General features: G+C 65.6%; 58 protein-coding genes (2 of these 58 only partly in view). 21 read left to right on the top strand and 37 right to left on the bottom strand.

The window, feature by feature from the left end; all coding sequences use genetic code 11:
* Window positions 1-55, bottom strand: partial view of a hypothetical protein gene (locus IEY07_RS15175; protein WP_188896231.1) — the 5' end (the start) only. The gene continues 323 nt to the left of window position 1, outside the view; only the first 55 of its 378 coding nucleotides appear in the window; its start codon is at window positions 53-55; the stop codon falls past the left edge of the window.
* A gap of 108 nt (window positions 56-163) precedes the next feature.
* Between IEY07_RS15175 and IEY07_RS15170 the strand changes: the two genes are divergently transcribed.
* Both IEY07_RS15170 and IEY07_RS15165 read left to right on the top strand, forming a co-directional pair.
* The gene (locus IEY07_RS15170; protein WP_188896230.1) at window positions 164-1,729 is read left to right on the top strand and encodes an amidohydrolase; all 1,566 of its coding nucleotides are present in this window, start codon (window positions 164-166) and stop codon (window positions 1,727-1,729) included.
* A gap of 98 nt (window positions 1,730-1,827) precedes the next feature.
* On the top strand, window positions 1,828-2,757 hold the full coding sequence (locus IEY07_RS15165; RefSeq protein ID WP_188896229.1) for a hypothetical protein: 930 nt from the start codon (window positions 1,828-1,830) through the stop codon (window positions 2,755-2,757).
* A 157-nt stretch (window positions 2,758-2,914) separates the two neighbouring features.
* Here IEY07_RS15165 and proA read toward each other — a convergent pair whose 3' ends face one another.
* The 3 genes from proA to IEY07_RS24935 all read right to left on the bottom strand — a co-directional run bounded on the left by proA (window position 2,915) and on the right by IEY07_RS24935 (window position 10,209).
* On the bottom strand, window positions 2,915-9,364 hold the full coding sequence (gene proA / locus IEY07_RS15160) for an anti-phage protein ProA (protein WP_188896228.1): 6,450 nt from the start codon (window positions 9,362-9,364) through the stop codon (window positions 2,915-2,917).
* Window positions 9,365-9,489: 125 nt separating this feature from the next.
* On the bottom strand, window positions 9,490-9,984 hold the full coding sequence (locus IEY07_RS24795; RefSeq protein WP_373288860.1) for a beta family protein: 495 nt from the start codon (window positions 9,982-9,984) through the stop codon (window positions 9,490-9,492).
* 6 nt (window positions 9,985-9,990) lie between these two features.
* Window positions 9,991-10,209 (bottom strand): Rv1352/Rv1906c domain-containing protein, encoded by a 219-nt coding sequence (locus IEY07_RS24935; protein ID WP_505745404.1) that lies wholly within the window; start codon window positions 10,207-10,209, stop codon window positions 9,991-9,993.
* A gap of 24 nt (window positions 10,210-10,233) precedes the next feature.
* Between IEY07_RS24935 and IEY07_RS24790 the strand changes: the two genes are divergently transcribed.
* Window positions 10,234-10,785 carry a DUF898 family protein gene (locus tag IEY07_RS24790; RefSeq protein WP_505745403.1) on the top strand — a complete coding sequence of 184 codons (552 nt, stop codon included), beginning with the start codon at window positions 10,234-10,236 and terminating at the stop codon, window positions 10,783-10,785.
* A 49-nt stretch (window positions 10,786-10,834) separates the two neighbouring features.
* On the opposite strand, the gene IEY07_RS15145 is transcribed toward IEY07_RS24790, so the two are convergent.
* Entirely contained in the window at window positions 10,835-11,575 is a 741-nt protein-coding gene (locus tag IEY07_RS15145; RefSeq protein ID WP_229670147.1) for a hypothetical protein, read from the bottom strand.
* Window positions 11,576-12,298: 723 nt separating this feature from the next.
* Window positions 12,299-13,402 (bottom strand): HIRAN domain-containing protein, encoded by a 1,104-nt coding sequence (locus IEY07_RS15140; protein WP_188896225.1) that lies wholly within the window; start codon window positions 13,400-13,402, stop codon window positions 12,299-12,301.
* 192 nt (window positions 13,403-13,594) lie between these two features.
* Between IEY07_RS15140 and IEY07_RS15135 the strand changes: the two genes are divergently transcribed.
* Genes IEY07_RS15135 through IEY07_RS15120 form a run of 4 tightly spaced genes read left to right on the top strand, consistent with a single transcriptional unit; the run spans window position 13,595 to window position 19,937 of the window.
* Entirely contained in the window at window positions 13,595-15,373 is a 1,779-nt protein-coding gene (locus tag IEY07_RS15135) for an ATP-binding protein (RefSeq protein ID WP_188896224.1), read from the top strand.
* A 24-nt stretch (window positions 15,374-15,397) separates the two neighbouring features.
* Entirely contained in the window at window positions 15,398-16,558 is a 1,161-nt protein-coding gene (locus tag IEY07_RS15130; protein ID WP_188896223.1) for an exonuclease SbcCD subunit D, read from the top strand.
* Window positions 16,558-19,002, top strand: a complete 2,445-nt coding sequence (locus IEY07_RS15125) for an AAA family ATPase (RefSeq protein WP_229670146.1) — start codon at window positions 16,558-16,560, stop codon at window positions 19,000-19,002. Before IEY07_RS15130 ends, IEY07_RS15125 begins: the two co-directional genes overlap by 1 nt.
* Window positions 18,999-19,937, top strand: coding sequence for a DNA double-strand break repair nuclease NurA (locus IEY07_RS15120; RefSeq protein ID WP_188896221.1), 939 nt, complete (start codon window positions 18,999-19,001; stop codon window positions 19,935-19,937). The genes IEY07_RS15125 and IEY07_RS15120 overlap by 4 nt, the downstream gene beginning before the upstream one ends.
* Window positions 19,938-19,986: 49 nt before the next feature.
* On the opposite strand, the gene IEY07_RS15115 is transcribed toward IEY07_RS15120, so the two are convergent.
* The 3 genes from IEY07_RS15115 to IEY07_RS15105 all read right to left on the bottom strand — a co-directional run bounded on the left by IEY07_RS15115 (window position 19,987) and on the right by IEY07_RS15105 (window position 21,795).
* Window positions 19,987-20,391, bottom strand: a complete 405-nt coding sequence (locus IEY07_RS15115) for a PIN domain-containing protein (RefSeq protein ID WP_188896220.1) — start codon at window positions 20,389-20,391, stop codon at window positions 19,987-19,989.
* Complete coding sequence (locus IEY07_RS15110; RefSeq protein ID WP_188896219.1) at window positions 20,379-20,633, bottom strand: type II toxin-antitoxin system Phd/YefM family antitoxin; 255 nt, start codon at window positions 20,631-20,633, stop codon at window positions 20,379-20,381. The genes IEY07_RS15115 and IEY07_RS15110 overlap by 13 nt, the downstream gene beginning before the upstream one ends.
* A gap of 655 nt (window positions 20,634-21,288) precedes the next feature.
* Entirely contained in the window at window positions 21,289-21,795 is a 507-nt protein-coding gene (locus tag IEY07_RS15105; RefSeq protein ID WP_188896218.1) for a hypothetical protein, read from the bottom strand.
* A 125-nt stretch (window positions 21,796-21,920) separates the two neighbouring features.
* Between IEY07_RS15105 and IEY07_RS15100 the strand changes: the two genes are divergently transcribed.
* The 5 genes from IEY07_RS15100 (at window position 21,921) to IEY07_RS15080 (ending at window position 25,045) form a co-directional block, all read left to right on the top strand.
* Window positions 21,921-22,502, top strand: a complete 582-nt coding sequence (locus IEY07_RS15100) for a hypothetical protein (protein ID WP_188896217.1) — start codon at window positions 21,921-21,923, stop codon at window positions 22,500-22,502.
* Window positions 22,503-22,537: 35 nt separating this feature from the next.
* Window positions 22,538-22,885, top strand: a complete 348-nt coding sequence (locus IEY07_RS15095) for a nucleotide pyrophosphohydrolase (RefSeq protein ID WP_229670145.1) — start codon at window positions 22,538-22,540, stop codon at window positions 22,883-22,885.
* An 86-nt stretch (window positions 22,886-22,971) separates the two neighbouring features.
* On the top strand, window positions 22,972-23,325 hold the full coding sequence (locus IEY07_RS15090) for a hypothetical protein (RefSeq protein WP_188896216.1): 354 nt from the start codon (window positions 22,972-22,974) through the stop codon (window positions 23,323-23,325).
* 2 nt (window positions 23,326-23,327) lie between these two features.
* Entirely contained in the window at window positions 23,328-24,146 is an 819-nt protein-coding gene (locus IEY07_RS15085; protein ID WP_188896215.1) for a PIN domain-containing protein, read from the top strand.
* 26 nt (window positions 24,147-24,172) lie between these two features.
* Window positions 24,173-25,045, top strand: a complete 873-nt coding sequence (locus IEY07_RS15080; RefSeq protein ID WP_188896214.1) for an ADP-ribosylglycohydrolase family protein — start codon at window positions 24,173-24,175, stop codon at window positions 25,043-25,045.
* Between the two features lie 80 nt (window positions 25,046-25,125).
* On the opposite strand, the gene IEY07_RS15075 is transcribed toward IEY07_RS15080, so the two are convergent.
* On the bottom strand, window positions 25,126-25,836 hold the full coding sequence (locus tag IEY07_RS15075; protein ID WP_188896213.1) for a hypothetical protein: 711 nt from the start codon (window positions 25,834-25,836) through the stop codon (window positions 25,126-25,128).
* Window positions 25,837-26,672: 836 nt separating this feature from the next.
* On the opposite strand from IEY07_RS15075, the gene IEY07_RS15070 reads away from it, so the two are divergent.
* The gene (locus IEY07_RS15070) at window positions 26,673-27,728 is read left to right on the top strand and encodes a hypothetical protein (RefSeq protein WP_188896212.1); all 1,056 of its coding nucleotides are present in this window, start codon (window positions 26,673-26,675) and stop codon (window positions 27,726-27,728) included.
* Here the strand turns inward: IEY07_RS15070 and add are convergent.
* Window positions 27,718-28,755, bottom strand: coding sequence for an adenosine deaminase (gene add, locus IEY07_RS15065; protein ID WP_229670144.1), 1,038 nt, complete (start codon window positions 28,753-28,755; stop codon window positions 27,718-27,720). The genes IEY07_RS15070 and add overlap by 11 nt on opposite strands.
* 117 nt (window positions 28,756-28,872) lie before the next feature.
* Between add and IEY07_RS15060 the strand changes: the two genes are divergently transcribed.
* Window positions 28,873-29,349 carry a hypothetical protein gene (locus IEY07_RS15060; protein WP_188896210.1) on the top strand — a complete coding sequence of 159 codons (477 nt, stop codon included), beginning with the start codon at window positions 28,873-28,875 and terminating at the stop codon, window positions 29,347-29,349.
* 998 nt (window positions 29,350-30,347) lie between these two features.
* Here the strand turns inward: IEY07_RS15060 and IEY07_RS15055 are convergent.
* The 4 genes from IEY07_RS15055 to IEY07_RS15040 are packed head-to-tail and all read right to left on the bottom strand — an operon-like array spanning window position 30,348 to window position 32,597.
* The gene (locus IEY07_RS15055) at window positions 30,348-31,100 is read right to left on the bottom strand and encodes an ABC transporter permease (RefSeq protein WP_188896209.1); all 753 of its coding nucleotides are present in this window, start codon (window positions 31,098-31,100) and stop codon (window positions 30,348-30,350) included.
* Window positions 31,097-31,894 (bottom strand): ABC transporter ATP-binding protein, encoded by a 798-nt coding sequence (locus tag IEY07_RS15050; RefSeq protein WP_308422946.1) that lies wholly within the window; start codon window positions 31,892-31,894, stop codon window positions 31,097-31,099. Before IEY07_RS15050 ends, IEY07_RS15055 begins: the two co-directional genes overlap by 4 nt.
* Window positions 31,891-32,247, bottom strand: a complete 357-nt coding sequence (locus IEY07_RS15045; protein ID WP_188896208.1) for a DUF1048 domain-containing protein — start codon at window positions 32,245-32,247, stop codon at window positions 31,891-31,893. The genes IEY07_RS15050 and IEY07_RS15045 overlap by 4 nt, the downstream gene beginning before the upstream one ends.
* Window positions 32,244-32,597, bottom strand: coding sequence for a PadR family transcriptional regulator (locus tag IEY07_RS15040; RefSeq protein WP_188896207.1), 354 nt, complete (start codon window positions 32,595-32,597; stop codon window positions 32,244-32,246). Before IEY07_RS15040 ends, IEY07_RS15045 begins: the two co-directional genes overlap by 4 nt.
* A 106-nt stretch (window positions 32,598-32,703) precedes the next feature.
* Here IEY07_RS15040 and IEY07_RS15035 point away from each other — a divergent pair, with 106 nt between their 5' ends.
* Window positions 32,704-33,408, top strand: a complete 705-nt coding sequence (locus tag IEY07_RS15035; RefSeq protein WP_188896206.1) for a hypothetical protein — start codon at window positions 32,704-32,706, stop codon at window positions 33,406-33,408.
* Window positions 33,387-34,085, top strand: a complete 699-nt coding sequence (locus IEY07_RS15030; RefSeq protein WP_188896205.1) for a hypothetical protein — start codon at window positions 33,387-33,389, stop codon at window positions 34,083-34,085. Before IEY07_RS15035 ends, IEY07_RS15030 begins: the two co-directional genes overlap by 22 nt.
* 53 nt (window positions 34,086-34,138) lie before the next feature.
* Here the strand turns inward: IEY07_RS15030 and IEY07_RS15025 are convergent, their stop codons facing one another.
* From IEY07_RS15025 to IEY07_RS15015, 3 genes are read right to left on the bottom strand one after another with little or no spacing between them, the layout of a single operon-like run.
* Window positions 34,139-34,867 carry a VOC family protein gene (locus IEY07_RS15025; protein WP_188896204.1) on the bottom strand — a complete coding sequence of 243 codons (729 nt, stop codon included), beginning with the start codon at window positions 34,865-34,867 and terminating at the stop codon, window positions 34,139-34,141.
* A 10-nt stretch (window positions 34,868-34,877) separates the two neighbouring features.
* A complete protein-coding gene (locus IEY07_RS15020; protein ID WP_188896203.1) occupies window positions 34,878-35,729 on the bottom strand; it encodes a class I SAM-dependent methyltransferase in 852 nt (283 codons plus the stop codon).
* Window positions 35,730-35,763: 34 nt separating this feature from the next.
* Window positions 35,764-36,405: an FMN-dependent NADH-azoreductase gene (locus tag IEY07_RS15015; protein WP_188896202.1), complete on the bottom strand. Its 642-nt coding sequence runs from the start codon at window positions 36,403-36,405 to the stop codon at window positions 35,764-35,766.
* A gap of 134 nt (window positions 36,406-36,539) precedes the next feature.
* Between IEY07_RS15015 and IEY07_RS15010 the strand changes: the two genes are divergently transcribed.
* Window positions 36,540-37,010: a MarR family winged helix-turn-helix transcriptional regulator gene (locus IEY07_RS15010; protein WP_188896201.1), complete on the top strand. Its 471-nt coding sequence runs from the start codon at window positions 36,540-36,542 to the stop codon at window positions 37,008-37,010.
* Window positions 37,011-37,060: 50 nt separating this feature from the next.
* Here the strand turns inward: IEY07_RS15010 and IEY07_RS15005 are convergent, their stop codons facing one another.
* On the bottom strand, window positions 37,061-37,696 hold the full coding sequence (locus IEY07_RS15005) for a TetR/AcrR family transcriptional regulator (protein WP_188896200.1): 636 nt from the start codon (window positions 37,694-37,696) through the stop codon (window positions 37,061-37,063).
* Between the two features lie 93 nt (window positions 37,697-37,789).
* Between IEY07_RS15005 and IEY07_RS15000 the strand changes: the two genes are divergently transcribed.
* The gene (locus IEY07_RS15000; protein WP_188896199.1) at window positions 37,790-39,277 is read left to right on the top strand and encodes a DHA2 family efflux MFS transporter permease subunit; all 1,488 of its coding nucleotides are present in this window, start codon (window positions 37,790-37,792) and stop codon (window positions 39,275-39,277) included.
* Between the two features lie 77 nt (window positions 39,278-39,354).
* Here the strand turns inward: IEY07_RS15000 and rplI are convergent, their stop codons facing one another.
* The 6 genes from rplI to IEY07_RS14970 all read right to left on the bottom strand — a co-directional run bounded on the left by rplI (window position 39,355) and on the right by IEY07_RS14970 (window position 42,680).
* Window positions 39,355-39,804 carry a 50S ribosomal protein L9 gene (rplI, locus tag IEY07_RS14995; protein WP_188896198.1) on the bottom strand — a complete coding sequence of 150 codons (450 nt, stop codon included), beginning with the start codon at window positions 39,802-39,804 and terminating at the stop codon, window positions 39,355-39,357.
* A gap of 19 nt (window positions 39,805-39,823) precedes the next feature.
* Window positions 39,824-40,063 carry a 30S ribosomal protein S18 gene (gene rpsR / locus IEY07_RS14990; protein WP_188896197.1) on the bottom strand — a complete coding sequence of 80 codons (240 nt, stop codon included), beginning with the start codon at window positions 40,061-40,063 and terminating at the stop codon, window positions 39,824-39,826.
* A gap of 69 nt (window positions 40,064-40,132) precedes the next feature.
* A complete protein-coding gene (locus tag IEY07_RS14985) occupies window positions 40,133-40,741 on the bottom strand; it encodes a single-stranded DNA-binding protein (protein ID WP_188896196.1) in 609 nt (202 codons plus the stop codon).
* Between the two features lie 88 nt (window positions 40,742-40,829).
* Complete coding sequence (gene rpsF, locus IEY07_RS14980) at window positions 40,830-41,120, bottom strand: 30S ribosomal protein S6 (RefSeq protein WP_188896195.1); 291 nt, start codon at window positions 41,118-41,120, stop codon at window positions 40,830-40,832.
* 189 nt (window positions 41,121-41,309) lie between these two features.
* On the bottom strand, window positions 41,310-41,762 hold the full coding sequence (locus tag IEY07_RS14975; RefSeq protein WP_188896194.1) for an SRPBCC family protein: 453 nt from the start codon (window positions 41,760-41,762) through the stop codon (window positions 41,310-41,312).
* A 36-nt stretch (window positions 41,763-41,798) separates the two neighbouring features.
* Window positions 41,799-42,680, bottom strand: coding sequence for a phosphatase PAP2 family protein (locus IEY07_RS14970; RefSeq protein ID WP_229670143.1), 882 nt, complete (start codon window positions 42,678-42,680; stop codon window positions 41,799-41,801).
* A 122-nt stretch (window positions 42,681-42,802) separates the two neighbouring features.
* Here IEY07_RS14970 and IEY07_RS14965 point away from each other — a divergent pair, with 122 nt between their 5' ends.
* The 3 genes from IEY07_RS14965 to IEY07_RS14955 all read left to right on the top strand — a co-directional run bounded on the left by IEY07_RS14965 (window position 42,803) and on the right by IEY07_RS14955 (window position 44,918).
* Window positions 42,803-43,342 (top strand): DinB family protein, encoded by a 540-nt coding sequence (locus IEY07_RS14965; RefSeq protein ID WP_229670142.1) that lies wholly within the window; start codon window positions 42,803-42,805, stop codon window positions 43,340-43,342.
* A gap of 94 nt (window positions 43,343-43,436) precedes the next feature.
* Window positions 43,437-43,766 (top strand): hypothetical protein, encoded by a 330-nt coding sequence (locus tag IEY07_RS14960; protein ID WP_188896191.1) that lies wholly within the window; start codon window positions 43,437-43,439, stop codon window positions 43,764-43,766.
* Between the two features lie 72 nt (window positions 43,767-43,838).
* A complete protein-coding gene (locus IEY07_RS14955) occupies window positions 43,839-44,918 on the top strand; it encodes a M48 family metallopeptidase (RefSeq protein WP_188896190.1) in 1,080 nt (359 codons plus the stop codon).
* 9 nt (window positions 44,919-44,927) lie between these two features.
* Here the strand turns inward: IEY07_RS14955 and IEY07_RS14950 are convergent, their stop codons facing one another.
* From IEY07_RS14950 to IEY07_RS14895, 12 genes are all read right to left on the bottom strand, one after another.
* Window positions 44,928-45,167, bottom strand: a complete 240-nt coding sequence (locus IEY07_RS14950; RefSeq protein WP_188896189.1) for a hypothetical protein — start codon at window positions 45,165-45,167, stop codon at window positions 44,928-44,930.
* Window positions 45,168-45,326: 159 nt separating this feature from the next.
* Entirely contained in the window at window positions 45,327-46,511 is a 1,185-nt protein-coding gene (locus IEY07_RS14945; RefSeq protein WP_188896188.1) for an MFS transporter, read from the bottom strand.
* Window positions 46,504-47,946 carry an amidase gene (locus IEY07_RS14940; protein ID WP_188896187.1) on the bottom strand — a complete coding sequence of 481 codons (1,443 nt, stop codon included), beginning with the start codon at window positions 47,944-47,946 and terminating at the stop codon, window positions 46,504-46,506. Before IEY07_RS14940 ends, IEY07_RS14945 begins: the two co-directional genes overlap by 8 nt.
* Window positions 47,946-48,188 carry a hypothetical protein gene (locus IEY07_RS14935; protein ID WP_188896186.1) on the bottom strand — a complete coding sequence of 81 codons (243 nt, stop codon included), beginning with the start codon at window positions 48,186-48,188 and terminating at the stop codon, window positions 47,946-47,948. The genes IEY07_RS14940 and IEY07_RS14935 overlap by 1 nt, the downstream gene beginning before the upstream one ends.
* Entirely contained in the window at window positions 48,185-49,657 is a 1,473-nt protein-coding gene (locus IEY07_RS14930) for an amidase (RefSeq protein ID WP_229670141.1), read from the bottom strand. Before IEY07_RS14930 ends, IEY07_RS14935 begins: the two co-directional genes overlap by 4 nt.
* Window positions 49,654-49,851 (bottom strand): hypothetical protein, encoded by a 198-nt coding sequence (locus tag IEY07_RS14925; RefSeq protein WP_188896185.1) that lies wholly within the window; start codon window positions 49,849-49,851, stop codon window positions 49,654-49,656. Before IEY07_RS14925 ends, IEY07_RS14930 begins: the two co-directional genes overlap by 4 nt.
* A gap of 31 nt (window positions 49,852-49,882) precedes the next feature.
* Window positions 49,883-51,337, bottom strand: a complete 1,455-nt coding sequence (locus tag IEY07_RS14920; RefSeq protein WP_188896184.1) for an amidase — start codon at window positions 51,335-51,337, stop codon at window positions 49,883-49,885.
* A gap of 59 nt (window positions 51,338-51,396) precedes the next feature.
* Window positions 51,397-51,615 (bottom strand): hypothetical protein, encoded by a 219-nt coding sequence (locus tag IEY07_RS14915; RefSeq protein WP_188896183.1) that lies wholly within the window; start codon window positions 51,613-51,615, stop codon window positions 51,397-51,399.
* Between the two features lie 47 nt (window positions 51,616-51,662).
* Window positions 51,663-52,739, bottom strand: a complete 1,077-nt coding sequence (locus IEY07_RS14910; RefSeq protein ID WP_229670140.1) for an ABC transporter ATP-binding protein — start codon at window positions 52,737-52,739, stop codon at window positions 51,663-51,665.
* A 20-nt stretch (window positions 52,740-52,759) separates the two neighbouring features.
* A complete protein-coding gene (locus tag IEY07_RS14905; RefSeq protein ID WP_229670139.1) occupies window positions 52,760-53,722 on the bottom strand; it encodes an ABC transporter permease in 963 nt (320 codons plus the stop codon).
* A complete protein-coding gene (locus tag IEY07_RS14900) occupies window positions 53,719-54,663 on the bottom strand; it encodes an ABC transporter permease (protein WP_188896182.1) in 945 nt (314 codons plus the stop codon). The genes IEY07_RS14905 and IEY07_RS14900 overlap by 4 nt, the downstream gene beginning before the upstream one ends.
* A 9-nt stretch (window positions 54,664-54,672) precedes the next feature.
* Window positions 54,673-56,152: the 3' portion of an ABC transporter substrate-binding protein gene (locus tag IEY07_RS14895; protein ID WP_188896181.1), read on the bottom strand. It continues 170 nt past the right edge of the window; 1,480 of the gene's 1,650 nt are visible here — the last part of the coding sequence; its start codon lies beyond the right edge, outside the window — the gene reads right to left on this strand; the stop codon is at window positions 54,673-54,675.

Here is a 56,152-nt window from a genome sequence, read left to right as displayed (position 1 = left end):
ACAACGGTGTGCCGAAGGACACCACGTAGACGGCCCAGAGCGGAAGTTCAGTCACAACCGGGATCGTCGCACGGACCTCCGACAGGGTCTGGAAGCCCGCCCGCTAGAGTCCGCGACTATCCGCCGCGGGACCACGCGGCACCGTCAGTCCGAGGTTCGCCGCATGCCAGTCCGGATCTTCCGCAACGCCAGGATCTACACCGGCGACCCGTCGCAGCCGGTCGTCAGCGCACTCGCCGCGCAGGGCGAACGCCTGGTCGCCGTCGGCGATGAGTCGTCCGTACGCGAAGCGGTCACCGGTCCGGTCGAGCTGATTGATCTTGATGGCGCCTGCGTCCTGCCGGGCCTGTACGACGCCCACATCCACACCGCAAACCTGGCGCGCGATCTGACGTCGTTGGATCTCCGTGGCGCAGGATCGCTTGCGGAAGCGCTGCAGCGGGTCACCGACTTCCTGCCCCAGTTGCCGGACGGCGTCTGGCTGAGCGGTGGTCGCTGGGATTCCAACCGTTGGGACGTTCCCGTCCAGCCGAATCGCCAGGCGCTCGACTCGGTCTGTCCCGACCGACCGGCCGATCTGTCGAGCATCGACGGCCACACCCACTGGGTCAACACCGCGGCGCTGCGTGCGGCCGGGATCGATCGCGGCACGCCGGATCCCATCGGCGGCGAGATCGTCCGTGATCTTGACGGCGAGCCGACCGGCATCCTGCGCGAGGCCGCGACCGGACTGCTGGGTGGGATGGCCGCCGCCTCGGACACGCGTGATCTTGCTGACCGGCTCCTCGACGCGCAGGTGTTGCTGCTGAGCGTCGGGTTGACCAGCGTTCATGACATCGACAGCGAGGACTGCCGAGCCGCTTACCTGAGCCTGCGCGACGCTGGAAAGCTCAAGATCCGTGTGCACAAAGCGATCCCGGTGACCGCACTGGAGCTGGCGATCGAGGAGGGGCGGTGTACGGGAGACGGCGACGACTGGTTCCGTACGGGACCGGTCAAGCTTTTCAGCGACGGCGCGCTCGGCTCGCACACCTGCCACATGAGCGAACCGTTCCCCGACGGCAGTCACGGGATCGCGGTCACTCCGTACGAGGACCTCGTCCGGCTGGTCGGCCGGGCGAACTCGGCCGGCATCGCGGTGGCCACCCACGCCATCGGTGATCAAGCAGCCACGCTGGTGCTGGATGCCTACCAGCAGGCTGCGACCGGAGGGCTGCGCAACCGGATCGAGCATGCCCAGCACTTGCAATGGGCCGACATCAAGCGGATGGCACAGCTCGGCGTCGTCGCTTCGATGCAACCGACCCACTGCACCAGCGATATTGATCTTGTCCGCGAGCTACTCGGTGACCGCGACATCGCCTCGTACGCCTGGCGCAGCGTCCTCGATGCCGGTGCCCCGCTCGCCTTCGGCTCCGACGCACCGGTCGAGGAACCCAACCCCTTCTACGGGATCCATGCCGCGGTCAGTCGGATGCGGCGGGACGGTACGCCTCCGGACGGCTTCCAGCCGGAGCAGCGGCTCAGCGTCAGTGAGGCGATCTCGGCTTTCACTCTTGGGTCTGCGTACGCCGCCGGTGAGGAGCGCGACAAGGGTGCGCTGACGGTTGGACGACTGGCTGACTTCATCGTGGTTGATACGGATCCATACCTGAGTGAACTGGCGGACCTCTCACGGACGAGGGTGCGTGCCTCAGTCGTGGGTGGAGAGGTCCGCTCAGCGCACTGATGCGTAGTTGCTCCAGGCGACCACGAGGCCTGATCGAGTTGTCCAAATCGCATCGGGTAAGGATGAATTCGGAAGGTCAACTTCAGTAGGGATCCGACATGGCACAACTTGTCCTGGATGTCGAGGCGGCAGAAGCAGCCCTATTCGTAAAGGCCGAACGGCTCACAGAGGACTACGGATTGAAGGAGAGGTATCAGACGCCGTCCGAATTGGTCGACGCGCTGATCAAGTCGATGGGCCAGGTGGACGATGGCGATCCGATTACCGCTACGAAGACGCGTGCAGAAATCTTCCGCGCGGCCGTCCGATCTCTGGGCAGTGGCCAAACCAAGTGGGTGAAATATCTCGCGGCGCACGAGAGTGTCAAAGAGACGTTACACTCCTTCGATCCCGACGCGGTCGCCACTGACGTCACCGCGGGCCGAGACGTGGCGGGTGAGCTCAGAGATGTCCTACCTCGTGCCGCATTCCGATCCCCAGCCACCGCTATGGTCGCTTGGGCGAAGCTACTCCACGAGGAGCCCTCGTTCTATTCCAGTGTCCAGCAGCTCGGCTCGGCTATTCTCACGTCTGGCCTTCGTGAACAAGCAGACGGTCTGCTGCCTGTCGTTGCGACGGTCCTCTCACGTCCTGATCGGCCTCATCGTCTTCGAGAGGCGCTTGTTCGCTTGGGTGCACCGGCGCGCGACGACTGGAAGCTGCCAGGCATGGGATTCCCACTCGCGTCGGAGTTCCGAAGGAACCTACACTGGAGAGGTTTCAAACCCGATACGCATGTGAAGCGCCTGCTCGGCCTCTGGCTGCAGGATCAGATGCCGAGCTTCGCGCTGCGAGCTGCTGAGCTCGCCACCCTTGTTGGTGTTGGCGATGCCGAGGCTCGCAAGAACATTCAATACAGCCTCGCCGGGCTGTCCATTACGCCGCCGGGTGAGTCCCCGTCCAAGATCGACAACCTCGTATGGCTCATTGGCGCGAACATCGAGACCAAAAACCGTACTAGCGGCCGCAGCTACTTGAAACACGCCTAGCGCCTGCACCTCGCTTGCACGCAATGGCCGCCCCCGCGAACTCGCCACCGGCAATATGTTCGGCTCACTGCAGGTTTTGGTCGCCAGCAATACTCATCCCTCGATCGGACTCCAGGCGGCCGCGACTCTCTCTCGATGGCAATCCTGTCAGGGTCGACTATCCGACAGGGCTCGCTCGAACCACCACGCCGTCCCGATGCAGCACGTCCTCCTCCGCCGCCGCGGCCAGAGCACCCTCAAGGCGAGGTCGGACCTGCGACGCAAGCCGGGTGATCCCGAATGCCCGAGCAGTTTCCCTCAGCAGCGACTCCTCATCGATACCGTGGCCGGCTCGTGCAATATCCACCATGGCGTTTCGGAGCTCTTCGTACGGGATGCCGGCAATGTCCCTCTTCCCGCCAAGTTCTGGGACACGGAAGTCACTGAAAGTATCCGGCGACACCTCCGCAGACCAGAACACGATGTCGCCACTAGCTGCCCGCCGTGAGGAATGCCCTTGCAGGTAACCGAGAAGTTGGAGTCGACGGCTCCCCCGGACCCGCGAGAGGTTGAACCGAGCGGCGAGGACATGGATCAACCGCTCGATGAGGATCGGCGCCTCTGCCTCGATGATCCGATCGATCTCCCGACCGACGATGGCCCGCGCCCGTGGAGTCTCGAGATCGAGGATGCCCGGATCGTAGACAGGTCGCTCGTCAGCCGGCCGGAACAGCGGTCGATTGCTTGTGCCGCCTACGGGCACGTCAGGCCGGGGTGCAGTCTCCGCAGATTCGGTCACCCCGGCGGTCGTAATACCGCGTACCGGCGACAACGCGGGGCCCTCGGACGGAACAGACGGAACCGCCTCGATCGGCTTCTTCGCCGACTCCTCCGCCGGCTGAGATTGGCCGGCCTGTTGAACAGCGCTCTTGATCGACGCGATCACAGACTCGCGGTCACGCAACCAGGTCGGGAACCAGACACGTTCGATCGCCGGCCAGCCCATATTCGTCAGCACAGCCTGCGGAAGAGTCTCACGGTCACCGACGCTCGTTCGCGCTGCCCACCCCGGCCCGTCCAGCAGCAACGCTACCCACGTCTCCGCGCCCGGCTCACGAACAGCAAGATCGACAACGAAATCGGACAGGCCGACGTTCTGCCGTACGTCCAACCCGCTCGCTCGAAGCGACGCCACGACATCTTCGAGATGTTTGTCGACCGTGGCCCGCTGTGACACCACCGCGGTCGTGCCACCGGACGCCGCCTGGAGTAGATAGTCCTTCAGATCCCGTAGCCCCTGGGAATTCGAGTTGCTCAGATCGAGTCGCCTCGGATCGAAGGAAGCGATCATCACGACGCGCTCCTTGGCGCGCGTAATGGCGACGTTCAACCGGCGCTCGCCACCGCTTCTCGTCAACGGACCCCAGTTGAGCGGCACGTGTCCCTTTTCGTCCTCGGAGAACGCGAGGCTGAAGAGGATCACATCCCGCTCGTCACCCTGGACATTCTCCAGATTCTTGACGAAGAGCGGCTCACTGTCACGCTGTAGTTGTTGAGCGATCAGCGGATCATCGTCGGACTCCAACAGGTCCAAGATCAAGTCCCGCTGCTGACTGTTGAAGGTGACGACGCCGATGGTCGACTCGCCGGCGCCCGACAGCGTACGGATTTCCTCGATGATCGCCGAAGCTTCGGCCCGGTTGACTCGTGCTGCGCGGGCGCTGCCGCCCTCCCAGGTCCCGTTCACCTGACGAAGCTCGATCGCGGCGCTGCCTCCCGACGTCGGTGGTGCCGGGAAGCTCGACAACCTGCCCTCGTAGTAGTGCATGTTCGAGAAGGCGATCAGCGACTCGTCCTTGCTCCGGTAGTGCCAGGAGAGCAGCTTCCGCGGTAGCTCGGACTCGACGGCCTCACTGAGGATCGATTCCAGATCGGCAGGCACGAGCACCGACTCGGCTTCCTGATCGTCATCTCGATCTTCACCGGCAGCGGCAAACATCGATGTCGGCGGCATCTGCTTCGAATCACCGACGATCACAGCTGCCTTCCCCCGGCCGATCGCCCCGATCGATTCCGGCACCCGGATCTGGGATGCCTCGTCGAAGACGACAATGTCGAAGTCCGCGGTCGCAGGCAGGAATCTGGCCACCGAGTGCGGGCTCATCAGCAGGCAAGGCGTGACCTCGGTGATCAAAGATCCGAAGTCGTGCAGCAGTCTGCGAACAGAGCGTCCACCGCGTCGACGACCAAGCTCTGAGCGCAGTTGTTGCACCTCGCCCATGCGTGCACTCGGGTCGAAGCTCCGCGAAGCGATCACCCGCGACCGCAGCTCGTTCGGCATCCTTCCTCGCACGTCGGAGGCCCGGCGTGCGAAGTTCTGGATCCGGCGACCATGGTCAGCTTCGTCGAAACCGGTCAGACCGCCCGTGGTCAGTCGCTCGTCGAGGACGGCCATGGCGACCCCGATCCTCAACTGTGGCTCGAGGTCGAGCGGATCGATCGTGCCGGACATCGCTCGCCGTACAAGATCATCGATGCCCAGCTGACTGACCCGATCCAGGCTCTGACGCAACCTGGCCCACCTCCGCACGCCGATGAACGCGGTGCCTTGGGCGTCCGCCCGCCAGGAATCCAGGTCAGCTCGGACCGCCGCCGAACGATCGCGCCCAGCAAGCCATCCACCGATCGTCGCGGTGTTGGAATTCAGCGTGGTCGCAATATCCGCCCATGCATCGCGGTAGGCACGCAAGGCATCCGCGGCGCCGGCTGTCGGGCGGCGTTCCCGGAGGGTGGCCTCCGTCGTCGCGTCGAGATCCCGAACCTGGTCCGGGCCCGAGGGAAGACCTGCAAAGACACTCCTGATTCTCGCCGCGGTCTGAAGACCGGCGACGGTCGCCTCGAGCCATCGAACATCGCGTTCGTCGAAGCCGGTCCAGCCTGCACGCGGATTGATCAGCGGCAGCTGGCCGATGTAGCCGCGAAGTTGATCATCGGCAGCGCGGACGGCGATCACGTTCTGGAGGGCCGAGCTGAGTTCGGACGAATCGAACTGGCGCCGCAGCACGCTCGTCAGTTCGGCCATCAACGCCTCCCGGCGCTTCCGCTTGCCGAAGAGTCGGCGGTCGATCGCCTGTGATCGTGCGAGCAGACTGTCCAGGTCAAGTTGCAGAGCGGCCGGTGTGAAGCTTCCGAGTCTTTGGTCTTGCTCGGCGAGAAAACTCGCGATCGCGGCACGTCGCCGGCCCGCCTCGTCAACCCATCGCGCATCGACCACACCTGCCGCAACACCGGTCGGCCACGCCCATCCGGAGTCGGTGCTGTCGAACCACACTGCGAGTGCAGAGAAGTCGTCGTGCTCGAGCAGTCGGGCTGCCAGCCGCCCGGCATCGCTGTTGGCGAGGCTCTGGTCGGCGCGGTCAAGTCGCGCAATCGCGTCGGCGAGGCGAGGGCCGTCGAGCTTCTCGGGATCCAGCGCACCGGACAGGCGCCACGGCGATTCGGCGGGTGGAATCCCAAGATCAAACAGATTGGAGCTGAGCTCCTGCGCGGTGTTGTAGAGCTCCGGCAGATCGACGTCCCCGAGCACGACCGATCGCGGCACCTCCACGGCGGTCTGCTCGTCAGCGCCCAACTCGGCCTGCTCGAGCATGAGTTGCCGGGCATCCCATGCGGAGAGCCCGACCGGCCCTGGCTGGTGGAGCTGCACGGGATAGCGGGCCAGGCTTTCTGTCGCCGTCGCGTACGACGACTGCAGCGGCTCCCAGCCGGTCTCCGACGCTGCGTGTTCGTCAAGCGCGGCTCTGAGTTGATCACGCACCGCAGCCACGGTCTGCGTCCGTCCATGCACATCGAGGCTGAAAACCCCGAGGCCTACGGAGTCCAGCCGTCGCCGTACGACATCCAAGGCGGCCGACTTCTCGGCGACGAAGAGCACCTTCTTGCCCATGGCCATCGAGTTAGCGATCAGGTTGGTGATCGTCTGCGACTTGCCGGTGCCGGGCGGTCCCTCGAGGATGAATGTCTTGCCGGCAGCGGCCCAGCGCACGGCGTCGATCTGGGAACCATCGGCCGGGATCGGAAGGAAGGTCCTCGCCTCGTCCTGTGGCTGTGGGTCGGGAACCGCGATTCCGTCCTGGAACGTGCCGCCCGGATTCTCGACCAGATGCTTCACGGCTGGGCGCTTGATGAATTCGCGCCAGTTCGTGCGCAGATCCTGCCACATCTCAAGCGTGGAGAATTGAAGCAGTGCGAGATAGGCGGTTTCCTCGACGTGGAAGCCGACAGTGTTGCGGGCACGCAGGATCGCCGTGCGGATCGCACCGAGTGCTCCGGCGACATCGATCCCGGACTCGTCCGTCTCGGGAATCTCCAACTCCGGGATGTCGAGGCCGTACGACACTTTGAGCTTCTCGATCAAGCAGTAGTTCGGTACGCGCTCCCGCGAGTCGTCGATCTCGATGGAGAAGGGCACGACACCTCGGCCGCCGGTCAGCTTGATCGGGACGAGAAACAGTGGCGCGGATCCTTTCCGCCCGCCGTCCGTCCACTCCAGCGCTCCCAAAGTCAGATAGAGGTTGTCCGACCCCGTCTCCTCGACGGCAGTCTTCGATCGCCGCGCCAAGGACTTCAAACGCCGTTGATACTCACGTTCGGGGACAGCGACAAAGAGCCTGCCCTCCTGCTCCAAGATCGTTCGAATGGCCTCGGGCTCGATGTCGGCAGCAGTACGAGCGCCTTGGGCGCGGTGGATCTTCTCGATCTCGTCGTGGGCGACCAGGCGGAGCGAGGTGCCGTCGGCGATCTTGTCCTCGAACATCCCGAGCGTTCCGTTCGGAATGTGAATTCCGATGGTGGAGGCGTTCTTCCGGCGGAGCAGCGGGTTCGCGTACGACATGTCCAGCAAGGCGCGCTCCCAGCGTTGCACGCGGGGCGGCGTGTCCCGGAGGGCCGGCTCGACGCGGGTTCTCGGCTCCGTACGGGCCGGGGTGCGGTTGGAGGGCTGCCAGGTGGCATCCCGCACGACCTCGATGATCCGGGTGTCGCCTTCCAGCCGGATGGTCGGCAACGGACGGACCCGGTGGTGCGCGGCGTGCACGTCGAGCAGCATCCGGAGCTTTCCAAGATCAGCGGACCACCAGTGGGTGGTGTTGTCCCTGGCCTGATCGAACGAGACACCAGGCTGGCAGACGGCCGTCGTCTCCACGGCGTCGAAGAAGTCGGAGTCGACAATCGTGATCACCGTGGGCTCGTCGTGGATGACGACCGACGGAAGTTGATCTTCTTCGGTCAGGTAGCCCGTGAAGGCGTGCCCGTCGAAGACGGCGAGCACTGGGTGGATGCCGGCCTGCTCAAGCGCCGCAGCGTACGTGCAGGCCAGGTCCAAGCAGGTGCCCAGGCCGTCCTGGAGAACCTGCGCATGGGTGCGGATCCGTTGGCCGGTTCCCTCGAAGGACGCGGGCGGCTCGATGTAGGTGATCCGTCGTGCAGCGAGTGCATCGTAGATCGCCCCGGCCATCTCCTGGACTCGGCCGGGGCCGGCCTGATATCCCTCCAGGGACGACGAATTGGTCCGCTCACCGAGGATCCTGCTCGCCTCTTTGAGCAGGTCCTGGATCGCCGGGTCGTTGGGCCGTACGAAGGCGGCTAGCGACTCGGGAACTGCGGTAGCCCACCACTCCTCGGCTGTCAGCAGCCGGATCGGACCCGTAGCGACGTAGTCGGCCTCGTTGGCAGTCACCGTGAGCCTGATGGTTGTGGTAACCGCTTCGTCGAGTGCGAGGAACACTGACGGACTCAGACGCATCGCCAGCTCGGTCCCCTGGGCGATGTAGGTCTGATCGGGACCGACCACGACGCCCTCGAGAGCCAACGGCACGCCCAGGGCAAGGTCAACAGCGGTCACCGGTGGATCGATGGCGATCTCCAAGGCGTCCAGCTGAAGATCGTGATCTCCCGGGTTGAAGATCTCGATCGACCGGATGGGTGAGACGTTGTTGTGGGTCAGCGCGAGGTTCACCGCCTCCTGGTACAGAACGGTGATCCGGGCACCATCGACCAGAGCGGTCAGCGCCCGAGTACCGCGAGGCGTCTCGACCGGGAACGGCTCTGCCGCCTCAGGTGGAGTCGGTACTCCCTCGACCTGCTCCGCATCGCCGCCGTCAGCCGGTTCGTCGACGACCGCGCGTCGGGGCACCGTCACAGGCTCCTCCGGCTGCCGGACGGGCTCGTCGGCCAGGCGCAGGTCCACCAGGATCGGGACATCGAGCTGGAGCGACTCGGCCAGCAGCATCACGGTGTCGAGGGCACGGTCCGCTTGCCGCTGGCTGATCTCGGTGGTGTGGGCAGCCCTGTTCGCGGCCTGGATCAGCTCCTCGAGCCATGCGCGCTGGGACGCATCGATGTCGGTGAAGGCCACCCGCTCGTACCGGATCATCTGCATCAGCAGCCGGGGGTCAGCCAGATTGAGCTTAAAGGGGCGGCCTCGTCGATCGGATTCCTTCGCCTCGTAGAGCGCGACCCAGTTGTGGCCCTCGATCGCCGCGGCCATGCGGGCCTCAATGTACGGACGCAGGGCCGCTGCAAGCGCGTCAAGCCCTCTGCCCTGGCGTTCCTTAGCCGTGAGATCCACGCCCGCTATCCCTTCATTGCCATTTCTGGCTCTCTGCTGCGCACCCGCCTGTCACGGCGTCCGTGCCGTATCCGCATGGATGCCGTATTGGTCTTATCACCCGGCGCTGACGCCGTGGAGAAAACTCACAAAGTCGGCTGGTCATTTCGAACTCTGGACACATCGGGCATCCCGGCCCCCGTCAGCGTGACCGATCGCCAGTTTCCCAGCGCCCAAATTGATCGCAGCCGTGCGGTCACCCGAGCCATTCCGGCGGGGCCCTGCTCGCCCTGAATGTCAAGGATGAGATGGGCGTTCGAGGTTGACGTGCCCACGCGCTGGAGTAGTCGGCCAAATGTTTGCGGCCCGGAGACGTCCGGCCAGGCGGCCTCCGGCAGTCGGAGGTAGAACTCGCCGGAGCGCCGGCGAACGACCGCTGCGACAGCCGCGATGTACGCGTCGGAGCAGTTGGGCCCGACGACGGGGACCACATCCAGGCCCATCGCCTCTGCCTGAGCGATCAGCGGCACGAGAGGCTGCCGGCCGCCCGGTTTCGTCCTACCGGACGGCCGGCTGAACGTGTCGTTCGCTGCCTTCACCACAAGGACCGGAACGCCATGACCATGATCGGGGGTGTTCATGGGCGGTCAGCCGATCCGATGCCAGGTGCCGCAGCCATCGGACTCGAATGTGTACGCCTGGGAAGTGATTCGGATCACCACGGGCGCGCCCTGGGACACCTGTTGATCAAGGATGTCGCCCGACTCGGTCTCCGTGTCGGCATAACAGAGATCACCCGCGCCTCCGGACGACTTGTAGTTCCCGGTTTTGATCTCGTCACCGACCCCGTAGGTCCCATCGCCGATCGTGCCGCCGGACCCACCATCGCCATGGTCATGCTGGGCCTTCGGTTCGCCGTGACGGTGACCGTCTTCGTCGGAGCAGGCTTCGGCTTGGCTGTCACGGTCCGGGTTGCCGTTACGGTCTGCTCGGATGTGGCGGTGACCGTCGGGTGCTCCTGCTCGCTCTCGATGAGCAGAAGGAATAGACGGCTATGCAACCGAACCAGCCCCCACCGGGCTATCCAGTCGTATTCAACCAGCCCGCACTTGGAGCGCTACTGGGATTCGACCCGTACGCGAAGCCTTTCAGATTCGACGGCGGCGCGGGGGCGTACCTGGGTATCAGCATCCTGGCCGCGATCCTCACGTTCTTCACGCTCGGGATCGCCTATCCCTGGGCCGTTTTGCATGCGGCACCGGTGGAAGTCCCAGCACACGCTGGTCTTCGGGCGACGCGTCCAATTCACGGGTACTGGCATCGGGCTCTTCGGGAGCTGGATCAAGTGGTTCCTGCTGTGCATCATCACGATCGGCATCTACAGCTCTTGGGTTGCCCCTCGGCTGACCCGTTGGATCACTGAGCACCAGAACTTCGGGTGATGGAGAGCATCAAGTCTCAGCCCGGGAGCCCTACGCAATCCTTCAAGTTCTAGCCTGAGCTCAGCAAGACCGAGGCTGAGGCTCCGCCGACCAATCGGCGTGCGACCTGATTCGCTGGCTGGATGTCGTCCGGCAGATGAATCGAGAAAAGTGCGATCTTGTCCTGCCCTGCGTGGTCCAGCACCTCGGAGTCGAACCCGCCTCGGGAGAAGACCAACAGCATCCGCGCTTCGCCAAGGGCCATGCTCATCTGAAGCAGGTCGACGACTCCCAAAGGTCGCTGCAGATACTTGACCCGGGCAACCGCACCGCGTGCGTAAACGTCGACGTGCCCATCCCGAGCTTTGACGATGTCGACGCCAGAAAGCCGGAGGCGGCTGATCATGTAGAGCGCAGCCTGATGCCGGGCCTCCGGCCAATCGGCACTGTCGTCGTCCTCATCAGCCCATAGATAGGTCGTAAGCCACTCGCCCCGCAGGCGCACTTCATCCTTGACAGCACTCAGTGCCTGTCGGGCTCCGACCAGTGGTCGCCCGGTGGTCCGCAAGAGCTCAGCAGCGCGGTCCGACAGCGACCGGACTTGCGACAACGTCAGATCCTTGGACACGTCGCCGTATCTCGTCTGGAGCGCGTCGAAGCGCTCCGCCGTGTCTGGCACACCGGGGACGTCAGGATCCGCCCCTTGCGCAGCGACAAGCAACAAGTCCCTGAGCCTGGTTCCGACGGTTAGCGCCTCATTGAAGCACGCGGCGAGAGTGGCACGCTCTTCCGCGCAGGGGTCTCCGCCCATAACGCTTGCAATAGTGCCCAGCGGCCGATCCACGCTTGGTGTCGGGCCCGGATGATCATCAGTTGAGTCTCAACTTCGTTGACCCAGAACCAGGCACCTGCGGGCGTGGCGATCCGAGTCCTCACTACCGAGGTCTGCCGAGCCTTCCACTCGCGAAAGCGATTCGCGTTGATGGTGTGATCCGGCTGCCAGAACTGCCACCCCGAAGGCGCCGGCGGCCAGTCGCGGGGAGGGCTCCAGCCCATCGGCGGCACCCAGCCATCGGGCGCAACGGGCCATCCCGGCGGCGCGACCCAGATTGGTGGTGCCGTCTCGAACTCCGGTTGCTTCGGCATCGACGGCATGGGCTCGAAAGACCCAATGAGGTCGACGAGTTCCGAAGCATCGTCCGGTCTCCACCAGACGGACCAACCCTGGATCGGCGTCCAATTCTGCCAGTCAGGACGGAAGTCAACTGGTGGCGCGAAGCCGGCACCAAAGTCGGGCCATCCCGGCGGCCCGTGCCAAACATGGAACATTACGCTCCGCCATCATCCATCAGTTGCCAGCACCACTTTCACGCAGTTGAGAATCGTACGATGCTTGGTCGGCCTATGTGGCGGAACTGCCAGATTCGGTCGACAGACGGATGAGATCAAGCCCTCGCGCGACATTGTGTGGACCCGACTGCCGGGCGGCACGTAAGCGAGCCACTCGCAGTGTGCTCGTCAGCCTTCACCCCGCCTACCGAGTCTCCAGCTCGAAATCCACCACCCAGAAGTCCCATCCTTGTGGCGCAATCGGCCATTCGGCTGGCGGCATCCATCCGGGTGGCGGCTCGGCACCGGGCGTCGCTGCAGGCCACCCAGGAGGGGGATTGAAACGGATTCGCGTTGGTCTCGGCGGCACGGGCTGGTGCTGCCGCGCGTGAGCGTCGGCAATTGGAGCGGCGGGGCCGCCTTCTGCGGCGCCGGTCGCGAAGCCACCGTCGGGACTCGTGATCGGGAGATCGGTAACCGGTTCCACATTCGGCCAGTCAGCACTGAGTTGGTGTGCACGTTCCGCATAGATTGTCACCTCGGCCTTGAGCCGATTCCCCGTCACCAGAGCCTGGGCCGCAGCCTGGTAGCCGAGGCTCTCGAGGAGTCGCACCGCTGGCAGAAAATCCCCGCTCATCTTCGGCGTCAACTGTCCGATCCGGCAGTCGTCGATGCGAATCTCCAACACTTCACGGCTGGATCGAGTCAGCTGCTCTGTCAGCGGATGCAGCGTGACGTAAGCCCAGCTCTGTCCCTCTGGGCGCAAGACAGGAGTGATCGCGTCCAGGTGGTTCTCCTCGCCAGTGACCTGGACCGCGCCGCCAAACGGCAGCATGACGAAGGGCGCCGTCGGCGGCGGGTTCGTGGGCAAGCAGAGATGCGGCTCCTCGAGGACGACCCGGACTCCGGCGCTGAACTCAGTCTTGTAGACACTTCGACCACGCCGATCCGTGCCGACATAGTCGTCGTATTCGTGCCCCCACACGTTACAGACGGTCTCGGGCTGCAGGTTTGCCTCGATCAACTGGTTCAAGATCGGTGCATACCTGGCAGCATCGTCCCTGGCCAGGTATCCAACCTGCTTGCCCTGCACCAGCACCATCACTGCATTCGGATCATGCTTGTTGCTCGGCTCTGGGAGCAGGATCGCGGTGGTGTCGATCGACTGGGATCCGCCGCCGGCAGGGAGCTTCGCCGGAAACAGCGAACGCAGCGAGTCCCGGTAATGAGATTCGCCCACTACATCGACCTGTGGCCAGCTGCCGTGTGACCACAATCTGAACACCGCCCGCGATTGCTGCTTCGCCACAACAACGTCTCCCTCATATCGGTCACCTGTCGATCGCTACGCTCTGAAGTAGAGCTACCAGATAATGGGATGGTCGTGTGGCGAGTTGCGCAATTAGCTCATCTATCAAAGCGGGGCCACACATGGTTGGATCAGTCAAACTGATGTCACGCCTTCACCACGGACCAGAGCGTCATCTCCTAGATTGAGCACATGACCGACGACGCCCCCATCCCCACGCCCATCGCCCGCGTCCTCGGAACCCAGCCCGCCAGCCCACTCACCTTCTGGGCTTCTCTGGTCCCCGGCAACTGGCTCCAGCTCGACGACGTCGTGATCACCGAACGCGAACTCCCCGGCCGCGGCACGATCAGCACCGCCGGCATCGTCACTCAGGTTCAGGCCCGTCATGAAGGTGCGTCGTTCGAATCCGACGTGCACCTGATCGCCGACGGGTTCCTTCCCGGCGAGGTCGTCGAGTCCGCGGAGATCACGGTCACCCGGGTCGAGCCGGAGATCTACGTCCCGCCGACACCGGGAGCTGCCGTCCGCCGGGCCGAGGCCGCGGAACGGGACGAAGCGCTCTATTTCGACTCGATGGAGCGAAAGCTGCCGATCGGCCTCGGCCGTGACGGTCGCCCGGTCTACGCCAACCTCGACTTTCTCGACGGCACCAAGGGTGCGCACATCTCGATCTCGGGCATCTCCGGCGTCGCGACTAAGACCAGCTACGCACTCTTCCTGCTGCACTCGGTGTTCACCTCCCAGGTCCTCGGCGCCAAGGCGGTCAACACCAAGGCGTTGGTCTACAGCGTCAAGGGCGAGGACCTGCTCTATCTCGACTACCCGAACACCCGGCTCACCGATGATCAGGCCGCCGAGTACGCGACCCTCGGGCTTCCGGCCGATCCCTTCAAGTCGGTGCGCGTCTTCGCTCCTCCACGTCCGGGCGATTCGGCCGGCACCCCCAATGTCACCGGTCGGGTCGGCGGCGAAGTCTCGTCCATGTTCTGGACCCTGTACGAGTTCTGCCAGAACGAGCTACTTCCCTTCTGCTTCGCCGATCCGGAAGATGATCGTGCCCAGTACACGCTGCTGATCGGCCAGGTAGCAGCCAAGCTCAAGCGCGAAGCCGTCCCGGTCGGTGACTCCGGCGCGATCAGCATCGTGGGCCAGACCGTACGATCCTGGTCGGCGCTGATCGATCTTCTGCAAGATCAACTCACCGACGACAACACCCGTTCCAACTGGACCCCTGGATCGACCGCGCTCGGCTCGGTCAACGCGTTCCTTCGCCGGCTGCATTCGGCGGTACGGCCGCTCGGGCCGCTGATCCGCGGCGACCTTGATCTTCGCGGTCGACAGCAGGTCGGCACCTCGCAGGCACAGGTCACCGTCGTCGACATCCACTCGCTCGCCGACCGCGCCCAGCGCTTCGTCGTCGGCGTGACGCTCCGGCGTCAGCTCACCGACAAGGAGGCCAGCGGCTCGGCCGACCCGCTCACCTTCATCGTCCTGGACGAGCTCAACAAGTACGCGCCGCGCGAGGGATCGCATCCGATCAAGGAAATCCTGCTCGACGTGGCCGAACGCGGCCGCTCGCTCGGCGTGATCTTGATCGGCGCGCAGCAGACGGCCTCCGAGGTCGAACGCCGGATCGTTGCCAACTGCGCCATCCGCGTCGCGGGCCGGCTGGATGCCGCCGAGGCGTCCCGGCCCGAGTACGGCTACCTTCCGCAGACGCACCGGCAGCGAGCGCTGCTGGCCAAGCCCGGTTCGATGTTCGTCTCCCAGCCGGACCTTCCGGTGCCGCTTGCGGTGGAATTTCCCTTCCCTGCTTGGGCGACCCGCGTCGCCGAAGCCGGGACGCCGCCAGTCTCCGCCCTTCGGCAAGCTCAGGGATCGTCGGGAGCTCAGGGATCGTCCAGATCCAACGATCCGTTTGCTCGCGTGGCGCCCAAGCCTGCCGACGACAATCCGCCGCCGTTCTGATCGTACGATCCAGAAAGAGATCTCGTGCGCATTCTCCATACCGCCGACTGGCATGTCGGCAAGGTGCTCAAGGGCCGGCCGCGGCTCGACGAGCACGATGCGGTCCTACGCGATATCGTTCGCGTCGCCCATGACGAGGACGTCGACGTCGTCCTGGTCGCCGGTGACCTGTTCGACACCTCGGCTCCGACTCCGGACGCACAACGACTGGTGATGCGTACGCTGCTTGAACTCCACCACGATGGACGCCAGGTGATTGCCGAGGCCGGCAACCACGACAATCCGCGCCAGCTCGACGTCTTCCGTCCGGTGATGGGCGAACTGGGCATCACGATCGTCGGCGCTCCGGTGCGACCGGACGACGGCGGACAGCTCACGATCAAGACCCGAAGCGGAGAGGAGGCCCGGATTGCGATCCTGCCCTTCATCTCCCAGCGCAACGCGATCACCGCGAGCCAGGCGATCACTCGCACTGAGGCCGAGATCAACCGGGACTACTCCGACAACATCAAGCGGATGATCGACGCGCTGACCGCTGGCTTCGGCTCCGGTCGCGCGGTCAACCTCTTCATGACCCACGCGATGCTCTATGGCGGGTCAAAGGGCGGTGGCGAACGGGGCTCCCAGACGATCTTCGAATATGCCCTGCCGGCAACGCACTTCCCCAGCTACCTGCACTATGCGGCGCTCGGCCATTTGCACCGACGCCAGCAGATCGCCGGACCGGCACCGCTGCACTACTCAGGCTCACCGCTGCAGATCGACTTCGGCGAAGGCGAGAACACGTCGGTCGCCGTGATCATCGAGGTCACCGCCGACACCCCAGCCAAGACCAAGGACGTCGAGATCACCGGCGGACGACGGCTCCGTACGGTCCGGGGCACGCTGGCCGATCTGGAGAATCTGACCGTGGGTGACACCGACTGGTTACGCGTGATCATCTCCGAGAAGCCGCGGGCCGGCCTGGCCGACGATGTACGAGAGCTGCTGCCCGGGACGCTCGAAGTGCGCATCGACCCCGAGTTCAGCAGGCCTGCCGGTGCGGCCAACAGTTCGCAACGCATCGGGCGCAGTCCGGTCGAGTTGTTCACCGACTACCTCACGTCCCAGAACCGCGGGGATGTCGACAGGCTGACCCGCCGGTTCGCCGAACTCCTCGACGAGGTCCAGGGAGCTGGTGCCTGATGCGACCGATGCGCCTTGATATCGAAGGCTTCGGCACCTTCCGTGATCCTGTCAGCCTGGACTTCACCGACACCGACTACTTCGCACTGGTCGGTCCGACCGGATCGGGCAAGACGACCGTCATCGACGCGATCTGCTTTGCCCTGTACGGCGCCGCTCCGCGTTGGCCGCGGCGCAACCAGGTCTCACTGGCGATGGCGCCCTCGACCAGCTTCACCCGGGTCTCGCTGATCTTCGAGGTGGGCGGCAGGCAATACGCCGCCGTCCGAGCTCTGAGTAAGTCGGCGCGCGGGCAGGTGACTACCAAGCAGACCCGGTTAATCACATTGCCGGCCGAGATCGATCTCACCGGTGATCTTGGTGGGCTGCTCGGCGAGGAACTCGAGTCGATCGCAGAGACTCCGGCCGACATGGAGGCCGGCGTCGAGCGGATCCTTGGCCTCAGCTACGAACACTTCACGCAAAGCGTTGTGTTGCCGCAGGGCGGGTTCGCCAAGTTCTTGCACGCGGAGAAGCGCGAGCGCCAGGACCTGCTGGTCTCACTGCTCGGGCTCGGTGTGTACGAACGAGTGATGCAGTTGGCCAACCGGAAGTCCGACGAAGCGCGCACCACGGCATCGCTTCTTCGCGGAGAACTGGATCAGTACGCCGATGCCACCGAAGCCGCCGAGGAGTCGGCCGCTGACCGGCTGCGTACGCTTACCGATTTCCATGATCAACTCCAGGATCTGCTCGCGCCATGGAAGATCACTACGGCTGACCTTGAAACCGCCAGGACGAAGGTGTCCGACCAGGCGGCCGATCTTCAAGCGCTCAACTCCATCAGCACGCCAACGGGCCTCGACTCGCTGGCTGTCGAGAGAGAGGAGGCCGCCGCCACCTGCGCCGAATCTGCCGATGCGGTCGCGGCTGCCGAGAAAGCAGAACTCGAAGCGGAACAGGCGATCTCTGACGCAGGCCAGCCGTCGACGTGGCAGCAATTGATCAAGACCCACGACGAGTTCGACGCTACGCGGAAGCAGCAAGCTGTCGCCACGGCAGCTGTGGCCGAAGCTGTCGGCGCCCTCGACCAGGCGACGTCCGAGTGCGAGCACGCAACCCAAGTGCTGAAGCAGTCCCGGACGGCCCTGGAGGAGATCAGGATTGCCCACGCCGCCGATGATCTTGCCCAACACTTGGTTGCCGGCGACGAATGTCCCGTCTGCCGCCAGGTTGTGGCGACGATTCCCGACCGGCCGCCCCATCAGGGGCTTGCCGCGTCACGCGCCGCGCTTGACCGGGCCGAGGAGGCCATGAAGACAGCAGACGCGGCCCGATCGGCTGCTGAGCGGGGGCATGATCGCGCCGTCGCAGAAGAGGAACGGCTCGCCAAGACCCTGGCGGAGTTGGAAACGTCACTGGCTGGTCGGCCTGATGCGGCAGCCGCAGCTGCGGCGTACGAGAGAGCGACGGAGGCGGAGACCCGCTGTACCGTTGCGCGTCAGGTCGCCCGTACGGCTCGCGAAACCCAGCGGAAGGCCGATGATCGGGCCAAGGTTGTCGAGCAACGCTGGCATGACGTGGGTCGTAGCCTGATGATCGCTCGGGAGACCGTGGCTCGGCTCACGCCCCCAGCGACTATTGGTGATCATGTGGCCGATTGGTCATCGCTTGCTTCGTGGGCTGCCGGGAAGATCACCGAACTGACAGCCGCGGCCGCAGATTCGCTTGCGGCCAGGGAGACCGCAGCTTCCCGCGAACTCGAGCAGCGCGCAGTCGTCGGCCGGGCACTGGACGACCATGATCTCGCGGCTCCGGCTGACTTCACCGAGAATGCCGTCCTGACCACCGTCGTCAGAGCAGTGGAACGAGCCCAGAACGCTCTCGACCGAATCAAGGAGCGCCGCGGCCTAGCCGAAGCACTCGAGAAGCGAATCGGTGATCAAGAGGAATCGGAGCAGCTGCACAAGGAGCTGGGCAATCTGCTCAACGCCCGCAACTTCGAACGGTGGATGGTCGAGGAAGCCCTCCGGGCGATGATGATCGAAGCATCGGAGACGCTGACCGAGTTGTCGGGCGGCCAGTTCGAGCTCACGCTGGACAACAAGCAGGACATCCTGGTGATCGATCACAACGACGCAAGCAGTCAACGGCCAGTGCAGACCCTGTCCGGCGGCGAGACCTTCCAGGCCTCCCTGGCGCTGGCGCTGGCCCTCAGTTCACAGATCGCCGCACTGTCGCCCAACACCGGCCAGCTCGACACCATCCTGCTGGACGAAGGCTTCGGCACACTGGACCCGTCGACTCTCGACATCGTCGCCAGCACGCTGGAACAGCTGGCCGGCGGCGGCGAGCGTACGGTCGGGCTCGTCACTCACGTCGCGGCCCTCGCCGAACGGGTACCGGTCCGATTCGAGGTGCGCCGGGAAGGTTCCCGATCATCGGTAGAGAAGGTCTGGGCATGACTGCCCGGGTCTGGGTCGATCCGTGGGACCCGTCCTTCGGCACCTCCCTTGGCGACGGCGCCCTCGACGAGTCCGCCGCCAAACTCACTCTTGATCTTGAAACGCCACCAGAGTCTTGGGCGCCCGTGAATCCAGCCGCAGACGGTTGGCGGCCATCAGAGTTGTTGATCATCGATGGCGTACGGCGGATCGACGCTCGGGTCTGGTTCAGCGACGATGATCATCCTGCCGCCGTCCTCGGTATCGCAGCAAGCGTTGCCGCCGGAGTGGTCCGGATCGACGGGCACGCGCGAGTTGCCGAGACACGGGTCGGGCGCGGGATCTTCACAAGCTTTCCCGGAGCCGACGAGGTCAGGACGCCCATCGCAGAATATCCGGTCATCCACACGGCAGGAGGCGACTTCGAGGACCTCCAGATCGGCGTACAGCAACGGATGGGCGAACTCGAAGTCGAGGCCGCATCCGCCAGTCGGGCGCGCGAGGACGATCTGATGATCATGGACGGACCCCTCTTCGGCCGTACGACGATCCCCCGTGCCCTGGGCTACATCAAGAGCCACCGCGCGTCGTACCTGCCGCCGGAACTGAACGAGATCATCGTCAGACTCCAGGCAGGCCAGCGGACTCCGGTCTTCACCATCGGTACGACCTGGTCGCGGCACACCTGGTATCTACGCCTTCCGACCACCTCAACCTCGCCCTGGGCCGGGATCGTACGCTGTGAGGCCGCCGAGTCGCTGTCTCGCGCGGAGGTCTTGCGGCTTGCCGACACCTCAGCGACCGTGCTTCCGCCATTCGCCTCGGAGCCGTACAAAGACTCGCGAGCGCCTCAGAATCTGGTTCCGATCGGTGGCCTGGAAAGGGCGCTGCGGCATCGTCTCGGGGACCCGACGAAGCTGCATCGGGCGCTGACCGCTGCAACCGCCAAGTCCTGATCCATTGGCCGGCCCCGGTGATGGAATGTCACCCGAGGCTCGGCGACAGTTACGGGTCAGTCGGCTCGGCAACCACGACGCCGGGAAGTTGGCCGAAACGCGCACGCACGTCGCGCGAGACCACCTGGCGGCCGGATTGTCGGGCGTGAGCGGCGATGATGAGGTCTTGTGCGCCTCGGGTCGTGCCAGTACGCCGCACATGGTCGAGTAGGACTGCGTGTTCGAGCGCCGTTGTGCGCGTGTAGGGCAAGACTTCGACAACGGAAACCACGGCGTCGACGAACGTCGCCCGAGCCGACCGTCGCTCGGTGTCAGCAGCGAGCACGCCGTGCCGCAATTCCGCCAGCGTCACTGCGGCGATTGCCACATCGGTGCTGCCCGGAAACGGCATGCCCCGGCTGCGCCGCCGCTCTAGGTCGATGAGGAAAGTCGTGTCGAGGATCAGTCGAGCCACGGATCACTCGGCATCGTCAGAAGGCGGTTGGCGCCGAGAGCGTCGCGTTCGAAGTCAAGATCAAGGGCCGGGACATCGTCCAGGGCATCCTGGAGAGACTCAAGCGTGTGCGTGCCTGCAGGGACGATCCGAGCGACTTCTCTGCCGTCCCGCACAACGACATACTCCTCGCCATCATGCTCGACACGATCCAGTAGCGCCGCGAATCCTCGCGATGCTTCGCGCGCAGTCACCCTGGGCATAGTCCAAGGGTACGCCTTACTGTCAGACATGTCAGACGACCCTGCTTCCAGGTCGAGGTGACCTGGTGGTCTGGGGTCGATGACCGCCGCGCCCAAGACCCGCGCGTAGACCAACACCTGCCGAGCCAATTGGACGTGAGGTTGACAGAGGCACCTGTCCGGCAAAGGCCAAGGCGATTGCCCGCTTCGCGGCCAACTCTGCCTGCCGGGCTAACTCATTGCCGCCCCGACCGGACCTCCGCATGCCGAACACGCCGAGGCCCGGCTGAAGATCATCGGGGTGACGATGTAGCCGAGCCAGCACGTGCTCGTAGATGTTGCCCGGACCGCGCCGCGGGCGTACTGCGATCAACTCCCGTCGCGGCGGTCCTCCAGCGCACTCCGGCGGCATCTCCCGGAAGACCAGGCGGTAATCGGGCCGTCGATGTGGGTCAGACTGGATGTAACACGTCACAGAGTCCCGAAGATCACCTTTGCCTGGCTCGTAGCCCAGGGCGTGATAGCCATTAGCCTCGCCGGATTGCAAGCCCGTGATCTCCCGGTCGACCTTGAGGAACAGGTACACGTAGTTGGCCGGGTCAGTCTCCGCGAGGCGCTGAATCCGCAGTAGATCCAGCTCTACCTGGGGCGGCCGGAGGAGCTCGTACACGACGGCTCACTCACCGGGCAGCTTGCCGTACTTCTTCCGGGCTATCTCGAGCGCCTCATCCGACAATCGGTGCTCAGCGAACCACTTCTCCGCATCGAACGGTCGACTTGTCGGCAGCGGCTGGGACACGTACGTCCGCTTGGTCGGATCGTCGTCCACCCCTTCCGGCGGATGATCATCTCCACGCAGATCGCGGTACTGCGCCGTCGACATGATCATCAGCCGCGGCTCGTCCCCATCACCCCACACCACGGGCAGGAACGACCCGGCCCGGATCTCGGCGACCATCTGCTCGAGATCCGAGGCCACCTCATCAACCGATCCGACCCGAGCACGGCGCGGGATCCGCTGCTCGCCGCCCAGCTCCTCGAATTCGTCATAGGTGAGCACGACCGCCTCCGGCCTGCTGTCGCCGAAGCTGAAGGGAAACGTGCTCGCCGAACGGAACCGCTCCAGCACCGCAGGCAGACCGCCGGCAACCTCAGCGACCGTGGGGACCTCGAACTCAGCCATGCCCCCACGCTAGGCCGCAGCGCCGCTCAACCCCGGACCTTGTCCACAGGGGTCCAGACGCTCACCGACCGCAGCGGGACCGGCAATCAATCGCCACTGTCAGTACCGACTGGCAGTCTTTCGGCATGGACGAGGCAACGGATCCCTGGGAAGACGCGCCGGCCGAGCTTGCTGGATATTGGCACGAAGGTGATGCTCGGTGGGGCAGATGGGCGTGGCAGATCCTGGCGTCAGCCGGAACCGTGCCGACGATGCTCGACGAGACGCATCCCAACTACACCGACCATCTGATCACCGCTGCCGCGCTGGTACATCTGGGCAACAGCTTCACGGTGTGCGAAAGCATCGACGACCTGGAACCGCCCGAGCTCAGCGAGTTGATCAGTGACATCGCGTTGGGTCGCCATGCCGAGCGGCTCGGGCTCCACAGCGAACACTGGCCCGAGACGAGATATGACCTCGGCGCGGTGATCGTCTGTGATCGGATGCCCACCGTTGCCAAGGCGCTGGCCCGCGAGATCGGTATGAGCCGGCTCTACGCCGACCTGTGGGCGCAGCGGATCGAGCATGGCGGCTACCCGCTCGCCGACCACCTGATGTACGACATTCTCAACTCAGTGACCTCCGACAAGATGATCGCCTGGGAGTGGCTGTCCGCACTGGCCGGGCACGTCGAGCAGTCCGATCGCTTTAGCCCGAGCCGCTGATCCCGGCTCGTTCTCCCAGATGCGAGGCTTGCACCATGTCTGATCTCATCGAGCTTCGCGACGGCATGCGGCGATTCACCGAGGAACGTGACTGGAGCCGCTTCCACGACCCGAAGTCCCTCGTTCTCGCACTGATGGGCGAAGTCGGCGAACTCGCCGAGTTGTTCCAGTGGCTGCCGGCCGAATCCGCTGCCGACAAGGCCCACGACGAACCGCTGCACACACGGGTCGAGGAAGAGATCTCGGACGTACTCCTCTACTTGGTCCGGCTCGCCGATGTGCTCGATGTTGATCTTGCCGACGCCGCAACGCGAAAGATGGAGTCATCCTCGGTTAAGCACGAGCCGGGACAGGAACCGACTCGCTACATCCTGGGCGACTGACTCTGGCCGCGCCGGTCTGTGGATAGCGACACGTCGGGCGACCGACTCCGCGCTAGCGTGAACGGCGTATATAGCGAGGGAGGATCATGACCGACAGGCAACACGATCCGAAAGGGCGGGTGCAGCCCGACTACGACGAGCTCCAGGCAAAGCGGTACGGCCGCCAGGTGCGCGATTGGATCCAGTACCGCGACGAGGTGTTAGCCGGCGACCCGGACTCTGTCGTCCCATCGGAGGCTGCGGCCGCGATCCTCGGCCTACGGCTCCAAGACTTGGTGTCCGCGATGGACGATGGCCGCCTGGGATACAAGGAGATCGATGGCGAGCGGATTATCCGCGTTGCCGACCTACAAGTTGCTTTCGAGAAGGATCAGCGCCGCCGGCAGGAATTCGCGGACGGTTGGTCCCAACTGCAAGCAAAGCTCGACTGGGACGAGTAGGCGTGGACCAGTCATCGCAGAGCGGGCCGAAACCGCCCCGGAGCGTCGTACTCCTCGACGCCAATGTGCTCTACTCCAGAGTGCTCAGCGACTACTTCGTTCAGCTCCAAGCAACAAACGTAGCGGCGGTCAAATGGAGTTCGCAGATCCTGGACGAAGTGGTGAGAAACAAGAAGAAGACCGCCACCATGCGCTGCCATGATCCCGCCGAGCTCCCTTCCCTTCTCGCTACTGCTGAGGATCTACGGAACCACGCCCGGACCAACTATCCGGAATCATTCGTCGAGCCGTCCGAGGAAGATTACGCACGATTCGCCGACCTCTACATGCCGGACCCGGATGACCGCCACGTTGTCGCTGCGGCGGTCGCTGCCCGCGCCACCTACCTGTGCACCTCCAATACCCCGGACTTCCCAGACCCGGTCATGGAGCGCGTGGGCATCGAACGCATCAAGCCCGACGCACTGCTCCATGAGCACGCCAGCCGCAGCCCACTGGCGATGGTCCAGGCCCATCAAAAAGTTGTCGGTTGGACTCGGGGCACCACGCATCGAGGGTTGTTGGAGCGGCTTCGGCGGGCACAGGCTCCCGCTACAGCCGAGACGCTGGAACGCATCCTCAAGAGTCTCGGCAACCTCGACTCTCGAGATGATCTTGCCCGGGTATACGCCTCCGCCTTGGCTGAACGCCACCGCGCCCAGATCGGATTGCTGCCTCCAACGTCCAGGCGGCCTGGCCCGGAGCAACTCCGTGTACGCCCGGCGACTGGATTCCGGGATCGGCAACGACTTGACCAGCAGCGCGGAGTCGGTGGCCGGTAACAGCTGACGATGGGAGTTGTCTGACGATGCCCACAAGACCGAAGGACCGCGCACGCGACGTCCTGCTCGGAGTTCTGTACGGCGACTGCCTCGGGGCGGCATACGAATTCCGCACCGGCCCACTGACCGGTCCGATCACGATTGGAGTCTCGACTTTCGGCCATCCCGCTGGCCGTGGAACTGACGACACGGAGACGACGGTCGCCGTTGCCCAGGGACTCGTGGATGCGGCGCGAGATCATGGATCGCCGACGAAGGCGGTCGCCGATCGACTACTGGCTTGGTTCGACAGCCGACCGCCGGATGTCGGCGGCACGACCGCGAACGGTCTGCTCAGCTATCGCGACACCGGGAATCCGAGAGCTGGTTCATCGGCTCCGAACAGCGTCGCGAACGGGTCCTTGATGCGCTCGGCGCCATTCGCGCTGATCAGCGGCGATGGCGCCGATCTCGCTGTCGATTCATCGCGCACAACTCACGCTCATCCGGAAGTGCTGGGCTGCGTACGCGTCTACATCTGGATGCTGCAGTCGCTGCTCGACGGCGCCCGCATCGATCTGGACATGATCGAAGACGTCGCCGGAGCCGACCTTGGTCTGCATCCGGGCTTGGAGCTCGATGAGATTCCGTGTGCCGGGATCGGTCACGCCATCTACGCGCTGGATCTGGCGATCTGGGCGGCAACGAAGGCCGCGAACTTCGACAGTTCGATGGAGTCGATCATCCGGCTGGGCGGCGATACCGACACCAACGGCGCGATCTGTGGCGCAGTCTTGGCTGCGCGGTTCGGCTTCCCGGAGGGATTGGGTGCTGATCTTGATCATGATCGGGTCCAGGAGCTCCGTGACCTGGCGGCCGATCTTGTGGCAATCGACGCGACGGTGTTGGAGCGGCAGTAGGTCCGTGGCGCGGTGGTCGCACCTGATCATGGTCGCGTCCGCGAGCCGCAGGGGCATGCGGGTGTGCTCGCGACGCTGTCTCAGTCGATTGCGGCTTCGGCCAATAGGCTGATCGTCCATTGGATGACGGCCCATCCCAGCGCCCAGTCGGCGTGCCCGGAGATACCCTCGGGGTCGATGGGATTGGAGTTCGCGACGGCCTGCTTCAGGGTGGCACGCGCCGACGCGTTGCTGATCTTGCTCAGGCCGGCGGTCACCGGGTTGCTGCTCACCCAGTTCACGCCGGTCTCCGCGTACGGAACGAAACTCAGGAACGCGTTGATGAACCTGACAGATTCGCCACGCGTGATGGTCACCAGCGTGCCTTCCCTGTGGTCGGCGAATCGGATCCCTACTCCGAGTACGTCATCAAGATCATCTTCGTTGTAGCTGCACCAGCAGCCAGTGATCTCCGCGTCATCGAGATAGCGAAGCCAATAGGGGAACTCGACTCCGCCCTCCTCGTGATCCTCATCAAAGGCCATGCTCACGGCGTAGTTGCCGACCATTCGGGACATGGTGTAGCCCGCTGCCCGGAGCCCATAGAGCCCCGATGCGGCGAAGTCAGCCAGCAGGTCCTGGATCGGTGGCTGGTCCGGGTCGTTGGCCCTCACAACACCGCAGGCGGCAAACCACTGGCTCACCTTGAGCAGGAACATCATGGGATGCTCGTCGGACAACAGCTCGGAGTACATGTCGCTGATCGCGTACAACTCCTCGAGTGCTTGCTGATCCTCGGTCGGCAGCTCCATGTCAGCTGACGTCACCGCTGTGGGTGGCGGCGTGACTGGTGTGCCCAGCCGGGTCGTCGGCCGGAGCTTCGGCCGGTTGTTTCTGCGTGGACCTCCCGGACGGCCTGGCCGGCGCCGGGAGTGATGCTTCGAGCGTCTCTTGGTAGTCATTGCCCCAGACAAGCGCAGCGGTCTGACAGTGCCACGAACTGCAGATCGAAACACGGGAGTTATCCACAGGCCCCTCCCGAGGTGGGCCGATTCTCTGCTTAGCTATGCGTCAACCGACTGTTGTGAGGTACGGACCTGATGCATCGACGACTGGCCGCGGCGACGACGATCTGCGCGACGCTGCTCCTGGCCGCCTGCACGCAGCACGCTCCGCAGCCGCCGCCCCCTCCGTCTCCAGGGCCGACGATGCCGTCTGATCCGCCGACGTCAGCATCACCAGCATCTTCCAATCCCACACCGGGCCGGTCTACGCCGACCACCTCAGAGCATGCGGATCTGCTGAAGGTTCAGTCGCTCTATAAGGACGAGTTTGCATCGGAGACGCAGGTCTTGAAGCACGGCGGGGCTGATCGATTGCCACTGGACATCCGCAGGCGAACCGCTGGTTCGTACCAGCAAGAGGTGCTGCAAGATTTTCGGTCCACGAAGAAGAGCCACACCCATCTAGAAGTCGGTGGCAGGCTTCTAGGAATCGCCATGGACAAGTGGTCCCCCGCCAGAGTCACATTCCAATCGTGTGAGGACTACAGCGGAGCGAAGTCAGTGGACAAGCATGGGAAGCCGGTCGATAACAAGCAAGGAGTGCGCGTAGTCCAGAAATTCACGGCGGTGAAGCATCAGGAGGCGTGGCTCTTTTCGAGCGTCACACCGAAGGTCGTGAAGGACTTTCGGAGCGCGCCCTGCGACGGAAACTGGTACTCGTGATGTATCACAAGACGTCTGCTTTCGTGGTTCTGCTTCTGGTACTGGGTGTGGCGCTCGTTGCCAAACCGAGCCCGGCTTGGGCAGGGCCCCAGATGAAGTGCATCCACTACAAGAAGTACGTAGGAAAATCGGGGCAGGTCACGGAGGTGTGCGACAAGAGCGTTCCGGTCACCAGTTCTGATAATTCCAATGGGAGCAGCGGTGGGGGCGGCTCCGATACATCTGTTTCCACGGCCCGCACAAAGTCACCGAAAGAGATCTACGACGAGAAGGTCGCGGCGATCAAGAAGAAGAACGCCGCGGCCATGGACGCGTACAAAATCGCACTCGCCCAAGCGAACGACCACTACAAAACCGGCGAATGCACCTTCACCCCCGGCGGATCGTTCAGCGGCCAGGATTGTGCTCCGACCAAGCCGAACCTGATCTCAATCCCCAAGCCGCCCAAGGGCACACCAGCACCACCACCCAACACTCCTCTGATGCCACCCGAAGAAGCGGCCTACCTGGCGATCGCCACCAAGCTCCAGATCAACGCCAGCGGAGTCGGCATCGGACCCGACCCCGACCTCAGCAAATGGAACATGGCCGTCGTCGGCCACTCCTACTGGCTCTGGGCCACCGGACCAACCCACCTCGGACCCGTCTCCGACTCCGCATCCGGCCGCACCGTCACCCTCGAAGCCAACCTCACCAAAGTCACCTTCGACATGGGCGACGGCAACACCATCACCTGCAACGGGCCCGGCACCCCCTACCCCGGCGACAAAGACGGCCTGTATTCCAAGTCGCCCACCTGCAGCTACACCTACGCCACCACCTCACGCCACCACACCGGCGGCACCTACCCCGTCCGCGCCACCACCTACTGGTCCATCACCTACACCGCCCCCGACGGCAACGGCACCATCCCCATCGTCCTCGCCACCGAACGCGACCTGAAAGTCGGCGAACTCCAAACCGTCATCACCCACTGAGTCCGTCGGGCCCGCCCGCCGACTTATCGATCGCGGCCAGATACCGCACCTTCTCCGAGTCCGAAGCGAAGCTGGCGGTGACACTGTTCCGCGCCAGCTGAACGATCTCAGCCTCCGACAGCACCGAGGCCGCGGCGATCGCACGGTAGTTGTCGTTGACATACCCACCGAAGAACGGCGGATCGTCGGAATTGACCGTGACCAACAGCCCGCGACGCAAGAACCCAGCGAGCGGATGAGCGGCCAGGTCCGGCACCACCTGGAGAGCCCGGTTCGACAGCGGACACATCGTCAACGGCACCTGCTCGTCACGGATCCGTTCGACCAACTCCGGGTCCGACATGATCATCACACCATGATCGATCCGGTCGGGTCGGCACACGTCGAGCGCCTCGCGTACATAGTCGGCCGGGCCGTCCTCGCCTGCGTGAACGGTGATCCGATAACCCCGACCGCGAGCGTTGGCGAAGTAGCGGGCAAATTTGGACGGCGGATTCCCTCGCTCGGCCGAACCCAGACCGATGCCGATGATCTGATCGCGCCACGGCTCCAAGAGACCCAACAACTCCAGACCGGACGCTTCGTCGCGATGCCGCTGCGCAGTACAGATCAGTGCACCGTCGATACCCCATTCCTGACGGGCATCCGCGATCGCCGCGAGCACCCCGTCCATCATGATCGACATCGGCACACCGGCGTCCAAGAAGGTCTGGGTACCGAAGAAGATCTCGGCTCGTACCACGTTGTCCGCGGCCGCGCGGCGGAGGTAGTCCAACGCAAGATCGTAGAAATCCTGGCCTCCGCGCAACGTCCCGGCCACCTGGAACAGGACCTGCAGGAAGTCCGGCAGCCCTTCGAACCGGTAGGCGGCAGCAAGATCATCTTCCGACGCCCACGGCAACATCACCCCGTTGCGCCGTGCGCATACGAACACCGTCGCGGGCGTCAGCGTTCCCTCCAGATGCACATGCAACTCAGCCTTGGACAGTCGGTCGATCAACGAGGCGACCTCCGGGCGTATGAGCACATCGTTCACCGTTCCTGCCGCCTTCCCGCACTTATCCACAACAAGATCTCCGCGCACCCCAACGTGCATGCCGAAACTCCTAGGCTCGCCTGACGTTACCGATGCAGGAGTGCGCCGATGTCACTGCCCGTCCAGGAGCTACCGCTCCCCCGACCCGAGCGCGCCGCTGACCGGTTGCTGATCCGACTGGCCGAGTTGATCAAGAACAGTGACACCGTCGGCGACGTCCTGGCTGCCAGTCCCGGTCCGCGTCTCGACCTCGTCCTGGAGACCTTCACGCCGGGGCGACGATCCTATTCAGCGAGACTCTCGCCAGGATGGAGCGCGACAGTCACCCTCCGTGAGAAACATCCGTTCGGACCTCGACTGGTGCTGGACATCCACGGTTCGCCCGGTGCTGAGAGCTTCAGCGACATCTGCCAGATCGCCGCCAGCCGGTTCATCGCCATCCTGGCGCGTGCCGGATTTTCCAACTGCGTCGTTTACGGTGAGCACAACCGTCGACTCGGTTATGCGCTGCAGCGCGGTACCTTCGGGGTCGAGCTAACCACCTTCGGGGACCGGCGCTGGATCCGATCGGTGCTGGTGCGATGACCGCGTACACACCGAGCACGCACCCATCGCGGCGGGCGCAGAACCTGCTGCACCGATTCGCCCGGCATCCGAGCGTCGGAGACGACGCGGCGGCCACGCTGGAGCAGGTCCTGTCCGCGTCGCCGTTGCTGACGTCCCAGCTCAACCAGGCTGTACGTCATGGTGATCTCCGCGCGTTCGACCTGCTTGAGCCGGGCAGCCACGCAGGTGGCGTCTTCGACGGCGACACCGGAGTGATCAGCATTCCACTCGGCCTGCTGACGCGCCGGGGCGAGCCGGAAATCGCCTTCATTCTCGGCCATGAGTTGCAGCACGCCGTCAGCAGTGCCGAGGCGCAGCGGCGCGTGGCGCGCTTCTTCGAGTCGGCCGAGTGGGCTGCTACCCACGACTTCGACTACACGCGGGCGATCCGCGACCATCTCGACTGGCACCGCAGCGACGAGGCCGCCGCCCACCTCGCCGGCTGGAACGGATTGGTCGACTGGATCGGTCACTACCTCCCCGACCCGACACTGGAGGATGTCGTGCTGGCGACCCGATTCCGCGCCGGCGACTTCGTCGAACTGGGAGACGGCTCGTTCGTGATCAAGCCGTTGCTGTCCGCACGACCGGACCTGCGCTTCGACCTGACCGACAGCAACATCGCTGCGATGTCGACCTACTACTTCGATCACCGCCCGTCCGAGATGCAGCTCGGCGCCCTCGGGACCTCGGACTATCGCAACGAGTACGGCTCCTGGGCAGTGATGCAGGCCGCGGCCTGCCACCGCTACTTCACCCAGCGGCACAGCCCGCAACCGACCATGATCATCAACGCCACGGAGCTCGGGCTGTCGCGCAGGATCATGGAGGAGAACGGCATTGATCTCGGCGATCGGACCGTACAGCCCTACCTCGACCGCAGCGACCACCCTCCACGCCTGGACCACCTGCATCACACCGCCGAGACCCACTGGTTCGTGCCTGACGATCGCCCGGAGCGGGTCGGCGCGCTGACGTCAGGGGACGCGCCGGTAGGCACGCATCGCGAGGACGTACGCCACCAGCCCCGCCCCGACCAACCAGGCCAGCGCGATCCAGATGTCGTTGCCGACTGGCCGGGAAGCCAACAGCGCCCGCACGGTCTCGACGATGGAGGTCACCGGTTGGTGCTCCGCGAAGACCCGGACCGGCGTCGGCATGCTCGCGGTCGGGACGAAGGCCGAGCTCACGAACGGTAGGAAGATCAACGTGTAGGAGAAGGCAGACGCGGCGTCCACCGATTTGGCCGTCAGACCCGGGATCACCGCGATCCAGGTCAGAGCCAGGGTGAAGAGCGCCAGGATTCCTGCCACTGCGAGCCAGGACAGGAGGCCGGCACCCGAGCGGAATCCCATGATCAACGCGACGCCGACGATGATCGCCAGCGAGATGAAGTTGGACACCAGCGAGGTCAGCACATGTCCCCACAGCACCGATGACCGGGCCACGGGCATCGAGTGCAGCCGGGTGATGATGCCCTTCTGGGTGTCGTTGAAGATTCGGAACGCTGTGTAGGAGATGCCACTCGCCACGGCGATCAGCAGGATCCCGGGGAGCAGGTAGTTGACGTAGTTGCCGGGGCCGGCGTTGATCGCGCCGCCGAAGACATACACGAAGAGCAGCATGAAGGCGATCGGCATGATCGCCACGGTGATGATCGTGTCGGGACTGCGCTGGATGTGTTTCATGGTGCGACCGAACAGCACGGTCGTCTCGGCAATGGTGCTCATGAGGTGGCCTCGACCTTCTTCGTGCCGACGAGCGAGAGGTAGATCTCCTCAAGTGTCGGCTGCTTGTCGATGTATTCGATCTTGGCGGGCGGAAGCAGCTTTTTCAGTTCCGCCAGGGTCCCGTCGACGACGATCCTGCCCTCGTGCAGAATCGCGATCCGGTCGGCCAACTTCTCAGCCTCGTCCAGGTGCTGAGTCGTCAACAGGATCGTGGTCCCCTGTTTCGCGAGATCCTTGACCGTGTCCCAGACCTCCAGCCGGCCCTCCGGGTCGAGACCCGTGGTCGGCTCGTCCAGGAAGATCACCTCGGGGCTGCCGACCAGGCTCATCGCAATGTCGAGTCGCCGGGTCATGCCGCCGGAGTAGGTCCCGGCACGCTTGTCGGCCGCCCCGGCCAGGCCGAACTGCTCCAGCAGTCGCCCGGCAACCGCAGCCGGGTCCGGCACCCGCCGCAGCCTGGCGACCAGGACCAGATTCTCCCGACCGGTCAGGACTTCGTCGACGGCCGCGAACTGACCGGTCAGGCTGATCGCCCGCCGCACACGGTCCGCCTCGCGGCTTGTGTCGAAGCCGGCAACCCGGGCGGCCCCGGCGTCAGGCTTCAGCAGGGTCGACAGGATGTTGATCGTCGTCGTCTTGCCGGCGCCGTTGGAGCCCAGCAGAGCGAAGATCTCGCCTCCCGACACCCGGAAGTCGACACCCTTGAGGACCTCGACCTCCCCGTACGCCTTCTGCAGTCCCACTGCCTCGATGGCATTGGCCTCGATGGCCTTGGCCTCGGACGCGACGGTCATGACTCTGGCTCCTCACCCTTGAGCCGCTTGTGCACGTTGCGATTCAGCTTGTTGTGCCAGTTCTCGGTGTAGGTGTTGGCGTTGCGGAGCAGCTCGTCGGCGAAGTCGGCGACATCCTCCCCGGTGACCTCGAGCGCGCTCTTGCCGTCGGCGACTCCCGCCTCGAAGAGCTCCAGCAGGTCACGCAGGATGTAGACGATGTCCATCCCGGTTCCTCCGGAGAAACTCCACATGTACTTCTGGATCTCGGCGTAGACGATCTGGTAGTCACGGGGCAGCTTGTGGGCGCGGGCCTCCATCGCCCGCCACTCCTTCTTGTCCCCGATCAGCTTCTTCAGGTAGTTCCCGATCATGGTTTCCTCGGAGCCTCGTTGATCTTGGGTTCATTGGTCTTGAGCTCATTGATCTTGGTGGAGACGAAGTCCCAGCGGGCCCAGAAGGTGGCCAGCTCCGCACGACCCGCATCGTTGAGGGTGTAGAACTTCCTCGGCGGTCCCTGGGTCGACGGCTTCTTCTCAATGATCACCAGCTTGTTCTTCTCCAGCCGCAGCAGGATCGTGTAAACCGTTCCTTCGACGACATCGGCGAAGCCGAGCTCCCGCAGCGTCGAGGCGATCTCGTAGCCGTAGGTCTCGCCGCGACTGATGATCTCGAGCACACAGCCCTCGAGGACGCCCTTGAGCATCTCCGTCAGATGGTCCACCGATGATCCCCCTGCCTGCTACCGTGACTTCAGTAGTCGGTGTCACGGACTACCACTAGTCTGTGACACTAGGTAGTGAATGTCAAGCGGGGCTCGAGGAGTTTGCATGGTGGCCGGACTGATGGCCTTTGTCGTGATCATGGGCGGCCTGATCGCTCTCGTGGTCGTCCTGGTGGTCATCGGGCAGCAGAACCGCAAGCGCCGGATGGAAGAATTCGGCAGACTCGCCGCCGGCGTCGGCCTGCAGTTCATCCCCGCGGACAACTCGTTCCTGCTCCGCTACAGCGACGGGCACGCACCCTTCCAGGGCCGCGGCGCTGCCCGCAACATCCTGTTGGGCAATTTCCGCGGGCGGCCGGTCTGTCTCTTCCAGTACAGCTACACGACGTCCTCGTACAACGGGACGCGGACCACCTCGACGACGCATTCGTACGCGATCTGGCTCGTCGCGCTCCCTCGTCCGGTCCCGCTCTTCTCGGTCGGCCACGAGGGCATCTTCGGCGGCAAGGTCGCAGCTGCCATAGGATTCCGCCGGCTCGATATCGGCGACCCGAGCTTCGACGACGTCTTCAAGATCAAGTGCGATAACGAGTGGTTCGGCCGGCGGGTCCTGCATCCGGCGGTGATCGACCTGCTGCGCCGCACCGGGCCCTGGAACTGGCGGCTCTCCGGACCGAACATGATCAGCTATCAGGAGGGTATTTTCGAGCCGGCTGCCGCCCTGCCTCGGCTCAACCTGATGTGCGATCTGATCGATCGGATCCCCGCTGACGCCTGGGGGGAGGCCGAGTGGACGACCAGACGCTGGTGATCGTCGTCGGGGCAGTGTTCTTCGGCATCGTGATCATCGCGATCGTCAGCTGGTTCGCCCAACAGCGGAAGAACGAGGAGCGCGAACAAGAGTTCACCCGGCTCGCGACCCAGTACGGCCTGCACTTCATCGCCGAAGACAACTCCTACAGCGGCCGCTATGACGACGGCCAGAAGCCGTTCCGGACCCTCGGTGGCAAGGCCCGCAACATCCTCCAGGGCAGCTACCGTGGGCGAGCGGTCTGCGTCTTCGAATACCGCTACACCACGACGTCATCCAACGGGCAGACGACCTCGTCGACCACCCACCACTTCCCGATCTGGGTCGTCGGACTCCCGGCTGCGGCACCGCTCTTCACGGTCGGCGCCGAGGGCATGTTCGGTGGCAAGGTCGCCTCCGCGCTGGGATTCGAACGCCTGGACATCGGTGACAAGGCCTTCGACGACGCCTTCAAGGTCAAGTGTGACGACGAGCAGTTCGGCCGGCGGGTCCTGCATCCGGCGGTGATCGATCTGCTGCGCCGCACCGGCCCCTGGGACTGGCGCTTCTCCGGTCCGAACATGATCAGCTACAGCCAGGGCGTCTTCGAGGCAGCCGCCGCCATGCCCCAGCTCGATCTGATGTGCGATCTGCTCGACCTCGTGCCCGCAGACGCCTGGACTCGCACCGGACGCTGACCCTTCGACAAGCTCAGGAGGCTGCAGGCGCATGCCTTCGACAAGGCTCGGAGTTAGGCGAGCGGCAGCCGGTCGGTGATGCAGTAGGTGCCACCGGGGCCGGTCAGCACTGTCCAACCGTCACGGCGACGTACGACCTCCGAGCCGAGCGCCTGGTGCCGCAGGGTCTCTGCCTCGCGATCGTCGGTGGCCCAGTCGATGTGGCCGCGGACCAGCCCGGTCGGCTCGTCCAGGCGCTGCAGCAGGATCCGCAGCGGCAGGCCGGGATTGCGGGCGATCGATGAGAATTCCGCTTCGTCCGTCGGACGTACGTCGGTACCGATGATCTTGGCCCAGAAGGCGGTCTCGATGTCCCACTGCCGCGACGGGATGTCGATACAGAGTTGATCAACGATGCTGCGGTGATCATCCGGCCAGATCGATGCGGCCGTGACGCCCTCGGACGGGTCGGCGACGAAACAGAAGACGAATCCGCCCGGCGAGCTCAGGACCTCGCACTCGGGGTTGTCGGTGATCATGGTCGCACCGGCCGCGATCGCACCGACGGCAGCAGCGGACGGGTCGGCGACGTGCAGATCGAGATGGACCCGATCGCCACCGTCGGCTATCCGTTGCAGGGCGAGGAAAGTCGGGCGCGACACCGGAGCAAGACCTTGAAACTCGGCGTGATCGCCGGCCGGACCGCGGACGTCGTATCCGGTCAGCCGCTGCCAATGATCGACTGCGCCCTGATAGTGATCGGGCGTGAAATCCAACATCACCTTCAGCCAGAACGGTTCCATGGCAGGTCCTCTACCCGGTCAGCCTGGTCGTTGACACCGTGGTGGTCACGTACTCCATCACGAAGCTGCCGCCCAGCCGGTCGATCGCTGCGCCGACCGCCTCGAGCACCGGTGCCACCCGCTCGGCCGGCACCCGGGTCAGAGTCCCCTGGGTCGGCAGCATCGCCAGATACTCCTCCCGGGTGTACGGCTGCTGCCAGGCGTCCTGCCAGCGCTCGGGCTCGCTGAAGCCGCCCACGGAACGCAGGCCGTCGGCGGCCCGGTCGGCGATCGTCGTGTAGAGCTGCGCGGCGGGTGGTGGCGTACGACCGATCTGCCCCGGCCAGTCGGGCACTGCCTTCGCGAAGGCGTCGGCGTAGGCAGCAGTGACCGCCGCGGGCGCATCGCCGGCATTCCAGAAGAGGGCGATCCGACCCTCCGGTCGGAGTACCTGACGGGCCTTCGCGGCACCGGTGGCCGGATCGACCCAGTGCCAGGTCTGCCCGGCGACCAGCGCATCGAAAGTCCGACCCCGCGGATCCCAGTCCTCGATCCTCGACTCCTCGACCTCGAAGCCGAAGGACCGGGCGAAGGCGGCCATCCGCAGATCCGGCTCGACGCCGACCACTTCCGCCCCGGCGTCTCGCAGTTGCCGGGCCACGATCCCGGTCCCGATGCCCACGTCGAGCACCTCACGGCCGGGACTGGTCGCGAGGATCCGGTCGATCAGCGGCTGCGGATACCGCGGCCGCCATCGGTCGTAACCCATCGGATCGGTGCCGAAGGACTCGGCGACCGAGCGCTCCCGATGGATCTCGACCGGCGGCGGCCCAGAGGACGACCCCGAAGACGCCCCGGACGACGAGGAGGGCGGAGTGGACATGCCATCACACTAGGCGCAACCCCAGGCGTACGGATCAGGCGGCGAGGGGCTCCCAGAGCGCGTCGATCTCGGCCTCGGCGGCGCGCAGGCTTTCGTCGGCCAGCGGGATCAACTCCGCCATCGCCGGCGTGACCTTGGCCAGCGTCAGCTCGGCCTCGATGAATCGCGGCTCGAGGCCGGTCAGGGAGAGACCGTGCGGCAGCCAGACCGAGGCGTGATCCCAACCCTGCTTGGGCGTACCGGGACCGTAGCCGCCGCCCCGGGTGGCGATCACGATGAAATCGCGGCCGCCGAGCAGGCCCGCACCGGTCTCCGGATCGATGGTCAGACCGGGAGCGATCAAGTGGTCGACCCAGGACTTGATCACGCTCGGCGGGCCGTAGTTGTAGAGCGGCAGGCCGAGCAGCACCGTGTCGGCGGCCTTGATCTCCTCGGCCAGCTCGACGGTCAGATTCCAGGATGCCTGCTGGGCAGGGCTTTGCTGATCCGGCGGAACCATCCGGGCCAGGCCGGCGTCGGCGTCGAGGTGCGGGATCGGATCCTTGCCGAGATCCCGGTAGCTGACGGTGCCGCCGGGGTGAGCGGCCTGCCACGCCGCGGCGGCGCGAGCGGTGAGGGTACGACTGACGGAGTTGTCGCCCTGGATGCTGGAGTCGATGTGGAGCAGGTGGCTCATGGCACGCCTTCCTGATGAGTGGCTGGAAATCAATAGATTGTCTTGCACCAATCATCTATACATGACCGCTCAATAGTGAAACGCGTATCAATGGTTGAGACGCGATCATTGCCTGCCGGGCTAGTGTTGGAGCCATGCAGGAGCTGCCCGTCGTCAACCAGCCACCCCGGCGATCGGGCGCGCTGCTGGAGAATGTGGCGCGCAAACTGCGGGTCCAGTCGGCGGAACTCCTGACCCCGCTCGGCATGCGGCCGCGGCACCTGGTCGCCCTGACCGTGATCCGCGAGCACGACGGCATCCTGCAGCGCGAGCTGGCGGCAGAATTGCAGCTGGACAGCACCAACGTCGTCGGACTGCTCAACGAGCTGGAGGCCGAGGATCTGATCGAACGCCGCCGGTCAGCGGCGGACCGGCGGCTGCATCACGTACTGCTGACCGAGGCCGGCCACACGAAGCTGGCCAAGGCCGAGCGGGCGTTGGAAGCCGCCGAGGCCGCGGTGCTGTGTGGGCTGGACGTCGAGGAGCGCAACGCCCTCTACGAACTGCTCGCCAAAGCGACCACACCCAGCACCTCCGCCTGCATGGAAGGGTCGCTCACCGACTAGTCGGATCGCGGGAGTAGTCGGATCGCAGGAGTGGTCGCGATCAGTCGCGATCAGTCGGCGGGGGTGCCGATCTGGCGCGCCTGTTGGGCCGCGGTGGCCCGCAGCACCAGGCCGGCCTTCTTGCCGAAGCATTCCTGGACCAACTCCCGCGCCGTCGGATCGACGTCGTGCTCGGCCGGGATCCGCAGCGCCAGCACGGTGTTGATCAACATGCCCTGGGCGAGGAAGTCCCGCGCCATGTCCGGGCCGAAGTCGGCCTCGTCGCGCAGCAGCCGATAGATGTCGGTGAATCCGCGGCGCGCGCACGGCCCGATCACCGGATGGTGCCCGAGCAGGAATCCCTGCATCAGCGCCATCTGGATGGTGTCGTCCTCGATCAGGTCGACGTAGGCCAGCGCCAGCCGGGGCGCGAGTTCCTCCGCCCCTGCTTGGCTGCCGGCATCCTCCAGAACCTGACGGAACGTGGTGAGCACCTGGTTCCTGGCTCGCTCCAGCACCGCGACCAGCAGGTTGTCCTTGCCGCCGAACATCCGGACCACGTACGGCTGGCTGATGCCGGCCTCCTGGGCGACCACATCGGTCGTCGCTCCGGCGTAACCGCGCGCCCCGAAGACCCGCGCGGCTGCCTGCAGGATCTGCTCCCGGCGCTCGGCTGCGGGAATCCGTTCAGCTTTTTTCTCGGTCACACTTGACATGTTATCGGATGATTACTTAATCTCGAAGACGGAGGTAATCATTCGATTACAACCTGAGATCTCTCCGTACGATGGAGGCTTGCGATGGCAACCGCCTTGCTTGACGAACCGGCCGCACCCGCGGCCCGCAACCGCACCCGGCCGCTGTGGCTGGTGCTGCTCGCCGCATCACTGCCGATGTTCATGGCGACCCTGGACAATCTCGTGGTCACCAACGCCCTGCCGGTGATCGCCCGCAACATCAACGCCGGGATCGACGAACTGCAGTGGGTCGTCAACGCCTACACGCTGTCCTTCGCGACGTTCATCCTGATGGCCGTCGGGCTCGGCGACCGTCTCGGACGCCGTACGGTCTTCCTGATCGCGACCGGCCTCTTCATCACCGCCTCCGCCCTGGCCGGGCTGAGCACGCAGCCCTGGGAGCTGATTGCCGCCCGGGCCCTGCAAGGTGTCGGCGGTGCGGCTCTGATGCCGTTGTCCTTGACCCTGCTGGCAGGCTCGGTGAGCGAGCGGATGCGGCCCGCGGCGATCGGCATCTGGGGCGGCATCTCCGGCCTCGGTGTCGCGCTCGGCCCGCTGGTCGGCGGCGCCGTCACCCAGGGCTGGAGCTGGCAGGGCATCTTCTGGATCAATGTCCCGATCGGCCTGATCGCGATCCCGCTGGTGCTCTTCGCGGTCGGCAACAGCTTTGGCGAGCGACTTCGTGCCGACGTGATCGGGCTCGTGCTGGCAGGTCTGGGCGTGCTGGGGGTCGTCTACGGGATCGTCCGCGGCAATGACGCCGGCTGGTCCAGCCTCGAGGTGCTCGGCGCGCTGATCGGCGGCGCCGTCCTGATCGGGTTGTTCCTGGTCCGCGAAGCGACGACCACGGCGCCACTGCTGCCGTTGCGGCTCTTCCGGAGCCGGAGCTTCTCCGCCGCGAACGTGGTCGGGATGGTCTTCAGCTTCGGGATCTTCGGATCGGTCTTCATCCTGATCCAGTACCTGCAGGTGGTGCAGGGCCGCAGTCCGCTGATGTCCGGTGTGCTGACGATGCCGTGGACGCTGGCGCCGCTGGTCGTCGCGCCGTTGACCGGCTTCCTGATCGTGCCGCGCTTCGGCACCCGGCTGCCGATCGCGGTCGGTCTGGCGCTGTCGGCGATCGGGATCACCTGGATCGGCTGGATGATGACGCCCGACCTGCCCTACTCGCAGATGTTCGTGCCGTTCGCCGTCACCGGGATCGGGATGGGGCTGATCTTCGCGCCGTCCTCGACCGCGGTGCTGCACCGGATGGCGGCCGCCGACCACGCCAAGGCGTCGGGCACCAACGCGACACTGCGGGAGATGGGCACCGCTCTCGGCGTCGCCGTGCTGACTGCGGTCTTCACCGGCGCCGGCGGGCAGCTGACGCCGACCGGTTATGTCGACGCCGCTCGGCACGCCGTCTTCGTCGGTGGTGCGGTGCTCGCCGCCTCGGTGATCGCCGCGCTCTTCCTGCCCAGCAGGTCTCGGGAGCATGGGGATGCACGTGCCGAGGAGGGGGTCGAGGTCACCTTGGACACCGTGGCGGTCGGCGCCGGCGCCGAGTAGCCGGAACCCAGGAATGACGAAAGGGCGGCCCCGATGGGGCCGCCCTTTCTGTGGTGTCGTGCTCTACGCGCTGACGATCAGGCCTCGGCGACGACGGTGACCGGGATGTGCGCGGTCACCGCGTCGTGCAGCTTGATGCCCACGGTGTGCTGACCGAGCGTACGGATCGGCTTGGTCACCTGGACGGCGCGCTTGTCGATGGCCGGGCCACCGGACTTCTTGATCGCGGTCACGATCGACGACGGGGTGACCGAACCGAAGAGCTTGCCGCTCTCGGAGGTACGGACCTCGACCTCGACCTCGACCTTCTCCAGCTGCTCGCGAACCTGCTGGGCGTGCTCGATGCCACGGATCTCCCGTGCGTCCCGGGCGCGCTTGATGCCGTCGATCTGCTTCTCGGCACCCTTGGTCCAGCTGATCGCGAAACCGCGCGGGACCAGGAAGTTACGGCCGTAACCGTCCTTGACGTCGACGATGTCGCCGGCAACCCCGAGGTTGTCGACGGGCGCGGTGAGAATGAGCTTCATCTGTCTGTTCTCCTCAATCTCAGCGAGCGGTCGTCGCGTACGGCAGCAGCGCCATCTCGCGGGCGTTCTTGATCGCGATGGCGACCTTGCGCTGGTCCTGGACACTCAGTCCGGTCACCCGGCGGGCGCGGATCTTGCCCCGCTCGGAAATGAACTTCCGCAGGGTCGCGGTGTCCTTGTAGTCGACGGGCTGGCCCTTGCGGAGCGGATTGGCCTTCTTCTTGGGCTTCCGCTCTGCGTTACGTGGTGCGTTGGCCATTGTGGTGCTCTCCTTCTCTGAGCCCGGCTGATGCCGGAATGTGCCATGTCTGGATGAAAAAGTTGTGGATCAGAAGGGTGGTTCGTCGTTGGTGTTGGTCGCCCACGGATCGTTGCCTCCGAAGGAACCGCCGCCTTGGTTGCCACCCTGGTTGGCGCCCTGGTTGCCGCCGCCGTCGTTGCTCGCCCAGGGGTCGTTGCCCCCGTACGAACCGCCCTGGTTGCCGCCACCGGAGTTGCCGCCGCCTTGGTTGTAGCCGCCACCGGAGTTGCCGCCGTAGCCGCCACCCCGCTGGCCGCCACCCTGTCCGCTGCTGCTGGTCCGGGTGACCTTGGCGGTCGCGTACCGCAGCGCGGGGCCGATCTCGTCGACATCGATCTCGAATACGGTCCGCCGCTCACCCTCGCGGGTTTCGTAGCTGCGGGACTTCAGCCGTCCCTGGACGATCACCCGCATGCCCTTCTGCAAGGACTCGGCGACGTTCTCGGCGGCCTGTCGCCAGACCGCACAGTTGATGAACATCGCCTCGCCGTCGCGCCATTCGTTGGTCTGACGGTCGAAGTTGCGGGGCGTCGAAGCAACGGTGAAGTTGGCAACGGCCGCACCCGACGGGGTGAAGCGCAGCTCCGGGTCGGCGGTCAGATTGCCGACGAGGGTGATGGTGGTTTCGCCTGCCATTGATGTCTCCGGTGATCAGCGGTACGTGAGCTCAGTGGTGAACACTGTGCCACGGACCTCAGACGGTTGTCTGTCAGTGATCCACAGATCACTTGGCGTCGGTACGCAGTACCTTCGTCCGCATGATCGACTCGTTGATGCCGAGCTGACGATCCAGCTCCTGGACATCAGCCGGTTCGGACGTCAGGTTGACGACCGCGTAGATGCCTTCCGGCTTCTTGTTGATCTCGTACGCCAGACGACGACGACCCCAGATGTCAACGGTCTCGACGGTTCCGCCGGCGTTGGTGATCACCTTGAGGTAATTGTCGAGCGTGGGCTGGACCTGACGCTCGTCGGTGTCCGGGTCGATGATGATCATGACCTCGTATTTGCGCATACGCGAACTCCTCCTCCTCTGGTCTCTGCGGTCATGGGACGTCCCCATGACAGGAGGGCGATGCTTCGGTCTGCTCCGTTGGATGGAGCGAACCGACTCTCTAGGCTACCGGTCCGGCGCCCGCCGACACGAATCGGCGCTTGGCCGTGCGGTTGGGGCGTGGAGAGCTGCGGGGACGTACGCCCCGGGTCAGGCTCCCGACTCCGCGAGCGCCGCGAGCCGGTCGACTGAGGCGGCCAGCGCGTCCGGCGTGTTCTGCCGCGCCCGGGCCATCCGCTTCTCGTCGGTCAACGCAGTCCAGTCGTAGCTGTGGATGACCCGGGTCCGACCGTCTCCCAGCGGCTCGAGTGCCCAGCGCCAGAGGTGTCCCGGCGGCTCTTCTCCGGGCGGGGCCGGCTGCCAGGCGATCAGTCGGGATTCGTCGAATTCGACGACGCGGTTCTCCCGTACCTGGCCGGACGTCAGCGTCATCACGAAGACGTCGCCGACTCCCCGCACCCGCTGCCCGACATCGGCATTGCCGAGATTGTCGTTGCCGTCCCAGCGTGGTTGCTGCGCCGGGTCGGCGATCAGCTCGAAGATCGTCTCCGGATCGGCGGCGACCTCGCGGCTCACCCGGACCACCCTTGGCACGTCGGTCATGCGGCTATCGAACCACGACTCGCTACGATCCGGGCGTCAGTTGGAGGTACGGGAGACGAGGGTGGCGTACGAGCTGACGCTGAGGGCGGCGACCGCGGCGATCACCGCGGCCGTGACCGGGATGATCCGGGAGGCGTCCGGGCCGGCGGTCCAGCCGAATCCGTAGATGATCACTCCCAGGGCGGCGACCGCTCCGCCGAGCATCGCGGAGAACGAACCGCTGTGCCGGCCGGCGCCGTCCCGGGCGGTGCCGGCGACGAACGCCGACACCAAAGCAGCCCAGGCCAGGGTGACCAGCAGCCCGGCGACCACGTCGCTGGGCCGGTGCCAGCCGGCGATGACCGTGGCCAGGCCGGTCAGCCCTCCGACCGCCGAGCCGGCGAAGGTGACCAGCCACCGCAGGGCGCGCGGCGAGACCAGCACAGCGGCCAGGACCAACGAGAAGACCACCGTGGTGTGTCCACTGGGCAGGGTGTTGATGGTCGCGCTGGTGCCGATGTCGGCACCGAGGTCGGGCCGGGTGAGGAGATAGTGCTTGAGCACCTCGGTGGTCAGGTTGGCGCCGAGCACCAGCACGATCGCAGCTCCGGCCAGCCGGAACCGGCCGCGTACGGCAGCGACCGCGATCATCGCCGCCAGGGCGATCGCGGCCGAGCCGACACTGACCTGCTCCAGAAGATGCACCAGCCGGTCGTTCAGACCGCTGGTGCCGCCGTCCAGTACCCGCATCGCAAGATCGTCGTAGTGCTGGCCGAAGACGGTGTGCAGTGCGACCCAGACCGTCGCCACGATGCCGGCCACTGCAGTCGCCGCGACCGGGATCGCGGCCGTGGCGGGATGCGGCCGGGTGATCCTCGGCGGCCGGCCGGACGCTGGTGCGTACCCGGGCGCGGGCGACGGGGACGGGCGCTCGGTCATGAGGGTCATACTCCCAGGATGCCGCGCTCGGACGGCCGTCCCGCCTCGCCGGCGGATTCTGATCGAATCCACAGCATTGCGCCGCTCAGCCGATGACCCTCCCGCCCGCTAGCGTGCGCCCTGTGGCCCACCCCGACAACGGACCCGAAGCGGATCCGTTCGCCGAGCCTGCCGGTTCGCTGAGCGATCCGTCCGCTCTGCTGATCGGCTACCTGCGCACCTACCGCGACGCCTTGGACCGCAAGCTGGCCGGCCTGAGTGATGATCAACTCCGGACCGCCGTGCTGCCGAGCGGCTGGACTCCGATCGAGCTGCTCAAGCATCTGGCCTACATGGAACGCCGCTGGTTCGTCTGGGGCTTCCTCGGCCGGGACCTGCACGATCCGTTCGGCGATCGGGACCCCGCGGACCGGCGCCGCTGGGCAGTCGCAGCGGACGATACGGTCGCCGCCCTGCAGGCATTCCTGGGCGAGCAGGCCGCGGCGACCGAACGGGTGCTCTCCGAGCACCGGCTGGACGAGGTCGCCGCGACGACCGGGCGGTTCCCGACCGACCCTCCGACGCTGGCCTGGATCGGCTTCCACGTGCTCCAGGAGTACGCCCGCCACGTCGGCCACCTCGACGCGGTCCGCGAACTGATCGACAGCCGGACCGGCGAATGAAGAAGAAACCTTGCAACCGGACGGAACCGAATCCCTCGGTGCCCCCGTCGTATGTGCAGTGCGCACGGTGCGTACGAATCTGAAGGAGACAAAAGTGACCGCCGCCCCCTACCCGACGAACCCCGCCGCCAACGCGGCCGCCGATCCCGGCCGGACCATGGGAATTGTCGGCCTGGTGCTGTCCATCTTCATCCCGATCGTGGGTCTGATCGTCAGCATCATCGCCCGCCGCAAGTCCAAGTTGGCCGGCTTCGCCAACACCCTTGCTCTGGTCGGCATCATCATCGGTGTGGTCTTCACCGTCCTCGGACTCGGCGGTACGGCCGCCGGCATCGTCGCCGCGGTGCACGCCGCCCACCAGTGCGCCGACCTCGGCCCCGGGGTCCATCAGGTCGGTAGCACCACCTACACCTGTGGCGGCTGATCACCGGCCCGGCTGATCGCTGAGCTTGTCGAAGCGCAAGCACGCGAACCGGCCCCGACCTAAACTCACCGCATGAGCTACGCAGATCAGCGGGAGTTGGGTCGGGGCCGGATTCGTTTTCCTGACATCAGCCCGCGGGCGTACGAACATCCTGCTGATCGCGGCGCACTGGTCGCCCTGCGGGCCATTCCCGGATTCGACACCGTGCTGAAGGCGATCTCCGGCGCGATCGGTGAGCGCAGCATCCGGCTGCTCTATCTGGCCAGCTCGGTCCGGGTATCGCCCCGGCAGTATCCCGATCTCCACCAGATGATCAACGAGTGTGCTACCACCCTCGACCTGCAGCCGGTCCCCGAGCTCTACATCCAGCAGGATCCCCAACCCAACGCGATGACCATCGGCCTGGACAAGCCGATCATCGTGATCACCACCGGGATGCTCAAACTCGTCGACACCGACGGGATCCGGTTCGTGATCGGCCACGAGGTCGGCCATGTGGTCAGTGGTCACGCGCTCTACCGGACGATGTTGTTGCAGCTGGTCGGGATCGCCACCCAGATCCAGTGGCTGCCGATCGGCGCCTGGGGCATCCGGGCGATCATCGCCGCGCTGATGGAGTGGTTCCGCAAATCCGAACTGTCCTGCGACCGGGCCGGATTGCTGTGTGTCCAGGATCCGCGAGCCGTCCTGAAGGTGCACGCGTCCCTGGCCGGCGCCTTGAATCCGGACGAGATGGACGTTGCAGGATTCCTTGATCAGGCAAAGGACTACCAGGAACGCGGCGATGTCCGGGACTCGGTGCTGAAGATCCTGCAGATCTCCGGCCAGACCCACCCACTGGCGGCACTGCGCGCCGCCGAGCTGCAGAAGTGGGCTGCCGGTCTCGAATACCAGGAGATCCTGGCCGGCAATTACCCGCGCCGTTCCGAGGACAAGGACGCCCCGCTCACCGACGACGTCAAGGCCGCCGCGGCCTCCTATCGCGAGGACTTCAAGAGCAGCCGCGACCCGTTGATCAAGGTGGTCGGCACCGTCAGCGGCGTGATGGGCGGGGTCGGCGGCGCGGCCGCCAATCGCGTACGGGATTGGTGGCAGGCCGGGCGCGGCAGTGAACCACCGCAGGATCCTGACACGCCGGCTGCCGACGAGTAACGAAACGGATCAGCGGGTCTGCCCTCGGTCGAAGTAATCGATCATGTCCTGGGGCAGCGGCGGCACCGGCCGAGCCGAACCGTCGGAGCGGAGCGACTCGGTCGCGATGACGCCGGCCGCCACGGATTGCCGGGCGGCCACCGGTGAGGTGTCGGTCCTGCCACCGTGCGCCACGAACTCGAGGAATTCGTTGATCACCCGAGGATCAGCACCGCCGTGGCCGCCACCGTCGGCATCTTGGACGATCACGGCCTCGTCGGGCTCCTCGTAGTGCCCGTGCCGGCGGCCCCAGAAACCCCGATCCCACGCAACTGGGGCACGTCGACGGTTCGTTGACGTGCCCGTCGACGGTCGGCTGACGGTCCGTTGACGGTCGGTTGACGATGTAATTCGGCTACCGGTGGATGATCAGGACTGCAGCGCCCGGGTCTCACCGATCACGCGGATTCCGATCGCCACGACGACGAACATCAGGACGCCGGTGATCAATCCGCCGGTGGTGCCGGCCAGTCCGGTGATCGCCCCGATGATCACCGTGCAGGAAGTGGAGCCGAAGTCACGCGCGATCCGGTTCGCCGAGAGTCCGGCCTCCGGTCCGCCGGCGAGATCGACCAGGACCGCCGGGAGCAGGCCGAGCATGCAACCGCCGGCGATGCCGATCGGCAGGGTGGCGGCGAAGAACGCGACCATCGACCCTGTCCGTACCGCGACGCCGAGCAGGATCATGGCGAAGATCCCGGCGCCGGTGCCGAGCAGCACCACCGGCCGGCGGCCGTGCCGGTCGGACCAACCGCCGCCGATCGCCGTGATGGCGACCTCGGTCAGATAAGCCGTTGTCAGGAAGACGCCGACCCGTGGTCCCGCGAGTCCCATGCTGCCGGCGGCGATCAACGGCACCAAGGTCAGGGACACCGCTCCCCGTGCACCCTGGCCGACGCTGCTCACCAACAATGCGGTGATCGAACGCGGACTGACGCTGAGTCCGGGCAACCGTGGCCGGCTGAGCCGTGGCCGCAGCAACGGTCGTACGGTCGGCAGTACGAACCAGGCGAACGCCGCGGCGATGACCGCGAGGATTCCGCAGATCGCGAAGGCCAGCCGGTTCCCCGTGGTACCGATCCCGATGGCGGTCACCAGGCCGCCGGTCAGCGGTGCGATCGCCGACCCGGCGGTCATCGCCGCCTGGAAGCGTCCGACGGCGGCTCCGACCCGGCCGTTGCCTGCCAGCCGGATGGCCAGTTGCGGTGCCGCAGCGGCCTGCATCGCCAAGCCGAATCCTTGCCCGATCCTGGCGGCTGTCAGCATCTGGACATCCGGCGCCACGGCGCTGACGAACGAGCCGACGCCCCACAACAGCAGGCCGGCGGAGATCGCCCGCCGGGGTTCGAGGAAGGGCAGCAGCCGAGTACCGAAGATGTCGCAGAGGAAGACCACTGCGGTCAGTGAGGCGACCACCAGGCCGGCCGCGAAAGGGCTGGCGCCCAGCTGCCCCGCGAGCACGGCGGTCACCGGTGCGGTGAAGCCGAAGGTCAGACCGGTGAGTGAGTTGAGACCGACGAAACGTCGTTGCAGCGTGGACGAACCACTATCCATGGAGCACGGGCAGCATCGGTGTCCTGGTCTGCTCGTAGGCATGCCCGACCCTGAGCACGGTCGCCTCGTCGAACGGCCGGCCGATCAGCTGCATGCCGATCGGCAGTCCGGCGGTGATCACCGACTGCGCGCCGCTGATCCCCACCGGGACGGACAGTCCCGGCAGGCCGAGCAGATTCGCCGGTGAGGCGTACCGGCCGACTCCACGGCTGTGCTTCTCGACCGATCCACTCGGCCAGGTGATCTCGCCCAGGTCGGCCGGCGGTGCCGGGAAGGGTGTGCTCGGGGCGGCGACCACGTCCACACCCGTAGTGGTGATCATCTCCGCCCAGGCCCGTTGCACCAAGGTCCGGACCCGGAGGGCGTCGACGTAGTCGATGGCCAGCACCAGATTGCCGGCCTCGATCCCCAGCCGGACCTGCTCGGTGTAGAGATCGCCCTTCTCGCGCAACATGCTGCGGTGATACGACGCCACCTCGGCGCGGACGATCAACTGTGCCGCGGCCGGAATCAGGTCGGCCATCGGGATCGACACCTCGACCACCCGGGCACCAAGATCACCAAGAGTCGCCACCGCGGCCCGGACGGCTCCCTCGACCTCGGGATCCACGTCGTCGAAGAACAACTCGGTCGGGACACCGACTGTGATCCCGGTCAGGTCCTGGGCCGCGCCGGTGTCCAGAGCGGCCGTGTAGCCAGGAAGCCCACCGGATCCGGTCAGGTCGACGCTGGCCGGGTCGGCCCGCTCGTAGGCGGCGATCGCATCCATCACCAGCGCCGTGTCCCGGACCGTACGAGTCAACGGCCCGACATGATCAAGACTCCAGGACAGCGAGGCGACACCGCGCCGCGACACCAGGCCGTAGGTCGGCTTCAGCCCGACGGTGCCGCACAGAGCCGCCGGCATCCGGATCGATCCGCCCGTGTCACTGCCCAGCCCGACCATCACCTCGCCGGAGGCGACCGCCGCGCCGCTGCCGCCGCTGGAACCGCCGGGGATGTGAGCGGTGTTCCACGGATTGCGAGTCGTCGGCGTGATGCCGCCGAGCGCGAACTCGTGGGTGTGGGTCTTGCCGATCATGATCATTCCGGCATCCAGCAACCGGGCGACCACCGTGGAGTCGCTGGTCGGCACGTAGTCGGCCCGGACCTTGGACGACGACGTGGTGGGCACACCGGCGGTCTCGTACAGGTCTTTGACGCCGAGTGGGATGCCGTGCAGCGGTCCCCGGTACGATCCCTCGGCGATCTCCTGCTCGGCCTGTTTCGCCGCAGTCTGGGCGATCTCCGCAGTGACACAGGCGAACGCATTCAGCTGCGGCTCGACCTGCTCCACCCGGGACAGCACCGACTCGGTCAGCGTGACCGGGGACAGCTCGCCGCGGGCGATCGCCATCGCCGCTTCGCTCAAGGTCAACTCGTACGGTTCGGACATCAACTCCACCTCGCGTCGAAGGCGGTCGCGGGCGGCGTCTCACCGAGCGCGACCGATCTGATCTTGGCGACCTTCTGGTCCAGATCAGGAAGGGTCTCGAGCAGTTTTTCCTTGCGCTGCGGGGAAAGCGGGAGCTCGGCAATCTCCAGGAGTACATCCAGCCGCTCGGCGGTGTAGAGCGCCACCTCGGGCTCGTCCATCCCCGCGTCGGGGCCGGGCTGACCTGCTGCCTCGACGGTCATGACGCCACCACCGCCGTTTCCGAACGGTCCGCCGCGGCGGGAGTCAGCAGGTGCCAGTCGGTGACCCGTTGGTACGCGTCACCGGCCCGGAGCACAAGCGACTCGGTGAACGGCCGGCCGATGATCTGCAGCGACAGCGGCAGGCCCCCGGCCCGCGGTTGTCCGCTGAATCCCATCGGCAACGCCAGCGCCGGATTGCCGAGGGCATTCCAGTAGCCGGTGTGCATGGAGCCGAAGCGGTCGGCCATCGAGTCGAGCTCGTCGATCTTCCAGCCGGCGACGCTGCTGGTCGGGGTGATGATCAGGTCGACGGTCTCGAACAGCGCCGCGACCGCCTTCTGCCCGACCCGTCGCACGCGTTGGGCCTGGACGTAATCCGCACCGGTGAAGGCAATCGCGGCACCCACGCCGGTACGGGTCGCCGAGAAGTAGTCGCCCCACCGGGACCGCAGGTCGGGTGCGTGATAGGCGAACGCCTCGGACCGGGAGGTGATCCTCGTTGCCGCGTTGAGTTCTTGCCACAGCGGCAACTCGACCTCGACCACGGTCGCGCCCAGCCCAGTGAGCACGTCGACGACCGCGTCCAGCGCCGCGTCGACGGCGGGATCCCGGTTGGGGGCCTTGCCGAGCAGCCGGTCGAGACCGATCGTCAGACCGGAGAGGTCGCCGTCGAGTCCGGCCAGGTAGTCCTCGGTGGGAACCTCGACAGCGCAAGCGTCAGAGGCGTCATAGCCGGCGAGCGCGTTGAGCATGATCGCGCAGTCCCGCGCCGATCGGGCCATCGGCCCGATGTTGTCCAGGCTGTATCCCAGCGGCACACAACCCGATTTCGGAACCCGGCCGAAGGTCGCCTTGAGACCGGTGATCCCGCAGAACGCCGACGGGATCCGGATACTGCCGCCGGTGTCGGTGCCCAGCCCGCCAAGGATCGCGCCGGCGGCGACGCCGTTGCCGGTCCCTGAGCTGGAGCCGCCGGTCCAGTAGTCGGTGTTCCACGGGTTGCGCGGGATCGGGAAGGGTTTGGTGGGATCCGGGACCCCGGTGGCGTACTCCATCGTGGTGAGCTTCCCGGTGATCACCGCACCGGCGGCGCGCAGCCGGCTGACCACCACCGCATCGCCGACACCGGCGCCCCAGGCGCGGTCGAGCACCAGGCTCTGCGCCGTCGTCTCGCCTTCGGTGGTGGAGATGATGTCCTTGATGCCGAGCGGGATGCCGGCCAGCAGGCCCGGATCCTCGCCGGCGGCGAAGGCCGCGTCGATCGCCGCGGCGGCCGCCTGGGCGGTCTCGTCGAAGCGGGACAGGTAGATGCCGAGCGTCTCGTCGACGGCGTCGGCAGTCGCGTACGCCTCACGCAGCAGCCCGGTGGCCGTCAGCGTGCCGTCCCGCAACGCGGTCTGGGCGTCGGCGATCGTCAGCGCGGAGCTGAGCGCACCCTCCTCGGGTGCGACCACGTCCGGCGCGGTCACGACAGGCTCGCTGAGAAGATCAGATCCGGTTCCTCATAGCGGGCCTCGGCCACGGAGAAGACCAGCGCGGCCTGCTCGCGGCCAGTGGTGAAGGCCTTGAGCAATGCGGCGCGATCCTCGGGCAACGGTGTCAACCCGTTGCTTTCCAGGGCCTGGTCCAATTGTTTCTCGAATTGTTCCTCGATGCTGTGCATCTGTCTCGTTGCTCCTTTGCGTGTGCTGAGGTCAGGCGGCGGTCGTGATCAGTGCGTCGACCGGCGGCACCTGCAGGTGGTGATCGGTGATCCGCTGGTAGGCGTCGGCGATCTTGAGGACCGTGGCCTCGGCGAACGGCTTGCCGATGATCTGCATCGACAGCGGCAACCCTTCCGACGAGAAGCCGGTCGGGATGCAGATCGCAGGCAGCCCGGACAGATTCCACTGGCCGGTGTAACTCGGCTGCCGGAGTCGCTGGCTGGGATTCATGTCGGCAGCGACCTGGGCGGTGGTCGGAGCCGACGGCGTGATCAGCACGTCGTAGGTCTGCAGCGCCTTGGCGACCTGCTCGCACCACAGCACCCGGAATCGGTTCGCCTGCACGAAATCCGCTGCGGTGTAGAACATCCCGCGGACGAGACCGGGCCGGGTGTACTTGCCGTAGGTGGTCCAGCGCTGGACCATGTTGTTGCGGTGATAGGCGTACGCCTCCCCTACCAGGATCAGCGCGTTGGCGTGCTGGGCCTTGTCGGCGTGGGCGAGCTCCATCTCGGTCGAGGTGGCGCCGAGACCGACCAGGGCCTGGACCGCCGACAGCACGCCGTCGCGCACCTCGGGATCGAGTTGATCATGATCGAAGAAGTACGGGATCGGCAGTCCGATCTTGACCCCCTCAACGCTGCCGTCCAGCGCCGCGGTGTAGCTGGGCACCGGGACGTCGGCGGCATTCGGGTCGGCGGCGTCGTAGCCGGCCATCACCTGCAGCAGCAGGGCACAGTCGTACGCACTCCGGGCCATCGGCCCGATGCTGTCCAGCGAGTAGCCCAGCGGTACGACGCCCGCCTTCGGTACCCGCCCGAAGGTCACCTTGAGGCCACTGTGGCCGTTGACGGTGGCCGGGCCGCGGACCGAACCGCCGGTGTCGGTGCCCAGCCCGCCGAAGGCGAGCCCGGCGGCTGTGGCGACACCGGTGCCGGACGAGGATCCTGCCGGGGTCCTGGTGACGTCCCAGGGGTTGTGCGGGACCGGGAATCCCTTCTCCGCATCCGGCTGCCCCAGGGCGAACTCGCTGGTGGTGGACTTGCCGATGAAGACCGAGCCCGCCGCCCGCAGCCTGGCCACCACCGGAGCATCGGCCTCGCCGCCCCAGGCCGGGTCGAGGATCCGGCTGTTGGCCGTGGTCGGCACTCCGGCCACCTTGATGATGTCCTTGATCGCCAGCGGGATACCCTGCAGCGGCCCGGCGTCCGAGCCCGCGGAGAAGGCGGCATCAGCGGCCTCGGCCTGCTCGAGGGCGAGGTCGGAGGTGATCTCGACATAGGCGCCGAGCGCGGGATTCAGAGCCGTCGCCTTCTCCAGCATCGCGGTGGTGAGCTCCACCGACGTGGTGGTTCCGGACCGCAGCGCCTCACCGGCGTCGGCGATGGTCAGGATCGTTGAAGTGGCGGCCGATTCCTCGCCCGGGGTTGCTAGTTCAGTAGTCATCGTTGCTCCTGGTTTTCGTGGCTCAGCGGTTTGTCGCGAAAGGTGGTGGCGAGGGCCCGTCAGGCCGGGTAGTAGGCCGCCGGGTTGAATTTCGGGGCCGGCTCGTAGAACTCGAGCTCCGGCAGATAGAGCTCGTCGGCGGAGGCCCGCATCACCGGGAAGTCCTTGATCATCTGAGCCTTCTCCTCGTCGGAGACGGTCAGCCGGGCGGCGGCCAGCATGGCCGTCACCACCAACTCCGGGTCGTAGTCGGTGGATTCGGTCGTCGTATCGGACATGACGTAGCTCCTTGGTGCGAGTGTGGGTGGGGATGGGCTTGGTCCGGTCAGGCCGCGGCCTGTGAGCCCTCGGTGTAGAGATGGCAGGCGACCAGGTGTCCGTCGCTGGTCTCGATCGGTGGCGGTGCCTGCTGGGCGCAGATGTCCATCGCCATCGGGCAGCGGGTCCGGAAGCGACACCCGCTCGGCGGGTTGATCGCGCTGGGGATCTCGGACGAGTCCTTGTCCAGTGGCTGGTCGCGGGTGCTGTCATCGGGGTCCATGGACGGGATCGAGGACAGCAGCAGCTTGGTGTACGGATGCTGCGGGTTCTCCCACAGCTCCTTGGCCGGGGCGTGCTCGACGACCTGTCCCAGGTAGAGCACCACGACCTCGTCGCTGATGTACTCGACGACATTCAGGTCGTGGCTGATGAAGACGTAGGTCAGGTTGTAGTCCCGCTGCAGATCGGTCAGCAGATTCAGCACCTGAGCCTGGATCGACTTGTCCAGAGCCGAGACCGCCTCGTCCAGCACGACCATCCGCGGCTGCAGCGCCAGCGCTCGGGCGATGTTCACCCGTTGCCGCTGACCTCCGGACAGCTGGTGCGGATAGCTTCCGGAATAGCTGGCCGGAAGCCCGACATCGGAGATCACCTTGGTGACCCGGGCGTCCACGTCCTTGCGTGACATCCCCTGGACTCGCAACGGGAAGGCGATGGACTCGCCGACCGTCGCCCGCGGGTTGAGTGCCGAGGAGGGGTCCTGGAAGACCATCTGCATCTGCTGGATGACTTCCTTGGGGCGCTTTCCCGACGCCGGGATCTGGGCCCGATCGAAGATCATCTCTCCCGACGTCGCGCTGTGCAGTCCGGTGATCACCCGCGCCAGCGTCGACTTGCCGCAGCCGGACTCGCCGACGATGCCGAGCGTCTTGCCTTCCCTGACCCGTAGCGATACTCCGTCGACGGCCGACAGCGTCAGTCGTTTGCCGCCGGATCGGACGGTGAAGGTCTTCGACACGTTGAGCAGCTCCATCAGCGGTCGTTCCGGAAGGGTTGCGCTCGGCTGTTCGACGGGAGGCGGTGCGACGGCCAGCCCCGCCTCGGTGGTGTTGATCATGGTGTTCTCGGGGATCTCAGTCATGGTCAGTCCTGGGGTCGATTTCAGAGTCGGCTGTCCATCGCCTCGCGCAGTGCATCGCTGGCGAGGTTGAAGGCGACCGAGGTGAGGAAGATGAAGAAGCCCGGCACGATCGTCACCAGCGGCGTGGTGAAGAGCTCACCGCGCAGGCTGTTGAGCATGTAGCCCCATTCAGGAGCCGGCGGCGCCGACCCGAGACCGAGGAAGCTCAGGCTGGCGGCGATGATCATCGCGACGCCGACCAGACCGGAGGCGTACACGATGATGTCGTTGAGCACGTTGGGCAGGATCTGGCTCCAGGCGATCCGGGCGCGGCTGGCACCGCTCAGTCGGGCGGCCTCGATGAATTCCTGCACCACCACCCGGCGGGTGGACGACTGCGCGACCCTGGCGACCGGCGGGATGTAGACGATCGTGACCGCGATGATCGTGTTGGTCAGCCCCGGTCCGAGAGCCGAGCCGACCGCGATCGCCAACAGGATCGCCGGAAATGCGTAGAGCATGTCCATGAAGCGCATCAGGACAGTCCCGACGACGCCGCGGACCATGCCCGCGATCACACCGATCAGGGTCCCGATCACGGCCGCGGCGACCGTCGGAACGAAGCCCGCCAGCAGCGAGAGCCGGCCGCCGAAGAGGATCCGGGAGAGCATGTCGCGGCCCTGCTCGTCGGTGCCCAGGATGTGTCCGGGGGTGCCGATGTCCTTCAACCGATCGACTGGCTGACCGATCAGCGGATCGTACGGGCTGATCAGCGGTGCGAAGATCGCGCTCAATGCCAGCGCGACGACGATCGCAGCAGCCACGACACCGGTCCGGTTGCGGAGGAACCGCTTGCCGGTCTCGATCCAGAAGGACTGCGCCTTGACGCTTTCGACAGCGGCGTTCCATTCTTCCTTGCGACGCTCGGCCGCCGCCCGGGAGACCGGGTCGACACCGCCGCCGAAGCTCTTGGGCAGTAGCGGGGGTACGAAGGTCTCGGTCACGATACGGCTCCTCTCACCCGGGGATCGATGGCCGCCTGCACCAGGTCGACGACCAGATTGATGACCACGAAGGTCAATGCGATGACCAACGTCGTGCCCTGCACCACTTCGAGATCCCTGGTGGAGATCGCGGTGTAGAGCAACAGGCCCATCCCGGGCCATCGGAAGATCGTCTCCACCAGCACCGAGCCGCCGAGCAGCGCGCCGATCTGGACACCCGAAGTGGTCAGCACTGGTGAGATCGCGTTGCGGAGCACGTGCATTCGTACGCCGAACTCGGTCAATCCCTTGGCGCGCAGGGTTTCCACGAAGTCGGCGCTGAAGACGTCGACGATCGCGGCCCTGGTCACCCGGGCAGTGATCGCCATCGTGATCATGGCACCGGACAGCACCGGGAGCACCAGGCTCTGGATGGCGACTCCCCAGCCCTCGTCGAAGGTCGCTCCGCCGGACGGGAAGAGCCGCAACTGGCCGGAGAGTACGCCCAGCAACAGGATCGCCAGGAAGAACGACGGGATGCTCAGACCGCCGAGGCTGAAGATCGACACCACCCGGTCGACGACCTTGCCCCGCCGGGTGCCGGCCAGGTACCCGAGCAGCAGACCCAGGGCGATGCCGAAGATCGCCGAGACGGCGGCCAGGACGAAAGTGTTCCCCCAGGCCTGTTGCAGCAGGTCGGAGACCTCGCGACGGCGCAACGTCGAGTAGCCGAGATCACCGTGCAGCGCACTGACTGCCCAGTGGAAGTACCGGATCGGCAGGGGCTGGTCGAGCCCCAGCTGGTGCCGGATCGCCTGCCTCTCGGCGGGGGTGGCATCGTCGGGCACCAGCCCCGCCTCGGGATCGCCCGGCACTACGCTCATCAGCAGGAAGACGATGATCGAGACGCCGATCAGGATCGGCACCGCCATCAGGATCCGCCGGATGATCAATCGCAACATGGCGTCCCCTCAGCTCCCGCTCACGGTGATCTTGGAGAAGTCGACCCACCAGGACTGGGGCTCGACGAAATTCTTCACATCGGCCGACATCACCCGCAGGTTGAGATCGTGCATCCAGAAGAGGAAGTAGGCCTGGCTGACCGCCTGGTCCATCATCTTCTGCAGGTAGGCGTGCTGGTCCTTCTCCTCTTTCTGCTGCGGCGCCAGAGTGAGGTTCTTGTCGATCACCGGATCGTCGAGTCCCGTAGCGTTGGCCTGGCCGCCCGGACGCTTGGACATAAAGGTCGAGTTGTAGCCGGTCGGTGTCATGCCTGCGGCCGGCGAGGCCCAGAGAATGTCCAGGTTCTTCCACTTGTCGGAGTTCAGACCGTCAAGACCGATGGAGATCAGCACGGTCCACTCCATCGGCACCAGCTTGGTGGCGACGCCGATGGCTTTGAAATCGGCCTGCAGCTTCTGCATCATCACGTCCGGGAACATGTTTCCCGAGCCGCCAGTGGTGTAGCCCATGGTGATCGTCAGCTCGCCGGGCTGATAGCCGGACTCTGACAGCAGCTGTTTGGCCTTGGCGACGTCGTAGGAGTAGCCGGGGTTGTTCGGGGCGTAGTCCGGGTGACCCTCGTAGACGTACTGCTTCGCGCCATAGCCGACGTTGTTGATCAGCGCCGCACAGCCGTCTCGATCCAGGGCGTAGTTCAGTGCCTGACGTAGCTTCGTGTTGCCCTTGAACGGCTTACGGAAGAGGTTGAAGCGGGGCATGATGCCGTGCGGGTACTTGTGCATGAAGATCTGGTCGCCGTCGGCTTTCAGCTGGTCGATCGAGTCCGGGGTCGGAACCTCGGCCCAGTTGACCTGACCGGACTGCAACATCGACAGCCGGGAGGCAGCCTCGGGCTGCGGGTAAAGCACGATCTTGTCGAGCTTGACGGGGCCAGGCCACCACTTGTCGTAACGGGTCAGCTCCATCGTCTCGCCATCGACGTATTTGGTCATCTTGAAGGGACCAGTGCCGGTGGCGTGCGCGTTGTACTTGTCGTTGCCGACCTTCTTGATCACTGCTGGGCTCGGCATGTAGACGTGGAGCAGGTCCCAGTGCAGCCAGGCGTACGGTTGGGTGCAGGTGATCTTGACCGTCGAGTCGTCCACGGCCTCGTACTTGTCGATGTAGCGGACCTGGGTGGCGCCGTTGGCGGCATCGGTCTCCGAGAAGTACTTGAACTTCTCGTTCTTGAGCCGATCCAGCTGGAAGATCACCGCATCAGCGTTGAAGGCGGTGCCGTCGTGGAAGGTGACGCCCTTGCGAAGGGTGAACGTCCAGGTCTTGAGGTCCTCGGAGACATCCCACTTCTCGGCCAGCGAGGGATGCGGGACCGGCAGGGTCTTGTCCTGGTCGAGATTGAGCCGGGTCAGCGCGTCGTAGATGTTGTTGCCGACGAAGCGGTAGCCCTCGTAGCCCTGGTTGGGTGGTGTGGACGGGAATGGGATGTTG

This window comes from Microlunatus endophyticus (assembly GCF_014646195.1).
GTDB classification, from domain to species: Bacteria; Actinomycetota; Actinomycetes; order Propionibacteriales; family Propionibacteriaceae; genus Microlunatus; species Microlunatus endophyticus.
The sequence above is the reverse complement of the archived record's forward strand: the minus strand, read 5'-3'. Positions and strand labels throughout refer to the sequence as shown.

Excerpts from the sequence above, each read along its gene's own strand:
- IEY07_RS15170 (WP_188896230.1), top strand. The coding sequence starts at position 164 with ATGCCAGTCCGGATCTTCCGCAACGCCAGGATCTACACCGGCGACCCG.
- IEY07_RS15165 (WP_188896229.1), top strand. The coding sequence starts at position 1,828 with ATGGCACAACTTGTCCTGGATGTCGAGGCGGCAGAAGCAGCCCTATTC.
- IEY07_RS24795 (WP_373288860.1), bottom strand. The coding sequence starts at position 9,984 with ATGAACACCCCCGATCATGGTCATGGCGTTCCGGTCCTTGTGGTGAAG.
- IEY07_RS24790 (WP_505745403.1), top strand. The coding sequence starts at position 10,234 with ATGGTCATGCTGGGCCTTCGGTTCGCCGTGACGGTGACCGTCTTCGTC.
- IEY07_RS15145 (WP_229670147.1), bottom strand. The coding sequence starts at position 11,575 with ATGGGCGGAGACCCCTGCGCGGAAGAGCGTGCCACTCTCGCCGCGTGC.
- IEY07_RS15135 (WP_188896224.1), top strand. The coding sequence starts at position 13,595 with ATGACCGACGACGCCCCCATCCCCACGCCCATCGCCCGCGTCCTCGGA.
- IEY07_RS15125 (WP_229670146.1), top strand. The coding sequence starts at position 16,558 with ATGCGACCGATGCGCCTTGATATCGAAGGCTTCGGCACCTTCCGTGAT.
- IEY07_RS15120 (WP_188896221.1), top strand. The coding sequence starts at position 18,999 with ATGACTGCCCGGGTCTGGGTCGATCCGTGGGACCCGTCCTTCGGCACC.
- IEY07_RS15110 (WP_188896219.1), bottom strand. The coding sequence starts at position 20,633 with ATGCCCAGGGTGACTGCGCGCGAAGCATCGCGAGGATTCGCGGCGCTA.
- IEY07_RS15105 (WP_188896218.1), bottom strand. The coding sequence starts at position 21,795 with ATGGCTGAGTTCGAGGTCCCCACGGTCGCTGAGGTTGCCGGCGGTCTG.
- IEY07_RS15100 (WP_188896217.1), top strand. The coding sequence starts at position 21,921 with ATGGACGAGGCAACGGATCCCTGGGAAGACGCGCCGGCCGAGCTTGCT.
- IEY07_RS15095 (WP_229670145.1), top strand. The coding sequence starts at position 22,538 with ATGTCTGATCTCATCGAGCTTCGCGACGGCATGCGGCGATTCACCGAG.
- IEY07_RS15090 (WP_188896216.1), top strand. The coding sequence starts at position 22,972 with ATGACCGACAGGCAACACGATCCGAAAGGGCGGGTGCAGCCCGACTAC.
- IEY07_RS15080 (WP_188896214.1), top strand. The coding sequence starts at position 24,173 with ATGCCCACAAGACCGAAGGACCGCGCACGCGACGTCCTGCTCGGAGTT.
- IEY07_RS15075 (WP_188896213.1), bottom strand. The coding sequence starts at position 25,836 with ATGGAGCTGCCGACCGAGGATCAGCAAGCACTCGAGGAGTTGTACGCG.
- IEY07_RS15060 (WP_188896210.1), top strand. The coding sequence starts at position 28,873 with ATGTCACTGCCCGTCCAGGAGCTACCGCTCCCCCGACCCGAGCGCGCC.
- IEY07_RS15055 (WP_188896209.1), bottom strand. The coding sequence starts at position 31,100 with ATGAGCACCATTGCCGAGACGACCGTGCTGTTCGGTCGCACCATGAAA.
- IEY07_RS15050 (WP_308422946.1), bottom strand. The coding sequence starts at position 31,894 with ATGACCGTCGCGTCCGAGGCCAAGGCCATCGAGGCCAATGCCATCGAG.
- IEY07_RS15045 (WP_188896208.1), bottom strand. The coding sequence starts at position 32,247 with ATGATCGGGAACTACCTGAAGAAGCTGATCGGGGACAAGAAGGAGTGG.
- IEY07_RS15035 (WP_188896206.1), top strand. The coding sequence starts at position 32,704 with ATGGTGGCCGGACTGATGGCCTTTGTCGTGATCATGGGCGGCCTGATC.
- IEY07_RS15025 (WP_188896204.1), bottom strand. The coding sequence starts at position 34,867 with ATGGAACCGTTCTGGCTGAAGGTGATGTTGGATTTCACGCCCGATCAC.
- IEY07_RS15020 (WP_188896203.1), bottom strand. The coding sequence starts at position 35,729 with ATGTCCACTCCGCCCTCCTCGTCGTCCGGGGCGTCTTCGGGGTCGTCC.
- IEY07_RS15015 (WP_188896202.1), bottom strand. The coding sequence starts at position 36,405 with ATGAGCCACCTGCTCCACATCGACTCCAGCATCCAGGGCGACAACTCC.
- IEY07_RS15010 (WP_188896201.1), top strand. The coding sequence starts at position 36,540 with ATGCAGGAGCTGCCCGTCGTCAACCAGCCACCCCGGCGATCGGGCGCG.
- IEY07_RS15000 (WP_188896199.1), top strand. The coding sequence starts at position 37,790 with ATGGCAACCGCCTTGCTTGACGAACCGGCCGCACCCGCGGCCCGCAAC.
- rplI (WP_188896198.1), bottom strand. The coding sequence starts at position 39,804 with ATGAAGCTCATTCTCACCGCGCCCGTCGACAACCTCGGGGTTGCCGGC.
- rpsR (WP_188896197.1), bottom strand. The coding sequence starts at position 40,063 with ATGGCCAACGCACCACGTAACGCAGAGCGGAAGCCCAAGAAGAAGGCC.
- IEY07_RS14985 (WP_188896196.1), bottom strand. The coding sequence starts at position 40,741 with ATGGCAGGCGAAACCACCATCACCCTCGTCGGCAATCTGACCGCCGAC.
- rpsF (WP_188896195.1), bottom strand. The coding sequence starts at position 41,120 with ATGCGCAAATACGAGGTCATGATCATCATCGACCCGGACACCGACGAG.
- IEY07_RS14975 (WP_188896194.1), bottom strand. The coding sequence starts at position 41,762 with ATGACCGACGTGCCAAGGGTGGTCCGGGTGAGCCGCGAGGTCGCCGCC.
- IEY07_RS14970 (WP_229670143.1), bottom strand. The coding sequence starts at position 42,680 with ATGACCGAGCGCCCGTCCCCGTCGCCCGCGCCCGGGTACGCACCAGCG.
- IEY07_RS14955 (WP_188896190.1), top strand. The coding sequence starts at position 43,839 with ATGAGCTACGCAGATCAGCGGGAGTTGGGTCGGGGCCGGATTCGTTTT.
- IEY07_RS14945 (WP_188896188.1), bottom strand. The coding sequence starts at position 46,511 with ATGGATAGTGGTTCGTCCACGCTGCAACGACGTTTCGTCGGTCTCAAC.
- IEY07_RS14940 (WP_188896187.1), bottom strand. The coding sequence starts at position 47,946 with ATGTCCGAACCGTACGAGTTGACCTTGAGCGAAGCGGCGATGGCGATC.
- IEY07_RS14935 (WP_188896186.1), bottom strand. The coding sequence starts at position 48,188 with ATGACCGTCGAGGCAGCAGGTCAGCCCGGCCCCGACGCGGGGATGGAC.
- IEY07_RS14925 (WP_188896185.1), bottom strand. The coding sequence starts at position 49,851 with ATGCACAGCATCGAGGAACAATTCGAGAAACAATTGGACCAGGCCCTG.
- IEY07_RS14920 (WP_188896184.1), bottom strand. The coding sequence starts at position 51,337 with ATGACTACTGAACTAGCAACCCCGGGCGAGGAATCGGCCGCCACTTCA.
- IEY07_RS14915 (WP_188896183.1), bottom strand. The coding sequence starts at position 51,615 with ATGTCCGATACGACGACCGAATCCACCGACTACGACCCGGAGTTGGTG.
- IEY07_RS14910 (WP_229670140.1), bottom strand. The coding sequence starts at position 52,739 with ATGACTGAGATCCCCGAGAACACCATGATCAACACCACCGAGGCGGGG.
- IEY07_RS14900 (WP_188896182.1), bottom strand. The coding sequence starts at position 54,663 with ATGTTGCGATTGATCATCCGGCGGATCCTGATGGCGGTGCCGATCCTG.